The sequence below is a fragment of the Duganella qianjiadongensis genome (assembly GCF_009857915.1).
Lineage (GTDB): Bacteria > Pseudomonadota > Gammaproteobacteria > Burkholderiales > Burkholderiaceae_D > Rugamonas > Rugamonas qianjiadongensis.
This window is the reverse complement of the sequence record NZ_WWCM01000001.1, coordinates 399,951-456,724: the sequence shown is the minus strand read 5'-3', so window position 1 is coordinate 456,724 and position 56,774 is coordinate 399,951. Positions and strand designations below refer to the sequence as shown.

Sequence of the window (56,774 nt, the reverse complement as noted above, 5' to 3'; positions counted from 1 at the left end):
CTGGATCTGAGCTGGCAACTGGCGCCTCAGCCCCTGCGGGTACGCGCCGACGCGGGCCGGCTGACGCAGGTGCTGGTCAATCTGCTGGAAAACAGCCTGCGCTATACCGATCGCGGCGGACAGATAGTACTGACCCTGCAGCTAGTGGGCACGCAGGCCGACATCACGCTGGAGGATACGGCGCCGGGCGTCCCCGCAGGCGCCCATGCGCAGCTGTTCGAGCGCCTGTACCGGGTGGATGCGGCGCGCACGCGCGAGCGGGGCGGCAGCGGTCTGGGGCTGGCAATCTGCCGCGCGCTGGTGCTGGCCCATGGCGGCAGCCTCAGCGCCAGCGCCTCGGTGCTGGGCGGCGTGCGCATGCAGCTACGCCTGCCGCTGTCGTTATCAGCTGCTGCCCGTCACCAGGAGCGATAGGAACGATGGAATATCCTGCCCACATACTGATCGTCGAAGACGATGCCAAGATTGCCGCGCTGCTCAAGGACTATTTTGTCGCTGCCGGCTATCGCTGCAGCCATGTGGCGGACGGCCATGCTGCGCTGGAGCAGGCGCGTGGCGGCGGGATAGATCTGATGCTGCTCGATCTGATGCTGCCCGGGCTGGACGGCATCAGCGTGTGCCGTGGCGTGCGTGAATTCTCCCAGCTACCCATCATCATGCTGACCGCAAGGGTGGCGGAAATCGATCGCCTGCTAGGGCTGGAAACGGGAGCGGACGACTACGTCTGCAAGCCTTTCAGCCCGCGTGAAGTGGTAGCGCGGGTGCGCGTGCATCTGCGCCGCAGTATGGCGGCGCAGGGGCCGGGCATGCCGGCAGTGGCAACACCGCTGCCGGCTGCTGCGGGAGCTTCGGCACAGGCCGGACTGGTGGTGCAGCGCGAACAAATGCGCATTACGCTCGACGGCGTGGTGCTGGCGCTGACACCGGTGGAATTCCGCCTGCTAGCCGAACTGATAGCCCACCCGCAGCGGGTATTTTCGCGCCAGCAGCTGCTGGATTTATCGCACGAGGATCAGCGCGATACCAGTGACCGCACAGTCGATTCGCATATCCGCAATCTGCGCCGCAAGCTGGCCGCGCGGGCCGAGTGCCTGCAATCCGTGTACGGAGTAGGCTACCGCTTCGAGCCGGCGCTGGCAGCCTGAAAGGTTCACAGGCAGGCGCCAGCACCGGGAACGACGGCCATCGGATCGATTTCCGCTGGCACAGGCGCAGGCGCGGTGTACGAGTCGCCCTGATACAGCGTGGCGATCATGGCGGGCGAGACCTGTTCGCGCGGCAGGTCGAAGGCGATACGGCCATCGCGCAGCGCAATGATGCGGGGGAAGTGGCTTAGCGCCAGTTCCACCTGATGCAGGCTGCAGATCAGGGTGGCATTGCGCTGGCGCGCTTCTTCGCGCAGAGTGTTGAGCGTGAGGCTGGAGAGCGCCGGATCGAGCGCCGACAGCGGTTCGTCGACCAGCAGTGCCTGCGCCGGTGCCAGCAGCAGGCGCGCCAGCGCGCAGCGCTGCCGTTCGCCGCCGGACAGGCGGTCTACGCGCGCATACAGCTTGTCGCCCAGATTGAAGCGCGCCAGCGCCTGCCATGCCGCTTCCGGATCGGCTGGCTTGAACAGCGAAGCCAGTGCGCGCCACAGACTCCATTGCGGCAGCCGTGCAGCCAGCACCGCCGTAACGACGCGCTGGCGCGGTGGCAGCGGCGGCGTTTGCGGCGCCAGAAACAGCTTGGCGCGCAGGCGGTGGCGTTCGCTGTGCGACAGCTGCCACGGCGCCACGCCGAACGCCTGCAGGCTGCCGCTGGCCGGTTGCTGGGCCAGTGCCAGCGTGGCCAGCAGCGTGGTTTTGCCCGCACCCGAAGGGCCGATCAGGGCGATCTGCTCGCCCTGCGCGATATCCAGATTCAGGCCATGCAGCGCGGCCTGCTGCGTTGCGCCGGGATGGCGCACCGTCAGCTCTTGCAGTTGGTAAGTCAGCATCGATTACTTCTTCAGCAGGCCTGCGTTCTGGGCTGCTGCTTCGATAGCGGTGTAGTTTTCGGCCTTGGTCGGAATGAACTTGGAAGCGCGTTGCAGATCCATGATGACCTTATCCTGCGGATTTTTCGGGTCCAGCGCAAGGAAGGCGTCGGTCAGTTTTTTCTTCAGATCGGCGTTCATGTCGCTGCGCACGCTCCAGTTGTAATCGTAGTAGCCGGGGGTGGTGTAGAACACGCGGACGACGGCCGGATCGACCTTCTTCTCGCCTACCATTTTTTCCCACACCGAGATGTTGAGGGCACCGGCATCGACTTTGCCGCCTGCCACGGCAGCCACGGTCGCATCATGGGCGCCGGAGAAGGCGATGCGTTTCAGGTCAGTATCCGGATTGATTTTTGCAGCCAGCAGGTAGGAACGCGGCATCAGGTGGCCCGAAGTGGAGGATTCCGAACCGAAGCTCAGGGTGCGGCCTTTCAGGTCTTCCAGCTTGTTGATGTCTTTATTGGTGGTGATGAAGACGGAGCGGAATTTCTCGTCCTCGGCACGCTGCACCAGCGGGGTAATCTGGTTCTTGCTGCGGTCCTTGGCCTGTACGAAGGTGAAGCCGCCGAACCAGACCATGTCTACCTTTTTATTGATCAGGGCTTCCACCGAAGCGGCGTAGTCGGTGACGGGGGTGAATTCCACCTTCATGCCGATTTTCTTCTCCAGATATTCGCCCAGAGGCTTGAACTTGCGCTGCAATTCGGTCGGTGCTTCGTCGGGAATGGCCGAGACGCGGAAAACGTGGTCAGCCGACTGCGCCTGAGCGAAGGCAGTGGTGGCCAGCAGCGCAGCGGCAAACAGGGATTTGAGCGTGTTCATAGGGGGAAACTTCATGGCGGTGGCCTTATCCTGATGGTGGTTGATGGATGGTCTGAGTGGGGCGCCGCACTGAAATACCGGCGTCACACAGGACAATACGACTTCAGCTATCATAGCAAACATCCGCAGCCGGGATCATCACCTTGAAAGGGTTAGCAATGATGCAGATGACGGAAAGTTGCAGTACCCGGCCTATGGCCTCTACAGTCAGCAGCGTCTGCAGCACGGCGGAACTGGCCCGCTGTAACGAAGCGGGAGCGGCACAGGGCAGCCCCGCCGTACTGGCGGAAATTAGCACAGGGCTGCTGGCACGCCGCTCGCACATCTCGCCCAAATACCTTTACGACACGCTGGGTTCGCGCCTGTTCGAAGCCATCTGCGAGCTCGATGAATACTATCCCACCCGCACCGAAGCGTCGATTTTCACCAGCCATGGCGAGGCCATTGCCGCCTGCGTGGGGCAGGGGGGCAGCCTGATTGATCTGGGGGCCGGCAATTGCGCCAAGGCGGCCAGCCTGTTCCCGCTGCTGCGTCCGCAGCAGTATGTGCCACTTGATATATCCGCCGAATTTCTCGCCACTGCGGTGGCCGGACTGCAGCAGCGTTTCCCCGCCATCGCCATGACGCCGCTGGGAGTGGATTTTTCGGCCGGATTCCAGCTGCCCGAACATGTGAGCAAAAGTCGCCGGGTGTTCTTCTACCCCGGTTCGTCGATCGGTAATTTTTCGCCGCCGCAGGCGGTAGGCCTGCTGCGCAATCTGCGCGACAATCTCGGCGCCGATGGCGGCCTGCTGATAGGAATAGATCTGGTCAAGCAAAGCAGTGTGCTCGATGCAGCCTATAACGATGAACTGGGCGTGACGGCTGCTTTCAATCTGAATCTGCTGCGCCATGTGAACCGGCTAGCTGGCGCCAATTTCGATCTGCGCCAGTGGCAGCACTGCGCCTACTTCGACGAAGCGGCCAGCCGCATCGAGATGCATCTGCAGGCGCAGTGCGATGTCACGCTGCGCTGGCAGGGCGGGGCGCGCCAGTTTGCCCGTGGCGAGCGGATACATACGGAGGACAGCTACAAGTACACCCGCGGCGGTTTCAACCAGTTGCTCGCTAGCGCAGGCTTCGAAGCAGTGCAGTACTGGACCGATCCGGCTAACTGGTTTGCCGTGCTGTATGCGCGTGCGGTGACGCGGTGAGTGCTTTGCCCGAGTATTACCAGCAAGTGCGGCGCCATACGCTGGCACTGGCGGAGCCGCTATCCGACGAGGATTGCGGCGCCCAGTCGATGCCCGATGCCAGTCCGGTGAAATGGCATCTGGCGCACACCACCTGGTTTTTCGAGACATTTATTCTGGAGCGGCAGGAACCGGATTTTGCGCCGTTTCATACTGCCTTCCGGGTGCTGTTCAATTCCTATTACAACGGCATAGGCGAGAAGCATCCGCGTGCCCAGCGTGGTCTGCTGACGCGGCCTTCCATGGCGCTGGTGCGCGACTACCGGCGCAATGTCGATGCCCGCATGGTGCGGTTGCTCGCAGCCGCTGCCGCGCAAGACAGGACAGAGCAGCTAGCCGGACTGGCGTCGCTGGGACTGCAGCACGAACAGCAGCATCAGGAGCTGTTGCTGACGGATGTGAAGCACCTGCTGGCGCAGAATCCCCTGCTGCCTGCCTATCTGGAGCGGCCTTTGCCGCCTGCGGCTGCACCTGCTGCCATGCAGTGGCTGCCGTTCGAAGGTGGCGTGTGCCATATCGGCTATCAGGGCGCAGAGGGGGGCTTCTGCTTCGATAACGAATTGCCGCCGCACCGGCAGTTTCTGGAGCCGTACGAACTGGCGAGCAGGCTGGTGACGAACGGCGAGTATCTGGCCTTTATCGATGCGGGCGGCTATGCCGACGTGACGCTGTGGCTGGCCGAAGGCTGGGACTGGGTGCGCAGCCAGCAGCTGGCTGCGCCACTGTACTGGCGGCAGGACGAACAGGGGCAGTGGCATGAATACACGCTGTATGGCGAGCAGGCGCTGGATCTGGCGCGGCCTGCCTGCCACCTGTCGCTGTACGAAGCCGATGCCTATGCGCGCTGGGCCGGTGCGCGCCTGCCGACGGAGGCGGAATGGGAACATGCTGCGGCCTGCGGTGCGGTGGTTGCGCCGCAGATCATCGAGGGCTACCATCCTGCCGCAGCCACAGCCTTGGCCGCAGAACAGGCAGGTCTGCTGCAGATGTTCGGCCACGGCTGGCAATGGACCAGCAGCAGCTATGCCGCCTATCCCGGCTTCCGCACGGCGGAGGGGGCGCTGGGCGAATACAACGGCAAGTTCATGCTGAACCAGTATGTGCTGCGCGGTTCATCCTGTGCCACGCCCGCGGGACATGCGCGTGCCAGCTACCGCAATTTCTTCCCTGCCAGCGCGCGCTGGCAGTTCACCTGCATACGGCTGGCGCGCGGGCCAGCCTAGACCGGTTTCAGGCCGACAGGCGGAACTGGGCCACCATCTGGTTCAGATCATCGGCCTGATCCTGCATGGCCGCGGCTGCAGCGGCGGCCTGTTCCACCAGCGCCGCATTCTGCTGGGTGACTTCATCCATCTGGCTGATGGCGATGTTGATCTGTTCGATACCGCCTAGCTGTTCGGTATCGGCGCGGGTAATGTCGCCCACGATAGAGGTGACGCGGCGTATGCTTTCCTGCACCTCGTCCATGGTGCTGCCGGCCAGCTCCACCTGTTTGGCCCCGGCCGAAACCTTGTCCACCGAATCGTCGATCAGTTCCTTGATCTCCTTGGCAGCGGCCGCCGAGCGCTGGGCCAGATTGCGCACTTCGGTGGCCACCACGGCAAAGCCGCGCCCCTGCTCACCGGCCCGCGCCGCTTCCACTGCAGCGTTCAGTGCCAGAATATTGGTCTGGAAGGCGATGCCGTCGATGACGGCAATGATGTCGACGATCTTGCGCGACGAATCGTTGATCGAGTTCATGGTGCCCACTACCTGGCCGACCACTTCGCCGCCACGGCGGGCCACGTCATTGGCGGCGCGCGCCAGTTCGTTGGCTTCGATGGCGTGGCCCGCATTGTTCTTCACGGTGCTGGTCAGTTCTTCCATCGAGGCGGCAGTCTCTTCCAGCGAACTGGCCTGTTCTTCCGTGCGCGAGGACAGATCCATATTGCCGCTGGCGATTTCGCTCGATGCGGTGCGGATGGCGGAGGTGCTGCCGCGCACGCGGCCGACGATGTCGGACAGGTTATCCGTCATCTGGCGCAGTGCTGTCAGCAACTGGCCCATTTCATCCGTATGCTCATGGCTGATATGGCAGGTCAGATCGCCTTTGGCGACGGCCTCCGCTGCCGCCACTGCAACAGCAATAGGCGCGGTGATCGAGCGGGTGACGCGCCATGCGGCCAGCGCGCCTATGGCCAGTGCAGCGATGCCCATCCAGATCATCATCTGGGTGGCAACGCTGATGTTATGTTCGATTTCTTCGCCATGCTTGGTGACGAGGGAGCGCTGGCGCTCATTGAGTTTGATGATGGATTCCTGCAGAGTAGTCAGTTTGGGCAGCATGTCGGTATGCAGGGCCGTGATGGCGGCCTCGCGCTGGCCCGAACCTAGCAATTTGCCTACCTGCGTGAAGGAAGCGACATAGGCTTTGCGCTGCACGCCGATTTGCTGCATCAGGGCCTTGCCTTCTTCACGCATAATCAGTTTGTCCAGCGTTTCCAGCGCCGCCGTGATGGCTTTCTTGTTGCTGTCGATTTCCTTGTAAATGGCGGCGATGCGGCCCGCATCGTCCGTCGTGAACAGTTCCAGCGTCAGGGTGGAATTAGCCCGGGTAGTGCTGCTGACCAGTGCCGCCGCATCGGCTTTGATCCAGTCCTGATCGATGATGGTGCTGCTCAGCGTGCCGATACCGTTGAGGCGCTGCAGGCTGACGCCGATCACGATTGCCATCAGCAGGAGTACTGCACCAAAGGCAGCGCCCAGACGCGCGCCGATTTTCAGGTTGGAGATGAACATGGCGACTTTTCCTTGGCAGGTGGATTTCAATTCAGTATATCGAGATCCGCTGCATGAAGAATTTAGCCCGTTGCAGCGCAACAACGAAAAGGCCGCGTATTTCTACGCGGCCTTTTGTTATTTATTCACTGCTAAAATGATAGCTTCAGACAGGGGCAGTTTCCTTGCTTTCAGGCATGGTTTCCTTGCGTTTCAACTGACGGTTGACTGCGCTCAGCACGGCCTTGAACGAGGCGGTGACGATGTTGCTGTCGATGGCCGCACCGAACAGGGTAGGGCCGTTGGCCAGACGCAGTTCCACATAGCAGGCTGCCTTGGCGTTGGCGCCGGAACCGATCGAGTGTTCGTGATAGTCCATCAGTTTGATGTCCAGTCCCAGTGCATTGACGAAGGCGTCTATCGGGCCGTTGCCGCCACCCTGCAGGGCCAGCGGTGCATGCTGGTGCAGCAGGGCGATATCGATCTGCACCGGTTCGTCGCTGGTGGTATCTTCGATCAGCTTATGGGCGCTGTAGGCATACGGCGTCACCGGCTCGAAATACTCTTTGCTGAAGATGTCGTAGATGCCCTGCGCGGTGATTTCCAGACCGGTGGCGTCGGCCACTTCCTGCACGGCGCGGCTGAATTCGATCTGCAGGCGGCGTGGCAGTACCAGACCGTAGTCCTGTTCCAGCAGATAGGCCATGCCGCCTTTGCCGGACTGGCTATTGACCCGGATAACGGCGTCGTAGCTGCGGCCCAGATCCTGCGGATCGATAGGCAGGTAAGGGATCTCCCACAGCGCGCCTTGCTGCTGCTGGGCGAAGCCTTTCTTGATGGCGTCCTGATGCGAGCCGGAGAAGGCGGTGAACACCAGATCGCCGACGTAAGGGTGGCGCGGGTGCACCGGCAACTGGTTGCATTCTTCCACCACCTTGCGCACTTCGTCGATGTCGGAGAAGTCCAGACCCGGATGCACGCCCTGGGTGTACAGATTGAGTGCCAGCGAGACCAGATCGACGTTGCCGGTACGTTCGCCGTTACCGAATAAACAGCCCTCGACGCGGTCGGCGCCGGCCATCACGGCCAGTTCGGCCGACGCCACGGCGGTGCCGCGGTCGTTATGGGGGTGCACGCTGATGATCAGCGAATCGCGCCGTGCCAGCTTGCGCGACATCCATTCGATCTGGTCGGCATACACATTGGGCGTGCTGCACTCCACCGTCGATGGCAGGTTGATGATCATTTTTTTCTGCGGGCTAGGTTCCCAGATGGCCGTGACGGCGTCGCAGATATGCTTGGAGAAGTCCAGCTCCGTGGTGGAGAACGATTCAGGCGTGTATTCGAAGCCCCAGTCGGTCTGCGGGTGCTGCTTGATCAGCTCCTTGACCAGTTTGGTGCCGGTGGTGGCGATGTTGGTGATCTGTTCGCGCGACATGCCGAACACCACTTTGCGGAACACTGGCGCCACCGAGTTATACAGGTGGATGATGGCGCGCTTGGCGCCGGCCGCCGATTCCACCGTGCGGCGGATCAGTTCTTCGCGCGACTGGGTCAGCACGATGATGGTGACATCGTCAGGAATGCGGTTTTCCTCGATCAGCATGCGCACGAAGTCGAAGTCGGTCTGCGAGGCGGAAGGGAAGCCCACTTCGATTTCCTTCAGGCCGATTTTCACCAGCAGTTCGAAGAAACGCAGCTTCTTCTCGGTGCTCATAGGCTCGATCAGAGCCTGATTGCCATCGCGCAGATCGGTGCTCATCCAGATAGGCGGGCGGCTGATGATCTGGTTAGGCCACTGGCGGTCGGTCAATTGAACGGCGGGGAAGGCGCGGTATTTCGCTGCCGGGTTTTGCAACATCATGGGGTGCTCCTGAGTCTTGAAAAAGAAAAGTGCTGGATGCCGGCCTGGGCTGGCGCTCTGCTGTGGCAACTGGCTGCCGGGCGGCCACGGGACACTAGGCCAGGCAACCGATCGGTAGCATTAGCAGTAGCGGCAGGGCGCATGCGTGCACAGGCAGCGCGCGGGTGGTCGCGGCGCAGGCGCTGGTGCCAGATGGAGCATGGGTAGCCGGGTTGAACATCGGTGCAAACTTTCCTGGGTTTTTAGACTGGAGGGGCTTGTGGCCGCCGCCGGGGGGTACAGCTGGAACGCGATTTAAGCGCGTGCTAGTAGGCGCGCTGCTAGCGATAGGGCGCTGGCAGGCGATAGCAGGAAAGCGGATAGGTGCAGATGCGAGGTCATGGGCTTTAATGTACGAGAAAGCCGGCGCCGGTGTCAAGCAAAATTGCTTGATGGTTCACGCCAGTCTGGTATCGTGGTGTTTTTTTGTCGAGTAATACCATGTTGATCTTCCGCCAGCTCTATGACGCCGCTTCTTCTACCTATACCTATCTGCTGGGCGACCGTGCCAGCGGCGAAGCGCTGCTGATCGATCCTGTCTACGAGCAGGTGCCGCGCGATCTGGCACTGCTGGAGGAACTGGGCCTGCGGCTGGTGGCCACGCTCGATACCCACGTCCATGCCGACCACGTGACGGGCGCGTGGCGCCTGAGCCAGCGCTGCGGCAGCCGCATTGCGCTGGCGTCGGTGGCCGGTGCGCAGGGCGTGCAGCAGCCGCTCAAGCACATGGACATGGTGAGCTTCGGCAGCCGCCATGTGGCCGTGCGCGCCACGCCGGGCCACACCAATGGCTGCCTGACTTTTGTGCTCGATGACCAGAGCATGGCGTTTACCGGCGACTGTCTGCTGATACGTGGCTGCGGCCGCACCGACTTCCAGCAGGGCAGCCCGCGCCACCTGTTTGCTTCCGTGCGCGGCCAGATACTGACGCTGCCCGATGACTGCCTGCTGTATCCGGGCCACGACTATCGCGGCATTACCGTGACCACGGTGGCGGAAGAGCGCCGCTACAATCCGCGTCTGGGTGGGGACGTGGATGTGGGCGATTTCACCGGCTATATGGACAACCTGCATCTGCCCCATCCCAAACAGATGGCCGTGGCGGTACCGGCCAATCTGCGCTGCGGCCAGCCGGAAGGCGCTGCGCCGCCACTGGATAATCCGCACTGGGCGCCGCTGACGCTGCGCTTTAGCGGCGTGTGGGAAATCGAACCCATGGCCTTGCTGGAACTGGGCGAGCGCGTGCAGATTGTCGATGTGCGCGAGGAGGCCGAGTTCATCGACCAGCTGGGCCATCTGCGGGGCGCCAGGCTGGTGCCACTGTCGCAACTGACGCAGCGGATGGACGAATTCGAGCGTGAACGTCCGCTGGTGGTGGTGTGCCGTTCCGGCGTGCGTTCGGCGCAGGCCAGCGTGCTGCTGACCAAGGCCGGTTTCACCCAGGTGGCCAATCTGGCTGGCGGCATGCTGCGCTGGCGCGGTGAAGCGCTGCCGGTGGAGGACGCTGCAGAATAAAGCCGCTGGCTGGCCGCCCGAAAACGCGGGCGGCCATCAGATCAGGCTAGGTCGACGCCAATCAGGCGACGACAGCGCGCGCTGCGCCGGCCTGCATGCGGCCGATGACGGCCGCGTGCTCGAATCCTTCGCGCTTAAACAGTGCCAGCACCTCGTCGACGCTGGCCGGATCGCACGATACCAGCAGGCCGCCCGAGGTTTGCGGATCGGTCAGCAGCATGTGCTGGGCCTGTGTAATGGTGGGCGCCAGCTGCACATCCTTGCCATAGCCTTCCCAGTTGCGGCCGGATGCGCCGGTAAAGAAACCGTCATGGGCCAGCTGCTCCACGCCGGGCAGCAGGGGAATGCTGGCCATATCGAGCTGTGCTTCCAGTCCTGCACCACGGGCCAGTTCCAGCAGGTGGCCCAGCAGGCCGAAGCCGGTAACGTCCGTCATGGCGTGCACGCCCGCCAGTTCCGACAGCGCCTTGCCCGGCTTATTGAGCTTGGTGGTGTTGGCGATCATGGCCTGATAGCCGGCGGCATCGAGCTGGCCTTTTTTGAGCGCGGCCGAGAGCACGCCCACGCCTAGCGGTTTGCCCAGTATCAGTACGTCACCGGCACGGGCATCGGCATTGCGCTTGACGCGTGAAGGATGGACCAGTCCCATTACCACCAGTCCGTAGATAGGCTCCACCGAGTCGATGGTGTGGCCGCCCGCGATCGGTATGCCTGCCTCGGCGCAGATCGATTCGCCACCTTTGATAATCTGGCCTATGGTCTCGATCGGCAGTTTGTTGATCGGCATGCCGACCAGTGCCAGTGCCATGATGGGTGTGCCGCCCATGGCGTACACGTCGGAGATGGCATTGGTGGCGGCAATGCGGCCGAAATCATAGGGATCGTCGACGATGGGCATGAAGAAATCGGTGGTGGCGATCAGTGCCTGTTCGTCATTGAGCTGGTAAACCGCTGCGTCGTCCGAGGTTTCTATCCCCACCAGCAGTTCCTTGGGCACGGGAAAACCGCTGGAATTCTTCAGGATCTGGGATAGTACGCCGGGGGCGATCTTGCAGCCGCAGCCGCCGCCGTGCGAGAACGACGTCAGGCGGATAGGTTCATTGCTCATGGTTGGGTTCCTTAGTTCGGATCGAATCAGACAGGACTGATTATCGCCCAAGTGCGCAGGCGACGCACGCCTGGCTGTTGCGCTGGCGTTGCAGCACTGGAGTTACGGGATAAAAGCGCTACAATCGAAACATGACGATATCCGCTCCTTCGTTCCGTAGCGCGACCCCGCAGCAGCTGGCCCAGGCATTGCGTCAGGCGCGCAGCCATACGCTCGCTCTGTTCGAGTGTTTTATGGCTGCCGGCATGGACCAGCCTAAGCTGGTGCCGCAGCTACGCTACCTCAATCCGCCCGTATGGGAGCTGGGGCATATCGCGTGGGTAGCGGAATGGTTCATTCTGCGCGCCGCCAGCTCCAGCCAGCCGGACGATGCACATGGAAATTGCCTGCTGGCCCATGGCGACAGCTGGTTCGATGCCAGCCGGGTGCCGCACCTGCAGCGCTGGCGGCTTGATCTGCCTGCGCCCGGCGCGCTGAAAACCTACTGTCACGAAGTGCTGGATCGCGTACTCGACAAGCTGATGCGCGAACCCGACGACCATGTGGCGCTATTTCCCTACCGGCTAGTGCTGGCCCATGAAGACCTGCATGGCGAAGCTTTGCTGGCGGCCCTGCAGGTGCTGGGGCTGGCCGCGCCGGAACCGGCCACGCTGGTGCGCCAGCTGGCCTATGCGCCAGCGGAAATCGGCTTCCCGGGCGGCAGCATCGAGATCGGCAGCCGGCGTGGCGGCGCTTTCGCCTTCGATAATGAACAGCAGGCGCATACCTGCAGGGTGGCGCCGTTCAGCATAGATAGCACACTGGTCAGCAATGCCCAGTTTGCCGATTTTGTCGATGATGGCGGCTACGACCACCGCCAGTTCTGGAGTCCTGCCGGTGCCGACTGGCTGATGCGGCAGGAGCGTTCGGCGCCGCGCTACTGGCAGCGCGACGGTGCCCAGTGGCGCTGCATGCGCTTTGGCCGGCTGGCCACGCTGGCCGGCGCGGAGCCGGTGCGCCACCTGACACTGTATGAAGCGCAGGCCTACTGCGCGTGGGCAGGGCGGCGCCTGCCGACCGAAATCGAGTGGGAATACGCGGCCCGTTCCGGCCATCCGGCATTCCGCTGGGGCCAGTTGTGGGAGTGGACGGCGTCGCCGTTCGAGCCCTATCCGGATTTCAAGCCGGGGCCGGACCGGCTGTATTCGGCGCCGTGCTTCACCAGCCATCAGGTACTGCGCGGCGCATCGTTTGCCACGCCGCAGCGCATGCTGTCGGCGCAGTTCCGCCTGTTCCACCTGCCCGAGCGCGATGACCTGTTTGCCGGCCTGCGCACCTGTGCGTGGCCGGGCTGAAATCGCTGCAGATTTTTAAACAATACGTACGACTATCCGGAAATGCTCTGCTATGCTTTTCTTTTCCAGTGAAAAGGGCGTTCCCCATGAATTTCAAGCATCTCCTGATTTCCGCCGCTGTACTGGGCGCCGTTAGCGCCGCCGTGCCTGCTGTTGCTGCTGCCGATCATGGCAAGGTGGTAGTGATCCGTGCCGGCAAACTGGTCGACGTGGTGGCTGGCACGGTACTCAAAGACCAGATCATTGTGATCGACGGAGAGCGCATCAGCGCCGTTGGCCCTAGCGCCAGCACCAAAGTGCCTGGCGGGGCGCAGGTGATCGATCTGTCCGGCCAGACCGTGATGCCGGGCTTGATCGACATGCACACCCACCTGACCAATGACGCCAAGCTGGGCGGCTACAATGCGCTGGGCGTGTCCGACACGCGCGCTGCGCTGTATGGCGTGCGCGCCGCGCGCCTGACGCTGGAAGCCGGTTTCACCTCGGTGCGCAACGTTGGCGCCGGCGGCTTTGGCGACGTGGCACTGCGCGACGCCATCAACGACGGCGACTTCATCGGCCCGCGCATGCGCACGGCCGGCTATGCCATCGGCATACAGGGCGGTCACTGCGACGAAAACCTGCTGCCTGCCGATATGAAGGTCACAGGCCGCGGCGTGGCGGACGGCCCGTGGGAAGCGCGTGCCAAGGTGCGTGAAATGGCCAAGTATGGCGCAGACGTGATCAAGATCTGTGCATCGGGCGGCGTGCTGTCGAAGGGCGATGAGCCGGGCGCACAGCAGTACACGCTGGAAGAAATGCAGGCCATCGTGTCCGAGGCCCATAAGCTGGGCCGCAAGGTGGCGGCGCATGCGCACGGCACCAGCAGCATCCGCGATGCCATCATTGCCGGTGTGGACTCGATCGAGCACGCCAGCCTGATAGACGAAGAAGGCATCCGTCTGGCGCGCGAGAAGGGCGTGTATCTGGTGATGGACATCTACAACGACGATTACATTCTGCAGGAAGGCGAGAAGGCCGGCATGCTGCCCGAATCCATCGCCAAGGAGAAGGTGATCGGCCAGATCCAGCGCGACAACTTCCGCAAAGCCTTTAACGGCGGCGCCAAAATGGCTTTCGGTTCCGATTCCGGCGTCTATCCGCACGGCGACAATGGCAAGCAGTTTGCCTACATGGTCAAATACGGCATGACGCCTATGCAGGCGATTCAGGCGGCCACCGTCAATGCAGCCGATCTGCTGGGCTGGAAGGACAGCGTGGGTTCGCTCAGCGTAGGCAAATTTGCCGATATCGTTGCAGTGAAAGGTGATCCGTTTGCCAATATTGACGAACTGGCCAAAGTCAGCTTCGTGATGAAGGGCGGCGCCGTGATCCGCCGATAAACAAGATAGGGCTTGCCGGGTCATCCCGCTGGCTCGCCAGGTCATGCTGTTGTGGCGCAGATGGTATAGGGCGAAATGTGCTTTTCTATATACTTTTTGCTTTCAGATCGTGCCCTGCGAGCCCGTATGCGTTTTCAAGCTTTTCCCCGCCAGCTGGCCGGCCTGCTGCTGGCGGCTACTCTGGGCGCCTGCGGTGGTGGCGCCTCATCATCATCTTCCGGCTCTTCCAGTTCCCAGACCAGCTCCGCTAGCGAGAGCAGTCTGGCGACGCCGGATACCACGGCCACGATTACGGCAGCCAGCCCGAAACTGGTCACGCTGGCCGGCAATGTAGCGCTCAAAGGTCTGGGCGAAGCGCTGGTGGTGGGCGAGCGCGTCGTCGTGCTATCGGCCTCCGACTCTGACATCACGATCAACAAAAAGCTATACCATCCGCGCACCCGCATGAGTGTGCTGGATAAGGATGGCACGCTGCTTTCCAGTGTCGATTACGGATTTACACTGGCAGATGGCTATGTGGGCGAATGGTTGTTGCTGCCGGCGCCAGACGGATTCGTGATGCTGCAGGCGGGGCCCGGAACGCGCATGCTGAAGTTCGACACCCAGGCCACATTGCAGGGCAGCGCGGTCGACCTGTATCCGGCCGTGGCGGCCAGTTCGACCACCGAACTGGCGGCGGCGGAAAACGCTGCGGCTGTGGATGGCAACGGCTTCTGGCTGGCCACCACCTTCTCGCTGCTGCCGATTAATGACAAGACCCAGTACCTGCTCAAGCTGTGCAAATACGATTTTGCGGGGCGTCAGCTGACGCCGCCGTTCGAGATCGCCCTGTCTGCCGTACATCCGCATGTGGCGACGTCGGACGGCACGGTGCTCGCCACCTGGCTCGATGGCTCTACCGCCATGCTGGCCATGTGGCCCAAGGGACAGGGGGCTCCGGTGATCCATACGCTGGGGACGGGCGGCGCCGAGCCCATGCCGGTGGCGCTTGATGGCAGCGGCAAAATGGGCGCGATCTGGAATGGCAAGGCCACGTTCACCAGCCCCGGCGGGGTGATGGGGGTAGCGCTGGATAAATCTGGCGTGGCCGTGCTGCCGACGGGGCGCACGGAACTGGGGCAGGAAGTGCTGTCGGGCCAGTGGGCGGCATCGGGACGGGCGCCCTACATCGATGCGCGCCTGTACAGGAACAATCTGCTGCTGGCTGATGTGGGCGTGGGCACTTATGCCAGCGGCGACGCGCAGGGCGATGTGCTGGTGCTGGCCGACTACGGCATAGGCACGGCGGCGCTGTCGGCGCAGAAGAATACCGTCAAGCGTTTGCGGCTGTATGGCGGGGCACTGGTGATGGGGATTTATCCGGTGCTGCGCCAGCTGATGTTTGCCGACCACAGCCTGCTGCTGGTCGGCGACGAATACCATCTGGAAGTGTTCAGCATCACCCGTTCCTGAGCAGCTTAGCCGGGACGGATGATGCGGTGAGGCATGAAATAGACTGTCTCTAGTCTGATCTAGCCTGTTTTAGACCGGATTAGACCAAACTAGACTGCCGATTACAAAAGGTCCCCGGCCAGGTCCTTCAGGTCCTCGGCATACACTTGCTCGTCGAGCTGCTTGCGCGCCACGCCGCTGCGGAAGGCGGCGGCAGCGATTTTAGGCGTGACGCCGGACAGCAGGCGCGGATCGAGCAGGCCCGGCACCACGTAATCCTTGCCGAAGCGGCTGTCGCTGCGGGCCATGTCGGCCAGCGCCATCACGCAGGCGCGCTTCATTTCCTGATTGATGGTGGAGGCGCCGCTATCGAGCGCAGCGCGGAACAGGTAAGGGAAGCACAGCGCGTTATTGATCTGGTTAGGATAATCCGAGCGGCCGGTGGCGATGATGGCATCGGGTGCTGCTTCGCGTACCAGTTCCGGACGCAGCTCCGGTTCCGGATTAGCCAGCGTGAAGACTATCGGCTGGCGCTTCATCTGTTCGATATCGCGCGGCGACAGCACGCCCGGTCCGGACACGCCGAGGAAAACGTCGGCGTCCACCATCACTTGCGACAGGGTGGTAGCGTCGGTAGCCTGTGCCCACGCGGCTTTTTCGCCGTCGAGTTGGCGGCGGGTGGTGAGCACGCCCTTGCTGTCGCAGACAAAAATGTTCTCCCGTTTTGCACCCAGATCGAGCAGCAGATCGAGGCAGGCCATGGCGGCAGCACCGGCGCCGGAGCAGACGATTTTCGCATTGCCGATATCGCGCCCGCTCAGTTGCAGCGCATTGATCATGCCGGCGCCTACCACGATGGCAGTGCCGTGCTGGTCGTCATGGAACACGGGAATGGAGAGACGTTCGCGCAGCTTGCGTTCGATGTAGAAGCACTCGGGCGCCTTGATGTCTTCCAGATTGATGCCGCCGAAAGTAGGGTGCAGGGCAGCGATGATGTCGACCAGTTTATCGGGATCGCTTTCATCGATCTCGATATCGAAGGCGTCGATGCCGGCGAACTTCTTGAACAGCACCACTTTACCTTCCATTACCGGCTTGCCGGCCAGCGCGCCGATATTGCCCAGGCCCAGCACGGCGCTGCCGTTGGTAATCACCCCGACCAGATTGCCCTTGGCCGTGTACTCGTAGGCACGCGCCGGTTCACGCTGGATTTCCACGCAGGGTGCTGCCACGCCGGGCGAATAGGCCAGTGCTAGATCTTCCTGCGTGGCTACGCTCTTGGTCACTTCTATGGCGATTTTGCCGGCGCTGCCCTGACGATGATAAGCCAGTGCTTTCTGTTCGATGGTGCTCATGTAGTCCTCTGCGTGTGATGTAAAAAACGCCTGCACGGGCCGGAGCCGGTGCAGGCGCGAACTGCTGGGGATCAGTAAATCATGGATACAGGCCGCGTACTTCGCGCGCCTGCAGCACGCGGGTGCAGGCGAGGATGAAGGTAGCGGTGCGCAGCGTTACTTTCTTCTCCTGTGCGACAGTCCACACGGAATTGAAAGCCTCCTGCATGATGCGGGTCAGGCGCGCATTGATCTCGTCTTCGGTCCAGAAGAAGCTGGAGAAGTCCTGTACCCACTCGAAGTAGGAAACGGTGACGCCGCCGGCGTTGGCCAGCACGTCCGGCACGATCAGCACATCCTTGTCGGTGAGGATGTCGTCGGCTTCCGGCGTGGTCGGGCCATTGGCGCCTTCCAGTATGATCTTGGTGCGGATCTTCGGTGCATTGGCAGCCGTGATCTGCTGTTCCAGCGCGGCCGGAATCAGGATGTCGGACTCGATGCCCCAGAAGGCGTCGCGGTCGAGGAAGGCTTCAGCGCCGGGGAAGCCGGAAACGCTGCCGCATTCGGCCACGTGCTTGTGCAGACGGGGAATATCCAGACCGCCCTGATGCACTACGGTGCCCGTATGATCCTGCACGGCGATAATTTTCGCACCCGCTTCGGCGAACATGCTGGCAGCAACGCCGCCCACATTACCAAAGCCCTGCACGGCAACGCGGGCGCCTTCGATCGCTACGCCGCGCTTGGCGGCAGCTTCGCGGCCAACCACGAATACACCGCGACCGGTAGCTTCGCGGCGGCCCAGCGAGCCACCCAGCGAGATAGGCTTGCCGGTTACTACGCCGGTCGACAGATTACCTTCGATCATGGCGTAGGAGTCCATCATCCATGCCATCACCTGTTCGTTGGTGTTGACGTCCGGTGCAGGAATGTCCTTGTTAGGGCCGATGATCAGCGAGATTTCGCTGGTGTAGCGGCGGGTCAGACGCTGCAGTTCGCCGCGCGACAGGGTTTTAGGATCGACCCGGATACCGCCTTTGGCGCCGCCGTATGGCACGTTGACTGCTGCATTCTTGACCGTCATCCAGGCCGACAGCGCCATCACTTCCGACAGCGTGACATCCTGGTGGAAGCGCACACCGCCTTTGCCCGGGCCGCGCGACATGTTGTGCTGCACGCGGTAGCCTTCGTAGTGAGCGATGCTGCCGTCGTCGCGTTCGATAGGAACGTCAACGGTCAGAATGCGCTTGGGACGCTTCAGGGTTTCAACCCAGCGCGACAGGCTGCCGAGGTGCGGCGTGACGCGATCGATCTGTTGCAGGTAGACGCCCCACGGGCCCAAATCTTCTGGATTCAGGTAGGAAGGCAGTACGTGTGCTGGTGCGGTAGTCATGCTCAGGTCTCCGATAGATTCGAGGCTGAAGCGCACTGGTGGCGCGCTTCAAGTGGGGCGAATCATAGAACCGGAGGCCGTGAGGCGGCCAATGCTGTATGCGCATTCAATTATGCAAAATTTGCATAGTTATGAAATTCGCTGATTTGATCTGGCTCAGATACGGCCTGCCGCAACTAGCGTTCGGACACCGCCACGCGGCGTTTGCGGCTGCTGCTTTTCTGCTGCTGTTCGAGGAATTCCCACAGCCGTTCGACGATGGCTTTGCCGCGCCGGCTGGCCGAGGGGCGCTCGCGGTAGAGGCGGATTTCCATCTCGATTTCCCACTGCGCGCTGCCGTCATCGGCGCGTGCCAGCTGTTTCTGTTTGAGCTCGCGGGTCACGGCCGATTCGGGCAGGAAGGCCACGCCGCGTCCTTCCAGTGCCATCATTTTCAGGCCTTCGGCCATATCGGTTTCGTACTGGCGATCCAGATGCAGCGTGGTGCGCGCATCGGTCAGGATCAGTTCCACCATGCGTCCGAGGTAGGCATTGTTGGTGTAGGACAGGAAGGGCAGGGGTTCTTTTTTCGTGCCGGGCAGACTGAATTCCGGCACGCGGTTCTTGTCGCAGCGGGCATAGGCACGCAGCGATTCGCGCCCCAGCACCAGCATGTCGTAGCGGCCAGGGTCGAGCTGTACCGGCTGGCGCGGATGGTGGTAGCACAGCAGCAGATCGCAGCCGCCTTCCACCAGCTGCATCACGGCATCGTGCACATTGAGCGCCATCAGGCGGCTGCTGATGGGGGCGAAATCCTGCTCCAGCGCCGTCAGCCATTTGGGGATGAAGGTGAGCGACAGCGTGTGCGGCACGGCCAGATCGATGCTGGTCTGCGCGGCGGCCCGCTTGGAGCGCAGCATATCGCGCGCGCCGTTAATCTGTGCCAGCATTTCCAGTGCCTGCTCGTAGAACACCACCCCGGCCGGGGTCAGGCTGGTGGGGTAGGAAGTGCGGTCGATCAGGTCGGTGCCCAGCCAGTTTTCCAGCGACTGGATGCGGCGCGAAAACGCGGGCTGGGTAACGTGGCGCAGCGCGGCCGAACGACTGAAGTTGTTGGTCTCGACCAGCGAGATGAAGTCTTCCAGCCACTTGGTTTCCATGCGTTTTCCTTTACTGCGCTTGTGGTGTTTCGGGTGTGTCGGCGGTGATGCTGCCGATAGGCGTGAACAGGTAGGCCAGTGCGGCAAACGTGACCAGTATGATGCCACCACCGACGAACAATTGCGACAGCGAGATCAGCTTCAGCAGCCAGCCGGTAGCGGCAGCGGAAATAGGCGCCAGTCCCATGAAGATGAACATGAAGATGCTCATCGCACGGCCCATCATCCGTGCTGGCACGCGGCGCTGTAGCCAGGTGAAGACATTGATCTGCACATAGCCGCCCAGCACACCCAGCGCGAGCAGCAGGGCGCCGGCCAGCCATGCATTGCCGGCGGCACCCAGTCCCATCACCAGCAGGCCGGCCAGCCCATCCATCAGCAGTATCATGCTGCCGAAACTGGCAAAGCGCAGCCGTGCGCCGATGGCGGCGGCAGCGGCCATGCCGAGCAGGGTGCCGGCGCCGTTGGCCGCCATCAGCAGGCCCAGTGCGGAGGCGCCGTGCAGCACGTCGCTAGCCAGCACGGGCAGCGCAACCTGCATGGCGCCACCGATGAACAGCGATACCGTGCCCCAGTAGATGAAGCACAGACGCAGCGGCACATCGCGCCACACCATGAGCAGGCCGTCGCCGATGGAGCGCCAGACGGAGATGGCGGCATGGCCGGCAGCGTGCTCGGCGGAGGTCTGCATGCGGACCCGGCTCAGGGTCCATGCCGAGACGATGAAGCTCAGGCTGTCGAGCGCAAAGGCGGCGGCCAGTCCGTGCGCGTCCGGCATGCTGCCGGTGCCGGTGCCGGAAAACGCCAGCAGGGCCGCCGCCAGCACGGGACCCAGCAGCATGGTCAGCTGGCGCAAGCTCATCAGCACGCCGTTGGCGGCTTGCAGATACTGGGCCGGTATGGCCTGCGGCATGATGCTGGTGCCCGAGGGAACGCCGAAAGCCTGCGCCAGACCTAGGCCCAGTGCCAGGGCATAGATCAGCATCAGGGTGATATGCGGAGTCAGCTCCAGACTCAGTTGCAGGCTGCCGCCCAGTGCCAGCGTCAGCACGCTGTGCTGGCGCAGCACCAGCACGGCCAGCAGGCCGAGCAGGATGGCGTTGGCATATTTGCTCAGCATCAGCACCGTTTTGGGCGAATAGCGGTCGACCACGGCGCCGCCGATCAGGATGAAGGCGGCACGGGGAATGCTCATCAGGGCGATCACCAGCCCCAGTGCCATGGTGTCGCCGGTGAGACGGAGCACCAGCCACGGCAGGGCCACCATGGTGAGCTGGTCGCCCAGCATGGAGATCACGCCGCCGCGCAGCAGCCATAGAAAATTGGGATTGCGCATCAGTTCTGCGCGTGGATTCGATGCCGTGGTTTGCATAGCTAGCTCCGTTTCTATTCGGGTGCTGGGGTCAGGCCACACCGGGCAGGCCGCTGATGATGGTCAGCGCGTCCGTCAGGGCGGGATACTGTTCTGCAGGGCAGTTGCGCAGCAGGTCCTTGCTGCACTGTTCTGCTGCCGGGGTGGCGTTGTGCAGCAGTTCGCGTCCGCTCTCCGTAATGGCGGCATAGGCCACGCGCGCATCGCGCGGGTCCTGCTGGCGTTCGATCAGGCCGATTTTTTCCAACGGCAGCAGGGTGCGCGTGACGCCCGAAGCGGTCAGGCCCTGACGTTCGGCCAGATCGACCCGGCGCATGCGTCCGCCCGGCGCGCGCGCCAGCGAGTTCAGCAGCATGAAGTCGCCAAAGCTGATACCGTGATAGGAGCCCAGCACCTGATCAAGCCGGCGCACCATGGTGGCCTGGGCGCGGGCCAGGCTGAGCGCCAGTGCCAGCGCGGCGCCGCTATCGGGCAGGGGGAGGTGTTGCTCGCTCATGCGTGTCTACTTTCCGTAAGCTAGTAAAATTTGTTAGTCGCTGAATTAGTGCTGGATAAATGCTGAATAAATACTTGATTAAGCAAGTATATAGGATTTCTCCGGCACTGCAAGCATTGTTTTGTTTTGGACAATGTGTGACATAAAACTACAGTCTTACTAAACAGAGAGAATCTGGACTGATTTACGTAATTTTCCGATGAACCGCGCTAGAATTGGCGCGCCGGCTAGAATCGGCTTTACCTAAACTACAAAACCATACGGAGACTTTTTCACATGGCGACCACAGAAATCTTCCTGATCGCGATGCTGATCATATTCAGCCTGCCCTATCTGATCTGGCGTGTCGGCCAGACCGACTACTATGCGCCGCTGGTAGTGGTGCAGATTATTACCGGCATTCTGCTGGGGCCCGGCATTCTTGGCCGCGCCTATCCCGAATACTATCAGTTTGTTTTCAATCCGCAGGTGGTGCAGTCGCTGAACGGCATCGCCTGGTGGGCCGTGATGATCTTCGTGATGATCGCCGGTATCGAACTGGATCTGAAAAAAGCCTGGGAGCACAGGCGCGAGAGCGGTATAACCGCCGGTCTGGCGCTGGGTGTGCCGCTGTTGTTCGGCAGCGTAGCCGCGCTGGGGCTGCTCGGCTATGCCGGCTGGATGGGGCCGAAAGCCCAGAGCTGGCAGTTTGTGCTGGGCGTGGGCATGGCTTGCGCCGTGACAGCCCTGCCCATCCTGATCCTGCTGATGGAAAAACTGGAAATCCTGCGCCAGCCTATCGGCCAGCGTATTCTGCGCTACGCCAGTCTGGACGATATCGCCATCTGGGGCGTGCTGGCCGTGATTCTGCTGGACTGGGAGCGCATGGGCCGCCAGCTCGGTTTTCTCGTGGTGTTTGCGGTAGCGACCGTGCTGTTCCGCCGCCTGATGCAGTGGCTGGAAGAGCGTGACCGCTGGTATGCGGCCTTCGTCTGGCTTGCGGCCTGCGCCTTTGCCGCCGACTGGGCCGGCCTGCACTACATGGTGGGCGCTTTCCTGGCCGGTGCCGTGATGGATGCCGAATGGTTCAACCAGCAGCGTATGGACTTCCTGCGCGCCAACGTGCTGATGGCCGTGATGCCGGTATTCTTCCTCAGCACCGGCTTGCGCACCAACTGGGCCATGGGCGGCACGGCAGTATTCGTGGTGGCCGCTGTGATGCTGTTCGCTTCCGTGTCGGGCAAGCTGGCCGGCATCCATATCGCCGGCAAGATCCTCAAGTGGGGCCCCGGTGAAGCATCGATCATCGGCTGGCTGCTGCAGACCAAGGCACTGATCATGATCATCTTCGTCAACATCCTGCTGGACAAGCAGATCATCACCAGCGAAACCTTTACCGCACTGCTGCTGATGGCGATAGGCAGCACCATGCTGACTGTGCCGGTGGTGTATCCGAAATTGCAGCGGGTAGCCCAGCTGATCTTCAAGACCAGCTGAGCGTCAGGCTAGCGGGCCTGTAGGGAGCTGATGCTATAATCGCGCCATGAACGATACTACTCAACTCCCTCCGCTGCCAGATCGCCTGTCGATCGACCCGCGCAGCAAATTCCATGTTGCCGCCATCTTCGAGCACGATATCGGCATCCGTTTCAACGATAAAGAGCGCCTCGATGTGGACGAATACTGCATCAGCGAAGGCTGGATCAAGGTCGCTGCCGGCCGTAGTCTGGACCGCCATGGCCGCCCGATGCTGATCAAGCTGAAAGGCAAAGTCGAAGCTTATTACCGTTAAACGCTGTGCGGGTAGCTAGCCCGCAGCGTAAAAAAGCCACCATCAGCCTGAGCGTGCTCAGTGCTGCTGGTGGCTTTTTTACGTTCATGCGCTACGCCAGCGGCGCAGCTTTGGGGGCTGCGCTCAGACGGCGGGCGCAGTGACGGCGGCCGGTGCTTCGGCGCGCAGCTTATCGAGCATTTCCAGCGTGGCCGGCATCATGTTCATGATGCCGTGATAGGCGCAGTATTCGCAAAAAGCTTCTTCCGGCGTCATCACGCTGATGCTGGCATCGGAATGGCCGCGGCGGCGCAGCGCGCGCAGGCAGCCGGCATCCATGGTTCTCGGGTTCATGTGCTATTTCCCTTTCTGTAATAAATAACGGGTGAGCGGTAGTCGACATGAACCATTATAGTACAAAAAAGATGCCGTGCGGCAACAATATATTCAATTATTTCATTGTCTTGGACAGAATCTCAAGATTGCCGTGGCCGCAGCGCCAGTTGCTGGTGCAAACGCCACACCAGTATCATCGCTAGCAAAGCGGAAGCGACCACCACGTAGCCGATGCGGTCGAAATGCAGCAATTCGCCGCTGACGCCCCGTGCCACGATATGTCCGGCCACCACCGAAGCCAGACCGCCCGAGAGCTGCTGGATGGAAGCGCTGATGGCGTTGAAGGCGCCCCGTTTGGTCGGCGTCGGAACGGTGGACATCATGGCCTGCACGGGGATCATGCGCGAGAAGATGCCGATAAATAGCAAGGTGTTGATAATGATCAGCGCCAGCAGCGGGATGTGACCGAGATTGGTGTAGATCAGCACCATCACGATGGACAGCGCCGTGCCGAACAGATAGACGCGGAATTTGCCCACGCTGTCGGCGGCCTTGCCCACCAGCGGCCCGATAAAGATGGTACACAGGCCCGTCACCAGATAGATGGTGGGCAGGTGATCGAGCGAAATACCGAGATTGTTGACCACGTAGGCGCTGCCGAACGGCATCAGCATGAAGCCGCCCGTACTGAGCAGGGCAGTGATGGCAAACGCCAGCAGGTGCTCGCGCTCGGTCAGCGTGTGGTACAGGTGCAGCCATGCGCTATGTTCCTGCGGCTGTTTGAGGTGGGCATTCACCGGCTGCATCTGCCACGCCACCAGCAGGCCGCCGGCCAGACCGAACAGGGCCATGGCAATGAAGGGCACGTGCCAGTTCCACTGATTGGACAGGTAGATGCCGGCCGGCAGGCCCAGCACCTGACTGGCGGCGAAGGCAGTCTGGATCAGGCCCATCACGCGGCCGCGCTGCTCCGCTGCGAACAGATCGGTGGCAATGGCCAGCACGACCGAGCCGATCACGCCGCCGAACAGGCCGGTGACGATGCGTGCCAGCAGTAGCGACTCGAAGCTCTGGGCCAGGCCGCACCACAGGGTGCCGAGGATGAAGCCGGTATAGAAGAATAGCAGCAGACGCTTGCGGTCGTAGCGGTCGGCGAAACCGGCCGTGAGCAGGCCGGATATGCCGGCGCTGAAAGCATAGGCCGATACCACCAGACCGAACTGGCTGGGGCTGATCTGCAGCGCCGGCATGATCAGCGCCCCCAGCGGCGACATCAGCATGAAGTCGAGGATGACGGCGAACTGCAGGAAAGCCAGCAGGCCGACGACGATTTTCTGGTAGCCGCTAAACGGGGTGGCGGAGGTTTTTTTCATTCGCTCTTTTCTTCAGGTTTGGGACGGCAGAAAATGCCGCGGTCTTTATGGAACTGGGCGCGTTCTTCCGGCGTCATGGCTTGCCAGCGGGCCCAGCGTTCGCGGTGCGAGTGGTGCCAGCCGTGGTGGTGGCCATGACGCCCGCGGAAGCCGCCGAACAGTATGCGGCATAGTATCAGCAGGCCCATGGCATGCCAGTAATCGATGCTCTGGACGCCGCTGAAGATGCCGGGCATGACGGCGTTCCATAGCCACATGACGACGCCGGACATGGCGGCTATGGCAGCCAGTATCAGGGGAATGAAGAGCAGTTTCCATTTCATGATGTTTCTCCTAGTTCGCTACTTATTCGGGCTGGTACAGGTATTGCAGGCGAGCGCGCAGATATTGCACGGCATAGCGCTTGCGTGCCAGCAGAGTGTTGATCGGGGTGCCGCTGGCCTCGGCCATTTCCTTGAAGCTCACGCCATCGAGTTCGTGGGCGACGAACACTTCGCGCTGGGCGGCGGGCAGATCGTCCAGTGCGGCCTGCAGTTCTTCCAGCAGCATGGCGCGCGCGTAGGCCTCTTCCGGCCCGCCATCGGGCGAGGGGAGCAGCAGGTCGAGGTGGTATTCATCGCCGTCATCATCGCTGCCTGCCAGATCGGCCAGGGCTACTTCGCGCTTCTTGCGGAAGCGGTCGATGATGCGGTTGCGTGCCACGCGGTACAGCCACGCAGTGACCTGTTCTATCGGTTCCGGTAGGCGATAGGCCTGCACGAACTCATGGAACACATCCTGCAGGATGTCGTCGGCATCGGTGGGATCGGCCACGCGGCGGCGGATGAAGTTGCCGAGGCGTGAACGCTCCTTGAGCACGGTGGCGGTGATAGCCTGTTCTGTCATGGTTTGCGCGGGAGTCATGCCCTGAAGACGGGCTGGCGGAACGGATATTGTAGACGCTGACAGAAAAAACGCCACCGGCAGTGTGACTGGCGGTGGCGTTGTGGTGTTTTTACCCGGTCAGGCCCGGGTGCGGCGGCCGATTAACGGTCGCCGTAGCTGCGGCGTGCAGAGCCATCGCTGCTGCGCGGGTTGCTGCCCTTGTAGCCGCCTTCTTTGCGCGGCGCGCCCGGCTTGCTGAAGCTGCGCTGGCCCGGTTTGGCGCCGGCACGGTTGTCACCCGGCTTCCAGCCGCCCGGACGCGAAGTCGAACGTGGCGGGAAACTGGTTTTCTTAGGCTCGTAGCCTTCGATCACGTTGACCGGAATCAGCTGCTTGGTGAAGCGCTCGATGCGCTTCACGTTCATGCCTTCGGCGTGGTTGACCAGCGAGATGGCCAGACCGTTGCGGCCGGCACGGCCGGTACGGCCGATGCGGTGCACATAGTCTTCCGGGAACTTCGGCAGGTCGTAGTTGAACACGTGGGTGATGCTCGGCACGTCGATACCGCGGGCGGCAACGTCGGTGGCGATCAGGATCTTCACCTGGCCGCGGCGCAGGCTTTCCAGCGTGCGGTTACGGGCGCCCTGATGCATGTCGCCATGCAGTGCGGCAGCCGAGAAACCGGCGATATTCAGACGGTCGGCGATGGTGTCGGCGTCGCGTTTGGTGGCGGTGAACACGACCGCCTGATCCAGCGCTTCATCGCGCAGCAGGTGGTCCAGCAGGCGGTTCTTGTGCGACAGGTCGTCGACGAAGTGCACGCGCTGGGTGATGTTCTCATGCTTGTTGGCGGCCGTCATGATCTGGATGATCTGCGGGTCCTTGGTGATGCGGCGTGCCATATTGCCTACCACGCCGTCCAGCGTCGCCGAGAACAGCATGGTCTGGCGGCTGGCCGGGGTGGCGGCAACGATTTTTTCGATGTCGTCGATGAAGCCCATGTCCAGCATGCGGTCGGCTTCGTCCAGCACCAGAATTTCCAGTTGCGAGAAGTCGATTTTGCCCGATTCCATGTGGTCGATCAGACGGCCCGGGGTAGCCACCAGAATTTCCGGATTCTTGGCCAGCAGTTGCATCTGTTTCGGGTAAGGCATACCGCCCAGAATCGAGACGGCTTTCAGGCGGCGCAGGTTGACGCTGTATTTATCGGTATTGGTGGTGACCTGCAAAGCCAGTTCGCGGGTCGGGGTCAGTACCAGCATTTTTGGCTGGGCTGGCTTGAAACGGGGACGCTCGCCGCGCGCACGGGCAGCTTGCATTTCCTGATTGTGGGTTTTGCCGCCGACGGCAGGGTCGATGGCGGACAGGCGGTGCAGCGACGGCAGCATGAATGCTGCCGTTTTGCCGGAACCGGTTTGCGAGGAAACTAACAAGTCCTTGCCGGCAATCGCGGCGGGTACCGCTTGCTCTTGCACCGGCGTAGGCTTGGTGTAGCCGGCGTCGGTCAGGGCTTTGATAATGGACGTGTTGAGACCAAGTGCTTCAAATGTCATGCTGTTCTTTCGTAAAAAACGGCGTTCGGAGTAACAACCGAACGCGAAATAGCAACGCCTGCCAAAACGAAATGACTCAATCAAAATCGAATGAAATTTCGGCACAAAAGCTTTGCGCCGGGACGGTGTCAGGTGCGACACCAAAGGCGGGAGGGCTTTATAAACGACATCAGGATGATGCGCTAAAGGCTTGCGATGCTGCTAAATGCTAATGCTGCTATCACTAACAACATTATCTGGCTAACAAGGGGCACTGCCCGTTTGTTGCAGCCAGCGTACGGGCGGTACTATACAGCAGATTGGCTCCGCTGTGTAGAAAATCCTGCAGTGCAGCGCTGGCCGGCTGGGCGGCCAGCGTGATGGACGGGCTTAGGCGTAGTCTTCCGCGTTCAGGCCCATGACGTGCGAGAAGCCGCCGTCGACATAGGTGATTTCGCCGGTGATGCCGGACGCCAGATCGGACAGCAGGAAGGCGGCGGTATTGCCTACTTCTTCGATGGTCACGTTGCGGCGCAGCGGAGCATGCGAGGACGCGAAGCCCAGCAGTTTGCCGAAGTCCTTGATGCCGGAAGCGGCCAGCGTCTTGATTGGACCGGCGGAAATACCGTTGGAGCGGATGCCGTGCTTGCCCAGATTCTCGGCCAGATAGCGTACCGAAGCTTCCAGCGAAGCTTTGGCCAGACCCATGGTGTTGTAGTAAGGGATGGCACGGATAGCGCCCAGATACGACAGGGTCAGCAGCGAGGAACCTTCTTTCAGCAGCGGCAGGGCGGCTTTGGCCAGTGCCGGGAAGCTGTAAGCGGAAATATCGTGGGCAATGTGGAAATTCTCGCGGGTCAGGCCATCGAGGAACTCGCCGGCGATGGCTTCGCGCGGGGCGAAACCGATGGCGTGCACCAGACCGTCGAGCTGGCTCCAGTTCTGGCCCAGATCGGCAAACAGGGCAGCGATCTGTTCGTCGCTGGTGACGTCGCAGTCAAATACCAGCTTGCTGTCGAATTCGGCAGCGAATTCGGTGATGCGGTCTTTAAAACGTTCGCCCACGTAGGTGAACGCCAGTTCGGCGCCTTCGCGGTGGCAAGCTTTAGCGATACCGTAAGCGATGGAACGGTTCGACAGCAAACCAGTGATGAGGATTTTTTTGCCTTGCAGGAACGCCATAATGACTCCGATTACGACTGCGTGCCGGGCTAGCCGAGTGGGCGGGCTGGCGACGTCAGTTTGGTTGTTGAGTTTGAAAGGCCGGAGGCCGGACAAGACCGAGATTGTAGGGCGAGTAGCACGCTACTGCAACCCGGTCAGCAGGCCGGAGGCCGTGTAAACTGGCTGATATCAGGGTGAAACCGGTTAAATGGGCTGTGCAACGGGGTAAAAACCACAGTTTTACCCTTCAGTCATCAGTCGTCGTGCCGTTTCTTGTGTTTGCTGCTTTTTTCCGACTTGCTATCGCTCTTGGCGTGCTTGTAGCCGCTCTTGCTGCTGCTCTTGGCGCTTTTGCTGCTGCGCTCGCGCTCGGCTTCGAAGGCCACCGTGGCATTGCGCTCCACTTCGGCCGGAATGTCGATGCTGGCGCTGGTCGACAGTTTCGGCACGAGGATGGTGGAGCCGGCCTTGAGCGCGGTTTTCTGCGGAATATTGTTAGCCTGGCGGATCACATCGGGCGTGGTGTGGAAGCGCGACGCCAGCGTGCTGATGCTTTCACGCGCACTGGTAATCTTGTGGGTGGTCCAGGTGGACAGGTTTTTACCCCACTGGGCCAGATTCAGGTGGAATTTGTCGGCGTTTTCCTTGGGCAGCAGAATCTTGGTCTGTTCGTCGCCGGTAATCACCGGACGCTTGAACTGGGGATTCAAGGCCTTGAATTCATCCACCGACAGCTCGGCCAGATGGGCGGCGATGGTCAGGTCGATGTCGCTGGTCTTGTCCACGGCCGTAAAATACGGCGTATTGTCGATGGCGGGCAGATTCAGGCCGTACTGGGCCGGATTGGCCACGATGTTTTTCACCGCCTGCAGTTTCGGCACATAGTTGCGGGTTTCGGCCGGCATCAGTTCGGCCAGACTTTCGAAATCGGTAGGCTTGCCGGCGGCCTGATTGCGTTTGATGGCTTTCTGCACCGAGCCTTCGCCCCAGTTGTAGGCGGCCAGCGCCAGCTGCCAGTCGCCGAACATATCGTACAGCCGCTGCAGATAGGTCAGCGCGGCATCGGTGGACGCCAGTATGCCGCGCCGTTCATCCTTGAAGGCATCCTGTTTGAGGTTGAAATCGCGCCCCGTGCCCGGCACGAACTGCCACATGCCGGCCGCATTGGCGCTGGACAGCGCCTGCGGGTTGAACGCCGATTCGATGAAAGGCAGCAGCGCCAGTTCGGTCGGCATGCCGCGCTTTTCCAGTTCCGTTACCACGTGGAACAGGTAGCGCGATGCGCGCGTGGTGGTGCGGGCAATATAGTCGGGACGGGCGGTGTACCAGTTCACATGCTTGCCGACCAGTTCGTTGCTGATGTCGGGTATGGCATAACCGCTACGGATACGGCCCCACACGTCTTTTTCGCGGAAAGCATCGTCCTCGGCACCTTTGGCGGCCGGTTTGGCAGGTTTCTGGGAGCTGAGGTCGGAGACGGGGAAGCGGGGGAGGTTGCTGCTGATGCTGTTGACAGCACTGGTGGCGGCGGCAGAGCCGGCCGGCGCGTAGCCGGTGTTGTCATCGTGCGCTCGGGCCGGCGCCAGTAGTACGAGGAGTGCGGCCAGAAGCGCGGAATGGGGGAAGCGTGCTTGCATAGTATCCTAACATTGTCGACTGGAAACATCGAGCGGACTATGAATAAACCCCGAGTGTACGGAGACCCTGTGAGCGCGTCAAGAACTATGTCTTGGGGATGACAGGGGAGTTTGTAGAATATTTCCATACAGTTGGCCTGCAGATGGCGGCAGAATGCGGGAAGTAGGCTTTCCGCGCCGGAGTGCGTACAATCCTGCTTTTGCGCAGTCCCAAAGGAATGAAAAATGAGCCGTCCCGTCCCCGACCATGATGCCGTCATCGCCGCTACCGCCCACTGGGTGGACAAGGCCGTGATCGGCCTGAATCTGTGCCCGTTTGCCAAGGCAGTGCAGGTGAAACAACAGATCCGTTACGTGGTATCGGACGCGACCACGCCCGAGCAGCTGCTGGAGCAGCTGGTGGCAGAGCTGGAGGTGCTGGCCGAAGCCAACCCCGAGAAGATCGACACCACGCTGCTGGTGCACCCGCAGGTGCTGGGCGATTTCGCGGACTTTAACGAGTTTCTGGATATTGCCGATGCGGCGCTGGAAGAGTTGCAGCTCGACGGCGAGCTGCAGATTGCCAGCTTCCATCCCGATTACCAGTTTGCCGATACCGACCAGAACGATATCGACAACTATACCAACCGTTCGCCTTACCCCACCCTGCACCTGATCCGCGAGGACAGCATAGACCGCGCGGTGCAAGCTTTCCCCGAAGCGGCCGATATTTTCGAGAAAAACATTGCCACCATGCGTGCGCTGGGTCACGATGGCTGGGATAAGCTGATGCAGGGCAAAGATGAGTGATCTGCCAATCCGGCCCGACACGCCTTGCGTCGCCGTGTGTTCGACCACCTTTGATGAAATCTGCCGTGGCTGCGGCCGCAGCGTGTGGGAGGTGGCGCATTGGGTGGCGATGAGCGCCGAAGCCAAGGAAGCGGTGTGGCAGCGCATACTGGCGCAGGGTTATCCGCGCCGCAACACCTGAGGGGCGCGGCTGGCCGGCGCGAGGGCGCGGCCAGTAGGCAAGCAAGTGCTCAGTTGTTGAATCCTGATGCTATGCAGGGCTTAATAATTGCCGATGAAATCTTTTTTGCCGATGTCGATGCCGTTATGACGCAGAATGTCATAGGCAGTGGTGGCGTGGAAATAGAAGTGCGGCAGGGCGTAGTGGAAGAGATAGACCGAACCCATGAAGTGCTTGGTCTTTTCGCCGCTGCCGGTGGTGATGGCACGGCCTTCGCTGCCTTCGATGGCGCTGCGCGGTACGCTTTCGATGAAGTGCAGGGTTTTCGTAATGCGCGCCTTGAGTTCGGCAAAGCTGGTTTCGTTGTCGTCGTAGGACGGCACGTCCTGGCCGCCGAGGCGGGCGGCGGCGCCTTTGGCGAAGTCGCAGGCGATCTGGATCTGGCGGGTGAAGTTCAGCATGTCGGGGTAGAGGCGGTATTGCAGCAGTGCTTGCGGATCAATTTTCTTTTCTGCAACATGCGCTTCGGCTTTTTCCAGCAAGGCCAGCTGGGCACCCAGTATCTGTTTAAACACGGGTATGGATGCGGTGTACATGGAGAAGGTAGTCATGGTAGTCCCTCGTGATCGGTGAGTGGCGATCATAGCGTGCCATGGAGTTTTTTGCTTGACCGGGAACTTTTATCAGGGAATCCGTGCATAATTCTGTTTAGTAATGTTAATTTTTCGCCATCCATAGCTGCCGCACATGATGCCGTCTCAACTCTTTCCTCTGTCCACGCATGCTTAGCCGAGTGTACGTAAGCCTGCGTGCGCGGCTGGGTTTCCTCTACGGGCGCTCCATTTATGGCGCGCTGCTGCTCGTGGTGCTGGGCGGTCTGGCCGTTCCCGCCATGGTGGGCAGCTATGTGCTGGTGGGGGTGCGCGAGCAGGAAGCGGCCCGGCTGGCCTTGCAGGAGTCGCTGCAGCGCAATGCCGACATTCTGGCGCTGGGCATGCAGGAATCGCTGTGGAATATGAATACCGAATCGGCCCATTCGCTGGTCGATTCCGTCATGCGCGACCCCGCCGTGCTGCAGGTGCAGGTGGTGGGGCAGGCCGATATCCAGTTCATGAAAGTGCAGTCGCAGCGCAAGCTGACGGGCCATGTGCTGCGCGCCGAGCGCGAAGTGGTGATGCGCGGCGAGCGCATCGGCCATATTACGCTGGAGATGGATGACGCGCGCAGCCAGCAGGAACTGGCGGAAAAGCGCACGTCCTATATTCTGGTGCTGGCCGGTCAGGTGCTGATTTCGGCGCTGCTGATCGTGCTGTTCCTGAACGCCCGTCTGATGAAGCCCTTGCGCAAGCTGATGCGCTTCTCCAACCGCCTGTCGCATGGCGACTTCGATACCCGGCTGGATTTGAGCGGCAGCGACGAACTGGGCCTGCTGGCCAGCCAGCTCGATCAGATGCGGGTGGCGATCCGCCGCCTGTTCGACGATATCGGCCAGCGCGAGGAGCGCTTCCGCACCATCGTGACGCAGGTGCCCGGTGCCGTATTCCGCTGCCGTCCCGATGGCGCCATCGATTTCGTCTCGGAAGCCATCGAGGAAATTTCCGGCTATCCGGCGGCGCAGTTCATGCGTGGCACGACCCAGGAGTGGACCAATCTGATCGTGCCGGAAGACCGGCGCCGCCAGCGCCGTGCGGTGGCCGATGCGATCGCCTCGCGCCAGCCCTATGAAGTGGAATACCGCATCGTCGACGCGCGCGGGACGGAACGCTGGGTGCTGGAAAACGGCCAGCCGCAAACCCATGAAGATGATCCGGCGCCGTGGGTGGACGGCATCATTTCCGATGTCAGCCAGCGCAAGTCCAACGAAGTGCGCATCGCCGCGCTGCTGGCCGAACAGAGCGCGATTCTTGATAATGTGATGTTTGGCGTGATGTTTGTGCGGCGCCGCCAGATCGTTTCCGTCAACCGCCGCTGCGAACAGCTATTCGGCTACGAGCCCGGTGCGCTGACGGGGGCTTCCACAGCGATTCTGTTTGCCGACCGCTTCGATTTCGAAGCCAGCGGCATACGCCAGTACCGTGCGCTGTCGCAGGGCGAGTATTTCAGCGAAGAGCGCCACTACCGGCGCAAGGATGGCAGCCTGCTGTGGTGTCAGGTCAGCGGCTGTGCGCTGGATAAACAGCACGCCGAGGAAGGCAGCATCTGGGTGTTTGCCGACATCAGCGAGCGCAAGGAGTCGGAAGAGAAGCTGCGCCTGTCGGCCACCGTCATCGAGCACATTGCCGACGGCGTGGTGGTGCTGGACGCGCAAGGCGTGATCGTGGCGGTGAATCCCGCTTTTACCCAGATTACCGGCTACAGCGAGGCCGAAGCGCTGGGCAAGGATCATACCCTGACCCGCTCGGGGCGGCATGACGAGGCCTTCTATGAAAGCATGTGGCGGGAGCAGATCACGCAGGGCTTCTGGCGCGGTGAAATCTGGAACCGCCGCAAGAGCGGCGAACTGTATCTGGAGCACCTGACGGTGAATGCCGTGCGCGATAGCGAGGGCGTCACCACCCATTACGTGGGTGTGTTCAGCGATATCACCAAGGCCAAGGAATCGCAGGAAAAGCTCGACCATCTGGCGCACCACGATCCGCTCACGGCGCTACCCAACCGCCTGCTGTTCCACGACCGCCTGCAGCACGCCTTGCAGCGGGCCACGCGCGACAAGGAGCAGCTGGCGCTGCTGTTCATCGATCTGGACCGCTTCAAGTACGTCAACGATACGCTGGGTCACCACATCGGCGACGAGCTGCTCCAGCAGGTTTCCAAGGCACTGCAGGGACGTCTGCGCGAAGGCGATACGCTGGCCCGCCTGGGCGGCGACGAGTTCATCGTGCTGCTGGAAGATATCGACAACCAGTACGGCGCCAGTCAGGTGGCGGAAAAGCTGGTGCAGATGTTCGAGCAGCCGTTTGTGGTGGCCGGGCATGAACTGTTTGTCACCTGCAGCGTGGGTATCAGCCTGTTCCCGGACGATGCTACCGATCTGAATATGCTGATCCGCAATGCCGACGTGGCGATGTATCAGGCCAAGGCACGCGGCCGCAATGGCTACAGCTTCTACACGCCGTCGATGACGGGGGAAGGGGTGGAGCGCCTGCGGCTGGAGACTTTCCTGCGCCGTTCCATCGAGAAGGACGAGATTTTCCTCAACTACCAGCCGCAGGTCGATATCGTCACGGGCGAGCTGGTCGGGGTGGAAGCACTGGTGCGCTGGAACCATCCGGAACTGGGGCTGGTGCCGCCTGTCCGCTTTATTCCGCTGGCCGAAGATACCGGCTTTATCAACCAGCTGGGCCAGTGGGTGCTGCGCGAAGCCTGCCGCCAGATGGTGCGCTGGCAGGAGGCGGGGCTGGTGGTGCCCAAGATCGCCGTCAACCTGTCGGTCAAGCAGTTCGAGCGGGGCAGCATCGTCAACATGGTGGCCGACACCCTGCATGAAACGGGACTGGAACCGGCCCGGCTGCAGCTGGAAGTGACGGAATCGGTGATCATGAACACCGACGATGCCATGGTCTTCATCAACGACCTGCACGCCATCGGCGTGGGGCTGGCGATCGACGATTTCGGCACCGGCTATTCGTCGCTGGCCTACCTCAAGCAACTGCCGGTGCAGACGCTGAAGATCGACCGTTCCTTCATCAAAGACATCTCCACCGATGTCAACGACGAGGCCATCGCCATTGCGATTATCCAGCTGGGCAAGAGCATGAACCTGTCCGTCATCGCGGAAGGGGTGGAGACGGTGCAGCAGGCCGAGTTCCTGGTACGCCACGGCTGCCATCTGGCGCAGGGCTACCTGTACAGCAAACCGCTGGCAGCTGATGTTATGCTGACGAACTGGCAAAAATAGAAAAACGGGAGACTCCCTCATGCAGGAAGAACAACAGCTGCCGCAGGCCGACCGGCCTGCGCGCCGGCGTTTCATTTTCGGCGCTGCGGCGGCACTAGGTGCGCTGGTAGTGGGCTGGGGCGTGATGCCGCCGCGCCAGCGCCTGCATGCCAGCCACCCCTTGCCGCTGAGCGGCGACGCGGTGGCTTTGAATGGCTGGATTGCGCTGGCTGCCGACGGCACGGTGACGCTGGCCATGCCGCGCAGCGAAATGGGGCAGGGCATACACACTGCGCTGCCCATGCTGGTGGCGGAGGAACTCGATGTGCCGCTGGAAGCGATCCGGCTGGTGCAGGCACCTATCGATAAAATCTACGGCAATATCGCCATGCTCAAGGACGGCCTGCCGTTTCACCCCGATGACGCAGGCCGCCTGAAGGCCGTGGCCAGCTGGATGGTGGGTAAGGTGGCGCGCGAACTGGGGCTGATCATCACTGGCGGTTCGTCCAGCGTCAAGGATGGCTGGCTGCCCATGCGCGAGGCAGGTGCCACGGCGCGCGCCATGCTGCTCTCGGCCGCGGCAACCCAGTGGCAGGCCCGCGTGGCCGATTGCCGTACCGAGCAGGGTTTTGTGCTGCATGCCGATGGCCGCAAACTGGCGTATGGCGCGCTGGCCCATGCCGCGGTGGCGGCAACGCCGGGCGAGGTGGTGCTGAAAGCACCGCGCGACTTCAAACTGATAGGCCGCGCCCAGCCGCGCCGCGATAGCGCGGCCAAAGTCAATGGCAGTGCCGTGTTCGGCATCGATGTGCGGCCGGAGGGCATGGTGTATGCCGCCGTGCGCATGGCGCCGGTGCTGGGTGCCAGCGTGGCGAAAGTCGAACAGGCGGCTGTGCTGAAAATGCCGGGCGTGCTGCAGGTGGTGGATTTTTCTGCTGCATTGCCCGAGCGCACGGGCGCCGGCGCAGGCGTGGCGGTGCTGGCGCGCAGCTACTGGCAGGCCAGACAGGCTGCGCTGGCCCTGCCTATCCAGTGGAACGAAGGCCAGGGCGCCAGTCTGGATAGCGCGGCCATTTACGCCGACATGGCGGCCCAGCTGGATAGGCAAGCCGGCCATGCCTATTACGATATGGGTGATGCGGAAGCGGCCCTCCGCCAGGCTGGCGTGGCGGCCGGCGTAAAAGCCGTGCACGCCGAATACCGTGCGCCCTTCCTCGCCCATGCGGCGATGGAACCGATTAACTGCACCGCGCAAGTCAAGGATGGCAAGGTCAGGCTTTGGGTGCCGACCCAGTCGCCCGGCTTTGCCGTGCAGGCGGCAGCCAGGGCCGCTGGCGTTGCCGAGGATCAGGTGGAACTGGTGGTGACCTTGCTGGGCGGCGGCTTTGGCCGGCGGCTGGAGGTGGACATGGTGTCGCAGGCGGTGGCCGTGGCCAAGCAGGCCGGCGGCCTGCCGGTGCAGCTGATCTGGAGCCGCGAGGACGACACCAGCCACGATGTCTATCGTCCGGCGGCGCTGTCGCGCTTTCAGGCTGCGCTCGATGGACAGGGTAATGTGCTGGGCTATGTGTGCAAATCGGCCAGCGGCTCGGTGTCGCATCAGTTCTTCCAGCGCAATCTGGGACTGCCGGCAGGCGGGCCGGATAAGACGACCGCTGAAGGCGAGTTCGATATGCAGTACGAATTCCCCCATCAGCGCATCAGTCATGTGATCGTCGACAGTGCCGTGCCGCTGGGCTACTGGCGCTCGGTCGGACATTCGCATAACGCTTTCTTCAAAGAGAGTTTTATCGATGAGCTGGCCCATGCGGCCGGGCAGGATGGCGTGGCCTTCCGCCGCAAGCTGCTGCAACAGCACCCGCGCCATCTGGCCGTGCTCGATGCTGCCGTGGCGCGCGCCGGCACAGCGCCGGCGGGGCGCGCGCATGGCGTGGCGCTGCACCAGTCGTTTGGCAGCATCGTGGCGCAGGTGGCCGAGGTGGCCATAGAAGACGGCCAGATCCGCGTCTACAAGGTGGTGTGCGCGATCGATTGCGGCATTGCCGTCAATCCCAACATCATTGCCCAGCAGGCCGAGTCGGCGGTGCTGTTCGGCTTATCGGCTGCGCTGTACGGCGCCATCACCTTCAAGGACGGCAAGGTAGAGCAGAGTAATTTCCATGACTATCCGGTGCTGCGCATGGCGCAGGCGCCCGAGGTGGAAACGCTGATCATGCCGAGTGCCGAACATCCGGAAGGCATGGGCGAACCGGCCACGCCGCCGATTGCTCCGGCGGTAGCGAATGCCGTGTTCAAACTGAGCGGCAAGCGCTTGCGCAGCCTGCCACTCGCGCTGTAAGGGGCGCTCAGGCGCCCAGCAGGGTGCGCAGATTGCAGTCGTGCTGCCAGTCGCGCCTTTCCTCGCTGCTGTCGGCCTGTGCCGCCAGTTGCGCTGCACTGAGCTCGGTCTGCGCCGTGATCAGGCGGTGCGCCACGCCCGCATCGGGCAGGGTGGTGCCGAAGAAGGCCACCAGATTTTCATGCTGGATCAGCAGCGTAGGGAAGTTTTCGACGTCAAGATCGCCCACCACGTCGGCGTGATCTTCGATATCGATCCAGACAAACAGCTTGTCCGGATGGCGGCTGGCCAGTTCTTCGAAGGTGGCGCGGTAGCTGCCGCAGGTGCCGCACCAGGCGGCGCACAGGCAGGCAACTACCCAGCGCTCGTCTGCGATGGCGGCGGCCAGTTCCTTGCGGTTGTCGGCGTTCAGGGTTAATACAGGCATGGCCAGAGTCGGATTCAAAGTCGGATTCGGAGTCAGAAGCGGGGCGGGTGTGCTGCCAGCCGCTCAGAGGCGTATTTTACATGGCCGGGCGGGGTCGCGCCGGTTAGCTCGGCGGGTTAAAATAGGGGATGCCTATTATTCTTGCCATTGAAACTTCGTCCGAACTGGCTTCCTGCGCTCTGCTGCGCGGCGAGTCGGTGCTGAGCCGCGTCTCGTCCGGGGTGCGTACCCATTCCCAGTCGGTGCTGCCGATGATACAGGAGCTGCTGGCCGAAGCCGGCATTGCCCTGCGCGATTGCGATGCGATTACCTATGGTTCCGGACCCGGTTCCTTCACTGGCGTGCGCACTGCCTGCGGCGTGGCGCAGGGGCTGGCGTTCGGCGCCAGGCTGCCAGTCGTGCCGGTGGTGACGCTCGATGCCATGGCGCTGGCCTGCCACCAGCAGCATGGCGCGCAGGATGTGCTGACCGTGCTCGATGCCCGCATGGGCGAGGTGTACTGGGCGCAGTACCGCTTTGGTGACCAGGCAGGTCCGCAGACCGTGCTGGCACCAGTGCTGTCGGCGCCGGCTGCCGTGCAGCCCGAGGGCACGCCTGTCGCTTGCGGCAATGGTCTGTCGGCCTATGCCGAGGCCTATGCCGGCACGGCGCTGGCGCAGGGGTATGCCGATATCATGCCGCATGCCGAACAGATCGCACGGCTGGCAGCGCTGGCTTTTGCCGCTGGCCAGACGGTGGCGGCCGCCGACGCCCAGCCGCTCTACCTGCGCAACAAGATCGCCTACACTCAGGCCGAGCGGGCTGCCATGGCCGCTGCCAAAGCTGCGGAGGGCGGTGCGTGAAACCGGTGTGGGATCTGGCGCGGCTGCAGTATGAGCCCATGCAGCCTGCCGATCTGCCGGAAGTGGCAGCGCTGGAGGCGAGCGTGTATCCGCACCCGTGGACGCTGGCTAATTTCGAAGATTCGCTGCGCAGCCAGTATCAGGCCTGGGTGCTGCGCGACCAGAGCGGCAGTCTGCTCGGCTATTTTCTGGTCATGGCGGTGGTGGATGAGGCCCATCTGCTCAATGTCGCCGTGGCGGCGCAGCAGCAGGGCCAAGGGCTGGGGCGTTTCCTGCTGAATCAGGCCGTGGCCTGTGCGCGCGGGCTGGGCATGGAATCCATGCTGCTGGAAGTGCGGCCTTCGAATACGCGGGCGCTGGACATCTATGAACGCTACGGATTCAAACACATCGGCCGGCGCAAGGGCTATTATCCGGCCGCCAACGGACAACGTGAGGACGCACTGGTGATGCGCTTCCTGCTATGAACGCGATGGATAAACGGTCGGCCATTTTCCTCGACGAGATGGGCATAGGCGTGCAATGGCAGTTGCGCCAGCGGCCAGCCGCGGATGTGGAAGAGGCTGCGCCAGCCGAGCCTGAGGCTGCGGCGGAAGCTGTGCCGGCTGACATGCCAGCGCCAGTGGAAGCGGCGGCAGCAGTGCCTGCTGCACCGCCCGTTCTCGCCGCGACCGATGCTCCGGCACCGGCACCGGCACCGGCACCAGCACCGGTTGCCCCTGCGGCTGGCGCGGAGGACATGTCGTGGTTTGACGATGTGCCTGCGCCCCTCGCAGCCCCCAAGCTCAAGGGAACGCCGCCGGCTGAACCGCTTGCAGCGACGGCGATGCCCTTATCCGACGCAGCCATCGCGGCACTGGACTGGCCGGCGCTGCAGAACGCCATCCGCAACTGTACGCGCTGCGCGCTGTGCGCCAGCCGTCGGCTGCCAGTCGTCGCCCGCGGCAGCCGCACGGCAGCCACGATTGCGCTGGTTGCGGCAGCGTCGGCACAGGATGAAGCTGCTGCCGAACTGGTGTCCGGCGATGCCGGCCAGTTGCTCGGCAATATGCTTAAGGCCATAGATCTCGATGTGCAGGAGGATGTGTATCTGACTGCGCTGGTCAAATGCCGCGCCGTTGACGCGCAGGGGCAGGATCGCGCACCGGGCGGGCAGGAATTGCAAGCCTGCCGCCCGTATCTGGAGCGCGAACTGGCATTGACCGGCGCCACGCTGGCGATTACTTTCGGCCAGCAGGCGGCGCGCGGGTTCATGCTCGGTGCCGCCGCCCGCGGATCGGTCATGGCTTATGGCGCTGCCGCTCTGCCTGTGGTGGCCACCTACCATCCCGACGACCTGCTGCAACGCCCGCAGGACAAGGCCAAGGCCTGGGCCGACCTGTGTCTTGCCAGGTCGGTGCGTGACTAAGCCTATCGCCGCGCAAGGCGATGCCTATCAGGCTGGCTTTGCGCAGCGCTGGGGGCATTTGCGTCATCCCCATGTGCGGGCACTGGCATGGCTGCTCGATGCTCCCGATCTGCTCGATCGCGCTGCGCCGCAATGGCAGGGGCAGGTCGCCACGCTAGGCCCCGTGGGTAGTGCAGTTGCCGGCTGGCTGGCTGCGCTGGACCAGCAGCCGGGGGCGCTGGAAGCGGCGCTGGGCCAGCATCGGCAAACCCGTCTCGGCAAATATGCCGAACAGCTGATGGCTTTCTATTTTGCCGCCCAGGGGCAGTTGCACGCTCATGGTTTGCAGGTACGCGCCAGCCGCAATGACACGGTAGGGGAGTTCGATTTTCTGCTGCGCGCCGGCGCCGGTCTGCATCACCTCGAATTTGCCACTAAGTTCTATCTGCTCGATGCCAGCGCTGGCAGTGATTTCAGTGGCCTGGTCGGCCCCAATCTGGCCGATACGCTGGGTGCCAAGATGCGCAAGATTTTCCAGCAGCAGCTCACGCTGGCCACGCATCCGGCAGCGCAGGCTCTGTTGCCTGCACCGGTCACCAGCGCACAGGCACTGGTCAAGGGCTGGCTGTTCTATCCGCCGCAAGTGGCGCCCTGCATGGGCGGCATCTCGGGCGCGCATTGCCACGGCTACTGGATGAGCCGCAGCGCGGCGCAGCAGTTGCCGGGCGATTTGTTTGTCTTGCTGCCCCGCCTGCAATGGCTGGCACCGGCGCGCCTGCCGCTGTCCGGCGCGGGCCAGTCCCTGGTGCTGAGCAAGGCGGAACTGCTGCTGGCGCTGGACGACCATCAGGCGCAGGCGCGCGCACCCGTGATGGTGGCGCATCTGGCGGAGCAGGGGGATAGTCTGGTGGAAGTGCGGCGCGGCTTTGTGGTGCCGGACGCCTGGCCGGAGCAGGCCAGGCAGCGTCGCCAGAGCGGGGCGCTGCCCGTCTGAGCGAGCGTCAGTGTTTGGCTTCGCCGATCAGGGCGATCGAATCGAACTCGCGCTGGTTGGCCTGATGTTTGCGCAGGATGAACAGCATGGTACCGGCGAGGAACAGGCCGAACAGCACGATGATCACATCCAGATTCAGGTGGGCCCGCAGCATCAGCGAGTACACGGCCAGCATGGTCAGTATGGACAGGTTCTCGTTAAAGTTCTGCACGGCGATGGAATGGCCGGCGCTCATCAGCACGTGGCCGCGGTGCTGCAGCAGTGCGTTCATCGGCACGAGGAAGAAGCCGCCCAGCAGACCCACCAGTATCAGCAGCGGGTAGGCCACTTTCACCGAGGTCACCAGCGTCATGCTCATCACGATAACGCCCATGGCGATGCCCATGGGGATCACGGACAGCGATTTGCGCAGGGCAATGAAGCGGGCCGACAGCACAGCGCCCAGCGCCACCCCGATGGCGACTACTCCGACCAGACTGGTCGATTGTTCATACGTCAAATGCAGGGTGCGGTTGGCCCATTCCAGCACGATGAATTGCAGGGTCTGCGCAGCGCCCCAGAATAGCGTGGTCACGGCCAGCGAAATCTGGCCCAGCTTGTCTTTCCACAGCAGGGCGACGCAGTTGGAGAATTCGCCGATCAGTTTGACAGGATTGCGTTCCTGATGGCCGTACACGCAACCGGTGTCGGGAATGCGGGTGTTGAACAGGGCTGCCAGCGCATAGATGGTTACCACCACGCATAGCGCTGCTTCGGGCGGCGTATCGATGCCGGTATCGATGAAGGGAAAGTCGAACGACAGCAGGAAGCCGGACACCTGTGCCCCCACCAGTTTGCCGCCCAGCACGGTGCCGAAAATGATCGACAGCACGGTCAGACCTTCCACCCAGCCATTGGCGGCAACAAGTTTCTCTGCGGGAAGTAATTCAGTAAGAATGCCGTATTTGGCAGGCGAGTAGACGGCTGCGCCGAAGCCGACCAGCGCGTAGGCGAGCAGGGGATGGACGTCGGCAAAGATCAGTAAGCAGCCCGCAACCTTGATCAGATTGGAGATGAACATGACCTTGCCCTTAGGCATGGAATCCGCAAAAGCGCCGACAAATGCAGCTAACAGCACGTAAAACAGCGTAAACGAGAGTTTGAGCAGGGGAGTGATCCATGCTGGCGACTTCATGCTTACCAGCAAGTCTATCGCGACGAACAGCAGCGCATTATCCGCCAGAGACGAGAAGAACTGCGCTGCCATGATGGTGTAGAAACCACGCTTCATACTGGATGCCTGAAAACTTATATGGCTTGCTTTATACCATGCTTTGTTCGTATCCCCAAGAATTGCACCGCGCGTTAGAGGCGCCACACGGTAAAATACGGGCTTCTCCGATTTTGCGTTCTGTGATTATGCCTAGGCCTATACTCGCTACCATCCACGTTGATTCCCTGAAACATAATCTGGCACTGGCCAAAGCCCAGTCGCCCGGTGCGCGCGCCTGGGGCGTGCTCAAGGCCAACGGCTATGGCCATGGACTGGAACGGGCCATGCGCGGCTTCGCCGACGCGGACGGACTGGCGCTGGTGGAGGTGGATTACGCGGTCAGGCTGCGCGAACTGGGCTGGACCAAGCCTATCCTGCTGCTGGAAGGTTTCTTCGACCCGCAGGATATCGCCACCATGGCCGAGCACAATATACAGGCCGCCGTGCATTGCAACGAGCAGCTGGCCTGGCTGGAAGCGGCGCAGCAAGACTTGTCGGCGCGCGGCGTGCGATTTGATCTGCATCTGAAAATGAATAGCGGCATGAACCGGCTCGGTTTCATGCCGCAAGCCTTTGCTGCGGCCCATGCCCGCCTGAGCGCGATTTCCTGCGTGGCCAGCATCACCATGATGACCCACTTTGCCAATGCCGACGATACCGCGCACCCGCTGCTGCCTATCGCCGAGCAGATCCGCCGCTTCGAGGCCGGCACGGCCGGGCTGGAGGGCGCGCGCAGCCTGTCCAATTCGGCCGGCGTGCTGCTGCACCAGAAAACCCTGCGCAATGACTGGATACGTCCCGGCATCATGCTGTACGGCGGCACGCCGGGTGGTGCCACGGCAGAACAGTTCGGCCTGCAGCCCGCCATGACGCTGAGTAGCGAAATTATCGGCGTGCAGGATATCGCGGATGGCGAGCTGGTAGGCTATGGCAGCCGTTTCCAGGCCGAAGGGAATATGCGCATCGGCGTGGTGGCTTGCGGCTATGCGGACGGCTACCCGCGCCACGCGCCGCTGGGCACGCCCGTGCTGGTGGACGGCGTGCGCACCCGTCTGATAGGGCGGGTGTCGATGGATATGCTGACGGTGGATCTGACCCATCTGCCGCAGGCCAGGGTGGGCAGCAAGGTGGTGCTATGGGGCCGCGGCAATCCTATCGACGAGGTGGCAACGGCCGCCGGTACCATAGGCTATGAGCTGATGTGCGCGCTGGCGCCCCGCGTGCCGGTGGTGGAAGGCTAGCCATGGCCAAGGCGAAAACCCAGTACACCTGCAGCGAATGCGGCGCCGTGGCGAATAAATGGACCGGGCAGTGCAGTTCCTGCCAGCAGTGGAACAGCATGCTGGAAACCGTCGTCGAGAGCGCAGGCAATAACCGCTACTCGCAGCCGCAGCATCAGTCGCTGGCGCAGACGGCGCCGGTGCTGTCGCTGGCCGATATCGACGCCATCGATGTGCCCCGTTTCGGCACCGGCATCGAGGAATTCGATCGCGTGCTCGGCGGCGGTCTGGTGGCGGGCGGGGTGGTGCTGATCGGCGGCGACCCCGGCATCGGCAAATCCACCCTGCTGCTGCAGGCACTGGCCAATGTCTCGCAACTGAAGAAAGTGCTGTATGTAAGTGGCGAGGAGTCGGGGGCGCAGATCGCCCTGCGTGCCAAGCGGCTGGCCATCGATGCGCGCGAGCTCAAGCTGCAGGCCGAAATCCAGCTGGAGAAAATTCAGGCGACGCTGGCCGAGCTGAAACCGGAAGTGGCGGTCATCGATTCTATCCAGACGCTGTATTCGGATGCGCTCAGCTCTGCGCCCGGCTCGGTGGCGCAGGTGCGCGAGTGTGCCGCCCAGCTCACCCGCGTGGCCAAGCAGACCGGCATCACCATGATACTGGTAGGCCACGTCACCAAGGAAGGCGCGCTGGCCGGGCCGCGCGTGCTTGAACACATCGTCGATACAGTGCTGTATTTCGAGGGCGATAGCCATTCCAGCTTCCGCCTGGTGCGCGCTATCAAGAACCGTTTCGGCGCGGTCAATGAACTGGGCGTGTTCGCCATGACGGAAAAGGGACTCAAAGGCGTATCCAACCCGTCGGCCCTGTTCCTGTCCCAGCATGACAATCAGGTGCCCGGTTCCTGCGTGATGGTGACGCAGGAAGGCACCCGTCCGCTGCTGGTGGAAATCCAGGCGCTGGTCGATGCCAGCCACCAACCCAATGCGCGCCGCCTGTCGGTGGGGCTGGAACAGAACCGGCTGGCCATGCTGCTGGCTGTGCTGCACCGCCATGCCGGTATTGCCGCTTTCGATCAGGATGTGTTCATCAACGCCGTGGGCGGGGTGAAGATTACCGAACCGGCGGCCGATCTGGCGGTGCTGCTGGCGATTAATTCGTCGATGCGCAACAAGCCTCTGCCGCGCGGCTTTGTGGTGTTCGGCGAGGTGGGGCTGGCCGGTGAAATCCGTCCGGCGCCGCGCGGTCAGGAGCGCTTGCGCGAAGCGGCCAAGCTGGGCTTTTCGATCGCCATGATCCCCAGCTCGAATGCGCCCAAGCAGGCTATCGAAGGCATGACCATCCTTGCCGTCGACCGCATCGACGACGCCTTTACCAAGCTGCGCGAAATCCAGTAAACCTGTATTGTTATGGCTGCTCGTCTATGAGCCAGAAATAGCACCAAAAAGCATGGTTTGCCGCATAAAAAGCGGCCAAGTATTAGTCCAAAGGATAGTAAATTGTTAGCCGATCAACGAGCTGTGCCGCGTAAGATTCTGAGAGCAAAAGTAATGGTGGCAATGGACGGTATGCCGCCTTTTCAGGGCCGCACCATCGATATCAGCCCGCAGGGCTTGTCACTGGAGTCAGACCACAAGCTGCAACCGGGCCAGACGGGCCAGATGATGTACGAGATTTTCCTCGACGGCAAGGCGCAGGTGCTGACCTGCCGCTGCAAAGTCAGCCACTGCATATTCAGCGGTGACCAGTTCAAGATCGGCTTCCATTTCGTCAATCCTGATGCTGCGGTCACGGCGGCCGTCGCCAAATACATGCGCTAGGGCAGGAGGGCGGGCCAGTCGCCGGAGCAGAGCCTGATTCGCGGGTCTGCTCGGCGGTTTAAAAGTTCTATCATGTTGCATACTATGTAAGTAATTCTGATCGGACTGCACCATGGCTACCTCTTCTATTAATACTGCTACCACCAGCGGCAGTTCCACGCTATCGACGGACGTCTACAACCGCGTCCAGAAGACCATGTCGGCCCAGAACGGGGCAGCGACCAAGCTCAATGCCGCGCTCAAGGCCGATCAGACCAAACTGTCGGGTCTGGGGCAGCTGAAGAGCGCTCTGTCGGCCTTCCAGACGCTGGCGGGCAGCCTGTCCGGTGGCGGCCTGAGCACCAGTGCCAGCGTGTCGAGCAAATCCGTGCTGACGGCCAGCAGCAGCGGGGCGGCCAAGGCCGGTACTTATGCGCTCGATATCAAGCAGCTGGCGCAAGGCCAGTTTCTGACCAGCGATGCGTTCGCTGCCGCCGATAGCAAACTGGGCAGCGGTGCCCTGAGCACCGTAAAAATCGATTTCGGTACGGCCGACAGCAAAGGTTTTACCCTCAATGGCAGCACGGCCAGCAAGAGCATCACCATCGATAGCAGCAATAACACGCTCGCCGGCATCGCCGCGGCGCTCAAGGCAGCGGGAGTGGATGCCCAAGTCGTCAAGGACGAGGATGGTAAATACGCGCTGGCCCTGAACGGCGCCAGCGGTGCGGCCAACAGCATGCGCATCAGCGTTTCCGGCGATGCTGCACTAAAGAGTCTGCTCAGTTTCGATCCTGACGGCACCCAGAAGCTCAAGCAGGGCGCCGCCGCCAGCGACGCCGTGCTGACGGTGAACGGCAAGCAGCTCACCAGTGCCAGCAATACGCTGGACAAGGCTATCGCCGGACTGACGCTCAAACTGACCGGTACCGGTAAGACGGATGTGACGGTGACCCAGGATGCCAGCCAGATCGGTAGCAATCTGAAATCCTTTGTTTCGGCCTACAACGAACTGAACAAGAAGCTGCAGGCATTGCAGAAGGGTGATCTGAAAGGCGATACGGCGCTCAATCAGACGCTCAGCCAGTTCAGCACGCTGATCAAGTCGGGCGGCGGGGTGTCGCAATCGGCACTGGCGGCTGCCGGGCTGGGGCAGGATAGCAATGGCAATCTGGTGCTCGATGATAAAAAACTGCAGGCGGCCCTGACTAGCGATGCCGGCGCCCTGAGCAAACTGTTTACCAATGATGGGCGCGGGCTGGCCGATCTGCTGGCAGCGCAGGCCGGTAGTCTGAGCGGCGACAGCAGCGCGCTGAAGCGTGAAACTACGCTGGTGAGCAAGGAAATTACCAGCATTACGGCCAAACGGAGCAGCCTGAGCAAGGCGCTGACGGCACAGGCCACGGCACTGGCCGCGCTGTACACGGCGCAGGCCCAGACGGGATCGGGCTCGGCCATCAACGGCAGTTCCGGCAGCGCCGGTACGCTGTTCGATATGCTGGGCTGAGCCGGCACGCGACAGGAGCCGCTTTAGGCGCTTTTTTCTACAGAATTCCTTGCATCCCTGCCAGCTATGCCCGATCATGCGGGCTAGTGATCGTTTCCTATTTCGGAGGTGTTATGGCAGGGAAGTTCGTTGGCGGTCTGATGCTGGCAGCCGGTCTGATGGCAGGTGCCGTGCAGGCGCAGGAGGAAAAAGTCCTCAATATCTACAACTGGTCGGACTACATCGCCGACGATACCGTGAAGAATTTCGAGAAGGAAACCGGTATCAAGGTGCGCTATGACCTGTTCGATAACAACGAGATTCTGAATTCGAAGTTGACTGCTGGCAAATCGGGCTATGACATCGTGGTGCCGACGGCGCAATGGGCGCGCCTGCAGATCGATGCCAAGCTGCTGCGCAAGCTCGACAAGAGCAAGCTGAGCAATCTGAAAAACATGGATCCTGCCATCCAGGCCAAGCTGGCCAGCATCGATCCGAACAATGAATACCTGATCGACTGGCTGTGGGGCTACACCACGGTGGGCATCAATGTGAACAAGGTCAAGGCGGCGCTGGGCGGCATGCCCATGCCGGACAATGCCTGGGACCTGATCTTCAACCCGAAATATGCAGCCAAGCTGAAATCATGCGGCGTATCCTTCCTCGATTCGCCGTCCGAAGTACTGCCGGCCGCGCTGATCTATCTGGGCAAACCGGCCTATTCGAAAAATGCCGCCGACTACGCGGAAGCGGGCAAGCTGCTGCAATCCATCCGTCCTTACGTAACTCTGTTCAGTTCGTCCGGTTATATCAATGACATGGCCAACGGCGCCGTCTGCGTGGCGCTGGGCTGGTCGGGCGACATCAATATTGCGCGCCAGCGTGCCATCGATGCTAAAAACGGCAATGTGATCGAAGTGCTGGTGCCTAAGACTTCGGCGGCACTGGTGTTCGATACCATGGCGATTCCGGCTGATGCACCGCACCCGAACAATGCCCACCTGTGGATGAACTACATCATGCGTCCGGAAGTGCATGCCAGCCTGACCAACAAGGTGTTCTATGCCAACCCGAACTCGGCCAGCGTGAAGTTTGTGCGCAAGGATATCGCGGGCAACCATACGGTGTTCCTGACCGATGCGGACAAGCAGCGCATGGCCGCGCCCGAAGCCGTGCCGGCGGATATCCGCCGCAACATTACCCGTCTCTACACCAAGTTCAAGACCGGCATGTAATCAGCAGCCAAGCTGCGCTGCAGCCACGGCTGCAGCGCAAAAAAAACAAAGGCGCCGGCAGCGATCTGCTGCAGGCGCCTGTCTGGCTCATGGCCGTCCGGGCTATTCGTGATAGCGGTCCATCAGTTTGTGTTTGCTGCCGCGCGTTTCAACGATAATTTCATATACGACTAGGGCTATCATTCCGCCGAAGATACCCATGGTGAGCAAGGTGAACATGCGATCCTCCCTCTGGTTGATACGCTTTCACTCTAGCAGCCAATTGCCGATTTACAAGGCTGGCGTAAGCGGTATTTGCGCTAGCTCAGTCCGCTCTTATTTCATGACCAGATCAGCCGCCATGACGGCTTTCAGATACAGGCTGGCCGCATCGCCCGCCTCGCGCTGGCAGAACCACCACGCGCTGGCCTTGCGCATTTCCCAGTCCATATCTTCGCCCGTCATCAGCAGCGCCGCCACCTGTCCCAGCGTGGGCTGATGGCCCACCACCAGCACGGAATCCTTGTTGCCGGGCCAGTTGGCCGCTTTCAGGATGTCGACCGGATCGGCGCCCGGCGCCAGATCATTGTGGATGCGGAATTTGCGCCCCAGCGCTTCGGCCGTCTGCAGGGTACGCACGGCCGGGCTGACCAGTACCTTGCAGCTATCGGGTAGTTGCGAGCCCAGCCACTGGCCCATGCGGCGCGCCTGCTTCTGGCCTTTGCCGGTCAGTGCGCGTTCCAGATCGGCCATGCCCGCCTGCTGCTCTTCCGCTTCCGCATGGCGCCACAGGATCAAGTCCATTTCACTCCTCCAGTTGCGGGCTGGGTGTACCCAGCGTTGCCATCAGGTGCTGCTGTGCGCTCAGGGGCGACTGCTTGGCGCGCGGTTTGCGGCGCTGGTAGTGGCCGCTAGGTTCCAGTTCCCACGCATTAGTGTTGTCCTTGAGATAAGGGTTGAGTCCTTCCGCCAGCACCCGCCGTTTCAGATGCTTATCCAGCACAGGGAAAGCCACTTCGATACGGCGGAACAGATTACGGCTCATCCAGTCGGCGCTGGCCAGCAGGATGTCGTGTGCCAGATCGTTGCGGAAATAATAGATCCGGCTATGTTCGAGGAAGCGGCCTATGATGGAGCGCACGCGGATGTTTTCCGACAGGCCGGGCACGCCCGGTTTCAGGGTGCAGGCACCGCGCACGATCAGATCGATCTTCACGCCGTCCTTGGAAGCAGCATACAGCGCGCGGATCACCGATTCGTCGACCAGTGCATTGATTTTAACAATAATTCGCGCCGGCCGTCCCGCGCGCGCGATGCGTGCTTCATTGCGGATCGCCTTGATGATTTCGTTCTGCAGCGCAAACGGCGCCAGCCACAGGTGCGACAGGCGGTGCGGCTTGGTCAGGCTGGTCAGGTGGATGAACACTTCGTTGACTTCGCGCGCAATGCCGTCGTGGCAGGTGAGCAGGCCGAAGTCGGTGTAGAACTTGGTGGTGCTGGGGTGGTAGTTGCCCGTGCCGAGGTGGGCGTAGTAGCGCAGTTTCTGGCCTTCGCGGCGGATCACCAGCGCTACCTTGGCATGGGTTTTCAGGCCCACCACGCCATACACCACTTGCGCGCCGGCCTGTTCCAGCTTGTCGGCCCAGTTAATATTGGCTTCTTCGTCGAAGCGGGCCTTGAGTTCGACGATGACGGTGACTTCCTTGCCCTGCTGGGCCGCCAGTATCAGCGATTCCATCAGGTCCGAGTTCATGCCGGTGCGGTAGATGGTCTGCTTGATGGCCACCACATGGGGATCGGTGGCGGCACTGCGGATGAAATCGATAACGGTCTGGAAAGTCTGGTAGGGGTGGTGCAGCAGAATGTCGTGCTGGCGCAGTTCGGCAAAAATATCGAGGTTGGCATTTTTGCGCGCATTGCCGGGGATGAAGGGCGGGAAGCGCAGCGCCGGTTCGTTGACATGATCGGTAATTTCCGTCAGCCGTACCAGATTTACCGGGCCGTTCACCGCATACAGCCGGCTCTGGTCAAGGCCGAACTGGTTGAGCAGGAATTGCGACAGTTCGGGCGGACAGTTCATGGCCACTTCCAGCCGCACCGATTTGCCGAACTGACGGCCCTGCAGCTCGCCCTTCAGGGCCTGACGCAGATTTTTCACTTCGTCTTCATCTACCCACAGGTCGCTGTCGCGGGTGACGCGGAACTGCGAATAGGCCAGCACTTCGCGGCCGGCAAACAGGTCGGAAATGTGGGCGTGGATGACCGAGGACAGCAGGCAGAACGATATGCCGCCATGGTCCGACAGGTGGTCGGGCAGGCGGATAATCCTAGGCAGTACACGCGGCGCCTTGACAATCGCGATGGCGGTGCCGCGCCCGAAGGCATCTTTGCCGGACAGCGAGACGATAAAGTTCAGGCTCTTGTTGACCACCTGCGGGAAGGGGTGGGCCGGATCGAGGCCGATAGGGGTGAGCAGGGGACGGACTTCATTGTCGAAATATTCCTTGACCCAGGCCCGCTGGGCTGCATTGCGCTCATTGTGGCGCACCAGATGCACGCCCGCTTCGGCCAGCTGCGGCAGCACTTCCTGATTGAGGATTTCGTACTGGTGCTCGACCAGTGCGTGGCATTCGTCGCTGATGCGGTTGAGCGTGGCGACCAGAGCAGGGTGGTTGGACAGGGTGCCGTCTATGGTGCCGGCCGCCAGCAGGCTGGCCACCCGTACTTCGAAGAACTCGTCGAGGTTGCTGCTGGCGATACATAAATAGCGCAGCCGTTCCAGCAGGGGGATGGCGCGGTCTTCGGCTTGCGCCAGCACACGCCGGTTGAACATCAGTTGCGAAATTTCCCGGTCGAGGAAGGCGGAGGTCTTGCTAATATCAGCGGACAGATCGGGCTTCATGTCTTTTTATTCACCTTGCAATTATGGCATTCTACGCCAGATGACGTAAATGTTGTAACAGTGTAAGCAGCAAATATGACAAGTCCGTGACAGAAGCTGTCATAAAAGCCTGTCATAAAGCGCGAAATATGACAGCACTCTCTGTCATATTAGTCCTATCCGGATGAACTTCTCATAGTGTGCGGGGTCTATTCCAGTCGGCTAGTGGGAAATTTCAGGATTTTTTGTTCATGTCATAAAGCTGTCACAAACGCTGGTTAGACTGCGCAGCATCCTAACCCGTCATAACAAAGGACTTGATATGCGACTGAAACACTTGTTTTCCTCTCTGGTAGTTGGCGCGGCTGCTGTAATGGCATTCTCGTCCGCTGCTCACGCCGCCGATATGACCGGCGCCGGCGCAACCTTCCCATACCCTATCTATGCGAAATGGGCGGAAGCGTACAAAGCCAGCACCGGTAACGGTCTGAACTACCAGTCCGTCGGCTCGGGCGCCGGCATCAAGCAGATCAAAGCCAAAACCGTGGACTTCGGCGCATCCGACATGCCGCTGAAAGCCGAAGAACTGGACGCCGAAGGCCTGATGCAGTTCCCGGCCATCATGGGTGGCGTGGTTACCGTGGTCAATCTGGACGGCGTGGCCCCTGGCCAGCTGAAGCTGACCGGCCCGGTCGTTGCCGACATCTATCTGGGCAAGATCACCAACTGGAATGCCCCGGAAATCGCTGCGCTGAACCCTGGCGTGAAAATCCCTGCCGGCGAAATCACCGTGGTACACCGCGCTGACGGTTCGGGCACTTCCTTCCTGTTCACCGACTACCTGTCGAAAACCAGCCCTGCCTTCAAAACCCAGATCGGTGCCGGCACCGCAGTGAAATGGGTGGTCGGCGTAGGCGGTAAAGGCAACGAAGGCGTTGCTGCCAACGTACAGCGTATCAAGGGTTCGATCGGCTACGTCGAGTGGGCTTATGCCAAGAAAAACAAGATGTCGCACACCCAGCTGAAAAACAAGGATGGCAACTACCTGCAGCCTGACGACGACTTTTTCAAAGCCGCTGCTGCCAATGCCGAATGGACCAAAACCCCGGGCTTCGGCGTGGTACTGACCGACCAGGCTGGTAAAAACTCGTGGCCTATCACCGGTGTGTCCTTCATCCTGATGCACAAAGCGCAGGCTGACGCGAACAAAGGCAAGGAAGTCATCAAGTTCTTCGACTGGGCCTTCAAGAACGGCGGCGCTGCTGCAGTTGAACTGGACTACGTGCCACTGCCACCAGCCGTGGTGAAACAGGTGCAGGACGCATGGAAAGCCAACCTGAAAGACGCTTCGGGTAAAGCAATCTACTAATCTGTAGTCCCCTCGCTGCTGCGGCGGCGAGGGGGTTAGCCTGCGCTTCCCGTCCGGGTGGCGCAGGCTAGCTTCCATCGACGAGATCACTATATGAGTGCTGACATCACTTCCACGCCCTTGAATACTAACGAGCCAGTCCAGATGGCAATAGCCACCACCACCGATGATGCAGCACAGCGCGCCATGCATCGCACCATGCGCAAGCAGCGCATACAGGATTTCTTCTTCCACAAAACCACCATGCTGTTTGCACTATCCGTGCTGGCGGTGCTGCTGGGGATTATCGTCTCGCTGATGGTGGGCGCCTGGCCGGCTTTCAAGGAGTTCGGCCCCCGTTTCATCACCACGGTGGAGTGGGACCCGGTCAATGACCAGTACGGCGCGGCGATCGCCATCGTCGGCACGCTGGCCACCTCCGGCATTGCGCTGCTGATCGCTTTCCCGGTCAGCTTCGGCATTGCCCTGTTCCTGACTGAAATCTGCCCGGCCGGACTGCGTCGCCCGCTGGGGACGGCAGTGGAACTGCTGGCCGGCATTCCGTCCATCATCTACGGCATGTGGGGCCTGTTCGTATTCGCGCCCCTGTTCGGCGACTATGTGCAGCCGCTGCTGAAGAGCGTGCTGGGCCCGCTGCCGATTATCGGCCAGTTCTTCGCCGGTCCCACCATGGGCATCGGTATCCTGACCGCCGCCCTGATTCTGGCCGTGATGATCATTCCTTTCATTTCCTCGGTGATGCGCGATGTGTTCGAAATCGTGCCCGCCGTGCTGAAAGAATCGGCCTACGGTCTCGGCTGCACGCGCTGGGAAGTGGTGCGCAAGATCGTGCTGCCTTACACCAAGACCGGCGTGGTGGGCGGTGTGATGCTGGGGCTGGGCCGCGCGCTGGGCGAAACCATGGCGGTGACCTTTGTGATCGGTAACGCCAACAAGCTGTCGTGGTCGCTGTTCGCGGCCGGGAACTCGATCGCGTCCACGCTGGCCAATGAATTTGCCGAATCGGATACGCCGCTGCATACCTCGTCGCTGTTTGCGCTGGCACTGATCCTGTTCGTGATCACCTTTATCGTTCTGTCCGCCGCCAAGCTGATGCTGGCTGGCATGTCTCGCAAGGAAGGCGTCAAATGAAGCAAGTTATGAATCCGGTGTACCGCAAGCGCCTGCTGACTCACCGCATCGGCATTGCGCTGTCGGTGGGCGCCATGTCGATCGGCCTGCTGGTGCTGGCTTGGATACTGATTACGCTGATCGTGAAAGGCTTCGGCGCGCTGAGCGTGAATATGTTCACCCAGACCACGCCGGCGCCGGGCAGCGAAGGCGGTGGCCTGATGAATGCCATTTTCGGCACGGTGATGATCGTCAGCCTGTCTACCCTGATCAGCACCCCGATCGGCATACTGGCCGGTATCTATCTGGCCGAATACGGCGAAGAGAACAAGGTGGCCAACCTGACCCGCTTCGTCACCGACATCATGCTGTCGGCACCGTCCATCGTGATCGGCATGTTCGTCTGGGCCATGTATGTGGCGACGGCCAAGCACTACTCGGGCTACGCGGGCTCCATCGCACTGGCCCTGATCGCCGTGCCGGTGGTGGTGCGCACCACCGACAATATGCTGCGACTGGTGCCTAACAGCCTGCTGGAAGCCGCGTTCGCGCTGGGCGCACCGCGCTGGAAAGTGGCGCTGATGGTGCGTCTGCGTGCCGTCAAAGCCGGGGTGATCACGGGCGTGCTGCTGGCGGTGGCGCGGATTTCGGGCGAAACGGCGCCGTTGCTGTTCACCGCCCTGAACAACCAGTTCTTCAGCGCCGATATGAATGCGCCTATGGCCAATCTGCCGGTGGTGATCTACGGCTTCGCCATGAGCCCTTATGACAACTGGCGTGAACTGGCCTGGGGCGGCGCCCTGCTGGTGACGTTCAGCGTGCTGGCGCTGAACATCCTGTCGCGTACCGTGTTTAGCCAGAAACAACCGAATTAATCTGATAGAGCGAATAATCCATGAATACCCAACTGAGTGCAGAGAACGTGGTAGCCAGCCAGAATAGCGCAGCCGTGAACGGCAAGTCGAAAATCATTGAAATCAAAGGCCTGAACTTCTTCTACGGTAAGAGCCAGAGCCTGCATAACGTCAATCTCGATATCCACGAGAAACAGGTAACGGCCTTCATCGGCCCGTCGGGCTGCGGCAAATCGACCCTGCTGCGTACCCTGAACCGCATGTACGACCTGTATCCGGGCCAGCGCGCCGAAGGTGCCATCCTGTATCGTGGCAATAACATCCTGGAAGGTAATCAGGACGTCAACATGCTGCGCGCCAAGGTCGGCATGGTGTTCCAGAAACCGACCCCGTTCCCCATGTCGATCTACGACAACATCGCTTTCGGCGTGCGTCTGTACGAAGACCTGTCGAAAGGCGAGATGGACGAGCGGGTGGAATGGGCGCTGAAAAAAGCTGCGCTGTGGACTGAAGTGAAAGACAAGCTGGGCAAGAGCGGCCTGTCGCTGTCCGGCGGTCAGCAGCAGCGTCTGTGCATCGCCCGCGGCGTGGCCGTGAAACCGGACGTGCTGCTGCTGGATGAGCCGACTTCGGCGCTGGACCCGATTTCGACTTCGAAGGTGGAAGAGCTGATCAGCGAACTGAAAGGCGATTACACCATCGCCATCGTCACCCACAATATGCAGCAGGCAGCGCGCTGCTCGGATTACACGGCGTATATGTATCTGGGCGAGCTGGTGGAGTTCGGCGAGACGGACCAGATTTTCATGAATCCTGCCCGCAAAGAGACGCAGGACTACATCACCGGCCGTTTCGGCTGATCAACCTTATAATATCCACACGATTACGGAGAGCAGCATGATCGGTGAGCATTCATCCAAACAGTACGACAACGAATTAGAGTCCATCCGCTCCAAGGTATTGCTGATGGGCGGCATCGTCGAGACCCAGTTCCTCGACGCCATGACCTGCTTCCGCATCGGCAACCCCGAGCGGGCTGACCGCGTGATGCGCGAAGACGACGCCGTCAACCAGCTGGAAGTGTCGCTGGACGACGCCTGCAGCCATCTGATCGTGCGCCGTCAGCCGGCGGCCAACGATCTGCGCACCATCATGGCCACCATCAAGGTGATTACCGATCTGGAGCGCATCGGCGACGAAGCCACCAAGATCGCCCGCATCGCCAAGGCCCTGCATGCACGCGGCGCCGTCACGGTGAGCCACTACGAAATGGTGCGCGGCATCGCCACCAACGCCAGCGACATGCTGCACGATGCGCTTGATGCATTTGCCCGCAACGACGGCAAGCGCGCCTTGCAGCTGATCGCCCAGGATGCCGTGATCGATCATGAATTCCGCTCCATCATGCGTAATCTGATTACCTTCATGATGGAAGATCCCCGTACCATTTCGGCAGCGCTCGATACGCTGTGGGTGGCCAAGGCGATCGAACGGATAGGCGATCACGCCAAGAATATCGCGGAATATGTGATCTACGTGGTCGATGGCAAGGATATCCGCCACACCAAGGCAGCACAGATCGAAAACAGCGCCCCCGAGCAGGCGGAGTAATCTGCCGCAACGAACGGCACAATTAAAATAAAATAAAGAGCTATGGCATCTGATAAAACTACCATTCTGATCGTCGAGGATGAGCCGGCGATTGTGGAACTGGTGACCTTCTCCCTGCGCGAAGCAGGGTGGAACTGCGTCGCGGTTCAAAGCTGCGGCGAAGCGTGGGATTTCCTGCAGACCCGTACGCCGCAACTGATACTGCTGGACTGGATGCTGCCGGACCAGACCGGCCTGCGCCTGCTGACGCGCATCCGCGCCGACCGCCACTTCAATGAAATCCCTGTCATCATGCTGACGGCAAAAAGCATGGAAGAAGACAAGCTGGCCGGCCTGAATAACGGCGCCGATGACTACATCACCAAGCCGTTCTCGCCGCGCGAGCTGCTGGCCCGCGCCAAGGCGCTGCTGCGGCGCAAAGCGCCGGAACATGCACAGGCCACCATGCGGGCTGCCAATGTGGTGCTCGATCCGGTCAGCTGCACGGTGATGATGGACCAGCAGAAGATCGATATCGGCCACGCCGAGTACAAGCTGCTGAAGTTCCTGCTGGCCCATCCCGAGCGCGTGTTCTCGCGCAGCCAGCTGCTCGATAAGGTCTGGGGCGACCATGTGGTGATCGAAGAGCGCACGGTGGATGTGCATGTGCTGCGCCTGCGTAAAGCCCTGAAGGAAGCCGAGCATTTGATCAAGACGGTGCGTAGCGTAGGCTACATGCTGTCGGAAAAATAGAAAGCAGAGACGGATGAATCCCAAGTTGCTGTTCTGGGTGCCGGCGGCGCTGCGCAGCGCCATCATACTGGGCGTGTGTGCTTTGCTGGGCTGGCTGTTCGGCTGGATGGAAGGGCTGGTGCTGGCGCTGGCCGCCATGATCGTGATGGTGTTCGTGCAGCTCTCCTATCTGTTCCAGCTCAGTAGCTGGCTCGATGATCCGCAAAGCGCCAAGCTGCCCGATGGCTGGGGCGCGTGGACCAGCATCTTCTCGCGTCTTTACAAGATGCGGCGCGAGGACGAGAAAAATCAGGCCGAGCTGACCGAGTGGCTGGCGCGCTTCCGTCAGGCCATGCATCTGCTGCCGGACGGCGTGGTGATCATGGACGATGTACTGTTCCTCGAATGGTGCAACCCTGCGGCGGAAAAACATCTGGGCCTGACCCATGAGCGCGACAAGGGCATGCGGGTGACCAATCTGGTGCGCAATCCCGATTTCATGGATTACATCATCCTTGGCCGCTATGACCAGCCGCTGACCATCAGCTTCCGCGACCGC

Annotated in this window: 52 protein-coding genes (2 of these 52 cut by a window edge); 30 read left to right on the top strand and 22 right to left on the bottom strand. The window is 61.6% G+C overall.

Translation table 11 applies throughout. The annotated features are described in order from the left end of the window. Positions 1-414: the final stretch of an ATP-binding protein gene (locus GTP27_RS02085; RefSeq protein WP_161037507.1), read on the top strand. The gene continues 1,134 nt to the left of window position 1, outside the view; only the last 414 of its 1,548 coding nucleotides appear in the window; its start codon lies beyond the left edge, outside the window; its stop codon occupies positions 412-414. 5 nt (positions 415-419) lie between these two features. Continuing rightward, the gene (locus GTP27_RS02080; protein ID WP_161037506.1) at positions 420-1,145 is read left to right on the top strand and encodes a response regulator; all 726 of its coding nucleotides are present in this window, start codon (positions 420-422) and stop codon (positions 1,143-1,145) included. Between the two features lie 5 nt (positions 1,146-1,150). On the opposite strand, the gene GTP27_RS02075 is transcribed toward GTP27_RS02080, so the two are convergent. Then, complete coding sequence (locus tag GTP27_RS02075; RefSeq protein ID WP_161037505.1) at positions 1,151-1,975, bottom strand: phosphonate ABC transporter ATP-binding protein; 825 nt, start codon at positions 1,973-1,975, stop codon at positions 1,151-1,153. 3 nt (positions 1,976-1,978) lie between these two features. Next, entirely contained in the window at positions 1,979-2,854 is an 876-nt protein-coding gene (locus GTP27_RS02070; RefSeq protein WP_161037504.1) for a putative selenate ABC transporter substrate-binding protein, read from the bottom strand. 179 nt (positions 2,855-3,033) lie between these two features. On the opposite strand from GTP27_RS02070, the gene egtD reads away from it, so the two are divergent. Both egtD and egtB read left to right on the top strand, forming a co-directional pair. Continuing rightward, on the top strand, positions 3,034-4,032 hold the full coding sequence (gene egtD / locus GTP27_RS02065) for an L-histidine N(alpha)-methyltransferase (RefSeq protein WP_229633312.1): 999 nt from the start codon (positions 3,034-3,036) through the stop codon (positions 4,030-4,032). Next, positions 4,029-5,294 (top strand): ergothioneine biosynthesis protein EgtB, encoded by a 1,266-nt coding sequence (gene egtB, locus GTP27_RS02060; protein WP_371865879.1) that lies wholly within the window; start codon positions 4,029-4,031, stop codon positions 5,292-5,294. The genes egtD and egtB overlap by 4 nt, the downstream gene beginning before the upstream one ends. 7 nt (positions 5,295-5,301) lie before the next feature. Here the strand turns inward: egtB and GTP27_RS23990 are convergent, their stop codons facing one another. Both GTP27_RS23990 and leuA read right to left on the bottom strand, forming a co-directional pair. After that, complete coding sequence (locus tag GTP27_RS23990) at positions 5,302-6,849, bottom strand: methyl-accepting chemotaxis protein (RefSeq protein WP_161037503.1); 1,548 nt, start codon at positions 6,847-6,849, stop codon at positions 5,302-5,304. Between the two features lie 145 nt (positions 6,850-6,994). Further along, the gene (leuA, locus tag GTP27_RS02050) at positions 6,995-8,692 is read right to left on the bottom strand and encodes a 2-isopropylmalate synthase (protein WP_161037502.1); all 1,698 of its coding nucleotides are present in this window, start codon (positions 8,690-8,692) and stop codon (positions 6,995-6,997) included. A 483-nt stretch (positions 8,693-9,175) separates the two neighbouring features. On the opposite strand from leuA, the gene GTP27_RS02045 reads away from it, so the two are divergent. Then, the gene (locus GTP27_RS02045) at positions 9,176-10,246 is read left to right on the top strand and encodes a rhodanese-like domain-containing protein (protein ID WP_161037693.1); all 1,071 of its coding nucleotides are present in this window, start codon (positions 9,176-9,178) and stop codon (positions 10,244-10,246) included. Positions 10,247-10,307: 61 nt separating this feature from the next. On the opposite strand, the gene selD is transcribed toward GTP27_RS02045, so the two are convergent. Beyond that, on the bottom strand, positions 10,308-11,354 hold the full coding sequence (gene selD / locus GTP27_RS02040) for a selenide, water dikinase SelD (RefSeq protein ID WP_161037501.1): 1,047 nt from the start codon (positions 11,352-11,354) through the stop codon (positions 10,308-10,310). A gap of 131 nt (positions 11,355-11,485) precedes the next feature. On the opposite strand from selD, the gene senA reads away from it, so the two are divergent. From senA to GTP27_RS02025, 3 genes are all read left to right on the top strand, one after another. Next, the gene (gene senA / locus GTP27_RS02035) at positions 11,486-12,688 is read left to right on the top strand and encodes a selenoneine synthase SenA (RefSeq protein ID WP_229633310.1); all 1,203 of its coding nucleotides are present in this window, start codon (positions 11,486-11,488) and stop codon (positions 12,686-12,688) included. Between the two features lie 86 nt (positions 12,689-12,774). Further along, positions 12,775-14,070 (top strand): Xaa-Pro dipeptidase, encoded by a 1,296-nt coding sequence (locus GTP27_RS02030; protein WP_161037500.1) that lies wholly within the window; start codon positions 12,775-12,777, stop codon positions 14,068-14,070. Between the two features lie 126 nt (positions 14,071-14,196). Further along, positions 14,197-15,522 carry a hypothetical protein gene (locus tag GTP27_RS02025; protein WP_161037499.1) on the top strand — a complete coding sequence of 442 codons (1,326 nt, stop codon included), beginning with the start codon at positions 14,197-14,199 and terminating at the stop codon, positions 15,520-15,522. A gap of 101 nt (positions 15,523-15,623) precedes the next feature. Here the strand turns inward: GTP27_RS02025 and GTP27_RS02020 are convergent, their stop codons facing one another. The 5 genes from GTP27_RS02020 to GTP27_RS02000 all read right to left on the bottom strand — a co-directional run bounded on the left by GTP27_RS02020 (position 15,624) and on the right by GTP27_RS02000 (position 21,235). Next, complete coding sequence (locus GTP27_RS02020) at positions 15,624-16,856, bottom strand: malic enzyme-like NAD(P)-binding protein (protein WP_161037498.1); 1,233 nt, start codon at positions 16,854-16,856, stop codon at positions 15,624-15,626. Between the two features lie 79 nt (positions 16,857-16,935). After that, positions 16,936-18,228 carry a Glu/Leu/Phe/Val family dehydrogenase gene (locus tag GTP27_RS02015; RefSeq protein ID WP_161037497.1) on the bottom strand — a complete coding sequence of 431 codons (1,293 nt, stop codon included), beginning with the start codon at positions 18,226-18,228 and terminating at the stop codon, positions 16,936-16,938. A 176-nt stretch (positions 18,229-18,404) separates the two neighbouring features. Beyond that, the gene (locus GTP27_RS02010) at positions 18,405-19,367 is read right to left on the bottom strand and encodes a LysR substrate-binding domain-containing protein (protein WP_161037496.1); all 963 of its coding nucleotides are present in this window, start codon (positions 19,365-19,367) and stop codon (positions 18,405-18,407) included. Between the two features lie 10 nt (positions 19,368-19,377). Continuing rightward, on the bottom strand, positions 19,378-20,739 hold the full coding sequence (locus GTP27_RS02005; RefSeq protein WP_161037495.1) for an MFS transporter: 1,362 nt from the start codon (positions 20,737-20,739) through the stop codon (positions 19,378-19,380). Between the two features lie 31 nt (positions 20,740-20,770). Continuing rightward, entirely contained in the window at positions 20,771-21,235 is a 465-nt protein-coding gene (locus GTP27_RS02000) for a MarR family winged helix-turn-helix transcriptional regulator (RefSeq protein ID WP_161037494.1), read from the bottom strand. Positions 21,236-21,511: 276 nt separating this feature from the next. Here GTP27_RS02000 and GTP27_RS01995 point away from each other — a divergent pair, with 276 nt between their 5' ends. Continuing rightward, positions 21,512-22,711, top strand: a complete 1,200-nt coding sequence (locus tag GTP27_RS01995; protein WP_161037493.1) for a cation:proton antiporter — start codon at positions 21,512-21,514, stop codon at positions 22,709-22,711. A gap of 46 nt (positions 22,712-22,757) precedes the next feature. After that, positions 22,758-23,006, top strand: coding sequence for a DUF3297 family protein (locus tag GTP27_RS01990; protein ID WP_155433624.1), 249 nt, complete (start codon positions 22,758-22,760; stop codon positions 23,004-23,006). Positions 23,007-23,129: 123 nt separating this feature from the next. On the opposite strand, the gene GTP27_RS01985 is transcribed toward GTP27_RS01990, so the two are convergent. The 7 genes from GTP27_RS01985 to GTP27_RS01955 form a co-directional block, all read right to left on the bottom strand. Further along, positions 23,130-23,339 (bottom strand): hypothetical protein, encoded by a 210-nt coding sequence (locus tag GTP27_RS01985; protein WP_229633306.1) that lies wholly within the window; start codon positions 23,337-23,339, stop codon positions 23,130-23,132. Positions 23,340-23,461: 122 nt separating this feature from the next. Continuing rightward, positions 23,462-24,694, bottom strand: coding sequence for an MFS transporter (locus tag GTP27_RS01980; protein ID WP_161037492.1), 1,233 nt, complete (start codon positions 24,692-24,694; stop codon positions 23,462-23,464). After that, a complete protein-coding gene (locus GTP27_RS01975; RefSeq protein WP_161037491.1) occupies positions 24,691-25,017 on the bottom strand; it encodes a hypothetical protein in 327 nt (108 codons plus the stop codon). The genes GTP27_RS01980 and GTP27_RS01975 overlap by 4 nt, the downstream gene beginning before the upstream one ends. Before the next feature lie 22 nt (positions 25,018-25,039). Next, positions 25,040-25,579: an RNA polymerase sigma factor gene (locus GTP27_RS01970; RefSeq protein ID WP_161037490.1), complete on the bottom strand. Its 540-nt coding sequence runs from the start codon at positions 25,577-25,579 to the stop codon at positions 25,040-25,042. 140 nt (positions 25,580-25,719) lie between these two features. After that, entirely contained in the window at positions 25,720-27,111 is a 1,392-nt protein-coding gene (locus GTP27_RS01965) for a DEAD/DEAH box helicase (protein ID WP_161037489.1), read from the bottom strand. Between the two features lie 369 nt (positions 27,112-27,480). Further along, positions 27,481-28,272 (bottom strand): enoyl-ACP reductase FabI, encoded by a 792-nt coding sequence (fabI, locus tag GTP27_RS01960; protein WP_161037488.1) that lies wholly within the window; start codon positions 28,270-28,272, stop codon positions 27,481-27,483. A 236-nt stretch (positions 28,273-28,508) separates the two neighbouring features. Further along, complete coding sequence (locus GTP27_RS01955) at positions 28,509-29,891, bottom strand: transglycosylase SLT domain-containing protein (RefSeq protein ID WP_161037487.1); 1,383 nt, start codon at positions 29,889-29,891, stop codon at positions 28,509-28,511. Positions 29,892-30,116: 225 nt separating this feature from the next. Between GTP27_RS01955 and GTP27_RS01950 the strand changes: the two genes are divergently transcribed. After that, the gene (locus tag GTP27_RS01950; protein ID WP_161037486.1) at positions 30,117-30,680 is read left to right on the top strand and encodes a DUF1415 domain-containing protein; all 564 of its coding nucleotides are present in this window, start codon (positions 30,117-30,119) and stop codon (positions 30,678-30,680) included. Continuing rightward, positions 30,673-30,861: a DUF1289 domain-containing protein gene (locus tag GTP27_RS01945; RefSeq protein ID WP_161037485.1), complete on the top strand. Its 189-nt coding sequence runs from the start codon at positions 30,673-30,675 to the stop codon at positions 30,859-30,861. Before GTP27_RS01950 ends, GTP27_RS01945 begins: the two co-directional genes overlap by 8 nt. An 80-nt stretch (positions 30,862-30,941) precedes the next feature. Here GTP27_RS01945 and GTP27_RS01940 read toward each other — a convergent pair whose 3' ends face one another. Beyond that, on the bottom strand, positions 30,942-31,451 hold the full coding sequence (locus GTP27_RS01940) for a DUF1993 domain-containing protein (protein ID WP_161037484.1): 510 nt from the start codon (positions 31,449-31,451) through the stop codon (positions 30,942-30,944). Positions 31,452-31,621: 170 nt separating this feature from the next. On the opposite strand from GTP27_RS01940, the gene GTP27_RS01935 reads away from it, so the two are divergent. Both GTP27_RS01935 and GTP27_RS01930 read left to right on the top strand, forming a co-directional pair. Continuing rightward, positions 31,622-34,738, top strand: coding sequence for a bifunctional diguanylate cyclase/phosphodiesterase (locus tag GTP27_RS01935; protein WP_161037483.1), 3,117 nt, complete (start codon positions 31,622-31,624; stop codon positions 34,736-34,738). Positions 34,739-34,757: 19 nt separating this feature from the next. Then, positions 34,758-37,055 (top strand): xanthine dehydrogenase family protein molybdopterin-binding subunit, encoded by a 2,298-nt coding sequence (locus GTP27_RS01930; protein WP_161037482.1) that lies wholly within the window; start codon positions 34,758-34,760, stop codon positions 37,053-37,055. A 7-nt stretch (positions 37,056-37,062) separates the two neighbouring features. On the opposite strand, the gene GTP27_RS01925 is transcribed toward GTP27_RS01930, so the two are convergent. Continuing rightward, positions 37,063-37,482, bottom strand: coding sequence for a thioredoxin family protein (locus GTP27_RS01925; RefSeq protein ID WP_161037481.1), 420 nt, complete (start codon positions 37,480-37,482; stop codon positions 37,063-37,065). Between the two features lie 128 nt (positions 37,483-37,610). Between GTP27_RS01925 and tsaB the strand changes: the two genes are divergently transcribed. The 4 genes from tsaB to GTP27_RS01905 are packed head-to-tail and all read left to right on the top strand — an operon-like array spanning position 37,611 to position 40,705. Further along, positions 37,611-38,324: a tRNA (adenosine(37)-N6)-threonylcarbamoyltransferase complex dimerization subunit type 1 TsaB gene (gene tsaB / locus GTP27_RS01920; RefSeq protein WP_161037480.1), complete on the top strand. Its 714-nt coding sequence runs from the start codon at positions 37,611-37,613 to the stop codon at positions 38,322-38,324. Continuing rightward, a complete protein-coding gene (gene rimI, locus GTP27_RS01915; RefSeq protein WP_161037479.1) occupies positions 38,321-38,791 on the top strand; it encodes a ribosomal protein S18-alanine N-acetyltransferase in 471 nt (156 codons plus the stop codon). The genes tsaB and rimI overlap by 4 nt, the downstream gene beginning before the upstream one ends. 5 nt (positions 38,792-38,796) lie before the next feature. Next, positions 38,797-39,732 (top strand): uracil-DNA glycosylase, encoded by a 936-nt coding sequence (locus GTP27_RS01910; protein WP_229633305.1) that lies wholly within the window; start codon positions 38,797-38,799, stop codon positions 39,730-39,732. Continuing rightward, positions 39,725-40,705, top strand: a complete 981-nt coding sequence (locus tag GTP27_RS01905; RefSeq protein ID WP_371865877.1) for a DUF1853 family protein — start codon at positions 39,725-39,727, stop codon at positions 40,703-40,705. The genes GTP27_RS01910 and GTP27_RS01905 overlap by 8 nt, the downstream gene beginning before the upstream one ends. Positions 40,706-40,712: 7 nt before the next feature. Here GTP27_RS01905 and lplT read toward each other — a convergent pair whose 3' ends face one another. Beyond that, the gene (gene lplT / locus GTP27_RS01900) at positions 40,713-41,975 is read right to left on the bottom strand and encodes a lysophospholipid transporter LplT (protein WP_161037476.1); all 1,263 of its coding nucleotides are present in this window, start codon (positions 41,973-41,975) and stop codon (positions 40,713-40,715) included. A 128-nt stretch (positions 41,976-42,103) separates the two neighbouring features. Between lplT and alr the strand changes: the two genes are divergently transcribed. From alr to GTP27_RS01875, 5 genes are all read left to right on the top strand, one after another. Beyond that, a complete protein-coding gene (alr, locus tag GTP27_RS01895; protein ID WP_161037475.1) occupies positions 42,104-43,198 on the top strand; it encodes an alanine racemase in 1,095 nt (364 codons plus the stop codon). A gap of 2 nt (positions 43,199-43,200) precedes the next feature. Beyond that, positions 43,201-44,577: a DNA repair protein RadA gene (radA, locus tag GTP27_RS01890; RefSeq protein WP_161037474.1), complete on the top strand. Its 1,377-nt coding sequence runs from the start codon at positions 43,201-43,203 to the stop codon at positions 44,575-44,577. A gap of 153 nt (positions 44,578-44,730) precedes the next feature. Next, positions 44,731-45,000, top strand: a complete 270-nt coding sequence (locus GTP27_RS01885; protein WP_229633304.1) for a PilZ domain-containing protein — start codon at positions 44,731-44,733, stop codon at positions 44,998-45,000. A gap of 112 nt (positions 45,001-45,112) precedes the next feature. Beyond that, complete coding sequence (fliD, locus tag GTP27_RS01880) at positions 45,113-46,486, top strand: flagellar filament capping protein FliD (RefSeq protein ID WP_161037473.1); 1,374 nt, start codon at positions 45,113-45,115, stop codon at positions 46,484-46,486. A 113-nt stretch (positions 46,487-46,599) separates the two neighbouring features. Beyond that, positions 46,600-47,700, top strand: a complete 1,101-nt coding sequence (locus GTP27_RS01875) for a polyamine ABC transporter substrate-binding protein (protein WP_161037472.1) — start codon at positions 46,600-46,602, stop codon at positions 47,698-47,700. 315 nt (positions 47,701-48,015) lie between these two features. Here the strand turns inward: GTP27_RS01875 and sixA are convergent, their stop codons facing one another. Together sixA and ppk1 are read right to left on the bottom strand one after the other, a co-directional pair. Beyond that, positions 48,016-48,483, bottom strand: a complete 468-nt coding sequence (gene sixA, locus GTP27_RS01870; RefSeq protein ID WP_161037471.1) for a phosphohistidine phosphatase SixA — start codon at positions 48,481-48,483, stop codon at positions 48,016-48,018. Between the two features lies 1 nt (position 48,484). Beyond that, positions 48,485-50,581 carry a polyphosphate kinase 1 gene (gene ppk1, locus GTP27_RS01865; RefSeq protein WP_161037470.1) on the bottom strand — a complete coding sequence of 699 codons (2,097 nt, stop codon included), beginning with the start codon at positions 50,579-50,581 and terminating at the stop codon, positions 48,485-48,487. 301 nt (positions 50,582-50,882) lie between these two features. Between ppk1 and pstS the strand changes: the two genes are divergently transcribed. The 7 genes from pstS to phoR form a co-directional block, all read left to right on the top strand. Next, the gene (gene pstS, locus GTP27_RS01860; RefSeq protein WP_161037469.1) at positions 50,883-51,929 is read left to right on the top strand and encodes a phosphate ABC transporter substrate-binding protein PstS; all 1,047 of its coding nucleotides are present in this window, start codon (positions 50,883-50,885) and stop codon (positions 51,927-51,929) included. 144 nt (positions 51,930-52,073) lie between these two features. Next, positions 52,074-53,060 (top strand): phosphate ABC transporter permease subunit PstC, encoded by a 987-nt coding sequence (gene pstC / locus GTP27_RS01855; RefSeq protein WP_202416478.1) that lies wholly within the window; start codon positions 52,074-52,076, stop codon positions 53,058-53,060. After that, positions 53,057-53,914, top strand: a complete 858-nt coding sequence (pstA, locus tag GTP27_RS01850) for a phosphate ABC transporter permease PstA (RefSeq protein ID WP_161037467.1) — start codon at positions 53,057-53,059, stop codon at positions 53,912-53,914. Before pstC ends, pstA begins: the two co-directional genes overlap by 4 nt. Positions 53,915-53,934: 20 nt before the next feature. Next, positions 53,935-54,753 (top strand): phosphate ABC transporter ATP-binding protein PstB, encoded by an 819-nt coding sequence (gene pstB, locus GTP27_RS01845; protein WP_229633303.1) that lies wholly within the window; start codon positions 53,935-53,937, stop codon positions 54,751-54,753. Positions 54,754-54,790: 37 nt separating this feature from the next. Beyond that, positions 54,791-55,504, top strand: coding sequence for a phosphate signaling complex protein PhoU (phoU, locus tag GTP27_RS01840; protein ID WP_161037466.1), 714 nt, complete (start codon positions 54,791-54,793; stop codon positions 55,502-55,504). A gap of 42 nt (positions 55,505-55,546) precedes the next feature. Next, positions 55,547-56,236, top strand: a complete 690-nt coding sequence (locus GTP27_RS01835; RefSeq protein WP_155433651.1) for a response regulator — start codon at positions 55,547-55,549, stop codon at positions 56,234-56,236. A 13-nt stretch (positions 56,237-56,249) separates the two neighbouring features. Beyond that, positions 56,250-56,774, top strand: the beginning of a protein-coding gene (gene phoR, locus GTP27_RS01830; protein WP_161037465.1) for a phosphate regulon sensor histidine kinase PhoR. Its footprint extends 789 nt past the window's final position; 525 of the gene's 1,314 nt are visible here — the first part of the coding sequence; its start codon is at positions 56,250-56,252; the stop codon falls past the right edge of the window.

Excerpts from the sequence above, each read along its gene's own strand:
- GTP27_RS02080 (WP_161037506.1), top strand. The coding sequence starts at position 420 with ATGGAATATCCTGCCCACATACTGATCGTCGAAGACGATGCCAAGATT.
- GTP27_RS02075 (WP_161037505.1), bottom strand. The coding sequence starts at position 1,975 with ATGCTGACTTACCAACTGCAAGAGCTGACGGTGCGCCATCCCGGCGCA.
- GTP27_RS02070 (WP_161037504.1), bottom strand. The coding sequence starts at position 2,854 with ATGAAGTTTCCCCCTATGAACACGCTCAAATCCCTGTTTGCCGCTGCG.
- egtD (WP_229633312.1), top strand. The coding sequence starts at position 3,034 with ATGGCCTCTACAGTCAGCAGCGTCTGCAGCACGGCGGAACTGGCCCGC.
- GTP27_RS23990 (WP_161037503.1), bottom strand. The coding sequence starts at position 6,849 with ATGTTCATCTCCAACCTGAAAATCGGCGCGCGTCTGGGCGCTGCCTTT.
- leuA (WP_161037502.1), bottom strand. The coding sequence starts at position 8,692 with ATGATGTTGCAAAACCCGGCAGCGAAATACCGCGCCTTCCCCGCCGTT.
- selD (WP_161037501.1), bottom strand. The coding sequence starts at position 11,354 with ATGAGCAATGAACCTATCCGCCTGACGTCGTTCTCGCACGGCGGCGGC.
- senA (WP_229633310.1), top strand. The coding sequence starts at position 11,486 with ATGACGATATCCGCTCCTTCGTTCCGTAGCGCGACCCCGCAGCAGCTG.
- GTP27_RS02030 (WP_161037500.1), top strand. The coding sequence starts at position 12,775 with ATGAATTTCAAGCATCTCCTGATTTCCGCCGCTGTACTGGGCGCCGTT.
- GTP27_RS02025 (WP_161037499.1), top strand. The coding sequence starts at position 14,197 with ATGCGTTTTCAAGCTTTTCCCCGCCAGCTGGCCGGCCTGCTGCTGGCG.
- GTP27_RS02020 (WP_161037498.1), bottom strand. The coding sequence starts at position 16,856 with ATGAGCACCATCGAACAGAAAGCACTGGCTTATCATCGTCAGGGCAGC.
- GTP27_RS02015 (WP_161037497.1), bottom strand. The coding sequence starts at position 18,228 with ATGACTACCGCACCAGCACACGTACTGCCTTCCTACCTGAATCCAGAA.
- GTP27_RS02010 (WP_161037496.1), bottom strand. The coding sequence starts at position 19,367 with ATGGAAACCAAGTGGCTGGAAGACTTCATCTCGCTGGTCGAGACCAAC.
- GTP27_RS02005 (WP_161037495.1), bottom strand. The coding sequence starts at position 20,739 with ATGCAAACCACGGCATCGAATCCACGCGCAGAACTGATGCGCAATCCC.
- GTP27_RS02000 (WP_161037494.1), bottom strand. The coding sequence starts at position 21,235 with ATGAGCGAGCAACACCTCCCCCTGCCCGATAGCGGCGCCGCGCTGGCA.
- GTP27_RS01995 (WP_161037493.1), top strand. The coding sequence starts at position 21,512 with ATGGCGACCACAGAAATCTTCCTGATCGCGATGCTGATCATATTCAGC.
- GTP27_RS01990 (WP_155433624.1), top strand. The coding sequence starts at position 22,758 with ATGAACGATACTACTCAACTCCCTCCGCTGCCAGATCGCCTGTCGATC.
- GTP27_RS01985 (WP_229633306.1), bottom strand. The coding sequence starts at position 23,339 with ATGAACCCGAGAACCATGGATGCCGGCTGCCTGCGCGCGCTGCGCCGC.
- GTP27_RS01980 (WP_161037492.1), bottom strand. The coding sequence starts at position 24,694 with ATGAAAAAAACCTCCGCCACCCCGTTTAGCGGCTACCAGAAAATCGTC.
- GTP27_RS01975 (WP_161037491.1), bottom strand. The coding sequence starts at position 25,017 with ATGAAATGGAAACTGCTCTTCATTCCCCTGATACTGGCTGCCATAGCC.
- GTP27_RS01970 (WP_161037490.1), bottom strand. The coding sequence starts at position 25,579 with ATGACAGAACAGGCTATCACCGCCACCGTGCTCAAGGAGCGTTCACGC.
- GTP27_RS01965 (WP_161037489.1), bottom strand. The coding sequence starts at position 27,111 with ATGACATTTGAAGCACTTGGTCTCAACACGTCCATTATCAAAGCCCTG.
- fabI (WP_161037488.1), bottom strand. The coding sequence starts at position 28,272 with ATGGCGTTCCTGCAAGGCAAAAAAATCCTCATCACTGGTTTGCTGTCG.
- GTP27_RS01955 (WP_161037487.1), bottom strand. The coding sequence starts at position 29,891 with ATGCAAGCACGCTTCCCCCATTCCGCGCTTCTGGCCGCACTCCTCGTA.
- GTP27_RS01950 (WP_161037486.1), top strand. The coding sequence starts at position 30,117 with ATGAGCCGTCCCGTCCCCGACCATGATGCCGTCATCGCCGCTACCGCC.
- GTP27_RS01945 (WP_161037485.1), top strand. The coding sequence starts at position 30,673 with ATGAGTGATCTGCCAATCCGGCCCGACACGCCTTGCGTCGCCGTGTGT.
- GTP27_RS01940 (WP_161037484.1), bottom strand. The coding sequence starts at position 31,451 with ATGACTACCTTCTCCATGTACACCGCATCCATACCCGTGTTTAAACAG.
- GTP27_RS01935 (WP_161037483.1), top strand. The coding sequence starts at position 31,622 with ATGCTTAGCCGAGTGTACGTAAGCCTGCGTGCGCGGCTGGGTTTCCTC.
- GTP27_RS01930 (WP_161037482.1), top strand. The coding sequence starts at position 34,758 with ATGCAGGAAGAACAACAGCTGCCGCAGGCCGACCGGCCTGCGCGCCGG.
- GTP27_RS01925 (WP_161037481.1), bottom strand. The coding sequence starts at position 37,482 with ATGCCTGTATTAACCCTGAACGCCGACAACCGCAAGGAACTGGCCGCC.
- tsaB (WP_161037480.1), top strand. The coding sequence starts at position 37,611 with ATGCCTATTATTCTTGCCATTGAAACTTCGTCCGAACTGGCTTCCTGC.
- GTP27_RS01910 (WP_229633305.1), top strand. The coding sequence starts at position 38,797 with ATGGATAAACGGTCGGCCATTTTCCTCGACGAGATGGGCATAGGCGTG.
- lplT (WP_161037476.1), bottom strand. The coding sequence starts at position 41,975 with ATGAAGCGTGGTTTCTACACCATCATGGCAGCGCAGTTCTTCTCGTCT.
- alr (WP_161037475.1), top strand. The coding sequence starts at position 42,104 with ATGCCTAGGCCTATACTCGCTACCATCCACGTTGATTCCCTGAAACAT.
- radA (WP_161037474.1), top strand. The coding sequence starts at position 43,201 with ATGGCCAAGGCGAAAACCCAGTACACCTGCAGCGAATGCGGCGCCGTG.
- GTP27_RS01885 (WP_229633304.1), top strand. The coding sequence starts at position 44,731 with ATGGTGGCAATGGACGGTATGCCGCCTTTTCAGGGCCGCACCATCGAT.
- fliD (WP_161037473.1), top strand. The coding sequence starts at position 45,113 with ATGGCTACCTCTTCTATTAATACTGCTACCACCAGCGGCAGTTCCACG.
- GTP27_RS01875 (WP_161037472.1), top strand. The coding sequence starts at position 46,600 with ATGGCAGGGAAGTTCGTTGGCGGTCTGATGCTGGCAGCCGGTCTGATG.
- sixA (WP_161037471.1), bottom strand. The coding sequence starts at position 48,483 with ATGGACTTGATCCTGTGGCGCCATGCGGAAGCGGAAGAGCAGCAGGCG.
- ppk1 (WP_161037470.1), bottom strand. The coding sequence starts at position 50,581 with ATGAAGCCCGATCTGTCCGCTGATATTAGCAAGACCTCCGCCTTCCTC.
- pstS (WP_161037469.1), top strand. The coding sequence starts at position 50,883 with ATGCGACTGAAACACTTGTTTTCCTCTCTGGTAGTTGGCGCGGCTGCT.
- pstC (WP_202416478.1), top strand. The coding sequence starts at position 52,074 with ATGGCAATAGCCACCACCACCGATGATGCAGCACAGCGCGCCATGCAT.
- pstA (WP_161037467.1), top strand. The coding sequence starts at position 53,057 with ATGAAGCAAGTTATGAATCCGGTGTACCGCAAGCGCCTGCTGACTCAC.
- pstB (WP_229633303.1), top strand. The coding sequence starts at position 53,935 with ATGAATACCCAACTGAGTGCAGAGAACGTGGTAGCCAGCCAGAATAGC.
- phoU (WP_161037466.1), top strand. The coding sequence starts at position 54,791 with ATGATCGGTGAGCATTCATCCAAACAGTACGACAACGAATTAGAGTCC.
- GTP27_RS01835 (WP_155433651.1), top strand. The coding sequence starts at position 55,547 with ATGGCATCTGATAAAACTACCATTCTGATCGTCGAGGATGAGCCGGCG.